We start from the raw sequence: 55616 nt of genomic DNA, 5'->3' as shown, positions 1-55616 counted from the left end.
CATCGCGCCCGCCGTTCCGTTCAGGGTCACGGACTTGCGCGCAGATTTCGGGGGAAGTTTTGCCGACCCACATGAATTCCAGCGGCGCAAGTTGCCATTCGAGGCCCGCATGGGGTGGGGCATGGGGCACCGTGTTGGGGCTGTCCGATGTGATGTGGCAGGTCGAACACAGCAGGTATTCCGCGCCGATACGGCTTTCGCCAGCGTCGATGTTCATGCCGTGAACGCGGGCAAGATCGCCGTCCCCCGTCGCCCAAAGCGGGATGTTATCCTCGCCCACATGGCAATTGACGCAGCGGGGGTGGGAAAATACGTCGTGAAGCCGCGCCCATGCCTCTAACCCGTCGTCTTCGGTGACGGAGCCTTCGGGCATGTCTTTCACCTCAAGCGACGTGTTTTCGGCCAGGGCTGGCGTTCCGGCGAACAGGGCAGACAGAAGGATTAGCGTCGATTTGGCATGGCGCATCTGGTCGGCCCCTTAAACGAAGTCGATGAATTTGTTGAACGGCATTTCGCGCAGCCGCTGGCCGGTCGCCGCGAAAATCGCATTAGCAAGCGCGGGGGCCGCGGGCGGGACCGGAGGTTCGCCAATCCCCCGGATCTGCGGCGCGTTTTCCAGCCCGCGCACTTCGATTTCGGGGCATTGGTATAGCCGCATCGCCTCGTGCGCGTGGTAGTTCGTTTGCTGCGCCATCCCGTCGGAATAGGTGATTTCGCAGTTCATCGCGTGGCCCAGGCCCCAGATCACGCCGCCTTTGACGAGGTTGTCGAAATTCACCGGGTCGATGATCTTGCCCACATCGACGGCGATGAACACCTTGTCGATCCTGATACCACGATCCGTCATCGTGACCTCGACCACCTCGGCCACGGGGACGCCGAAGGATTCAACCATCGCAACACCGCGCCCCCGGTTTTCGCCAAGGTCGCTGCCCCAGTTCGACATGTCGGCGGCGGCCCCAAGCACCCTCCGGTGAATGTCGTTGTTGCAAAGACGGATGCGTTCTTCCATCGGGTCGGCCCCGGCGGCGAGGATCAGTTCGTCCAGAAACCCCTCGGCGAAGAACCCGCCGGAGGACGCGCCGACCGATCGCCAGGAACTCGTCGGCGCAAGCTCCGGCACCTTGTAGGCCCGCACGCGCAGGTTCGGGATCGCGTAGGGCATGTTCCACGCGCCGGCCGGTATCTGCGCGTCGGCCCCCGGTTGCGGTTGCCCCAGTCGTGCGGTTTGCGAGGCGGAGGAGGACACGGTCGCGATATCAAGCGCCCAGGCATCGACCTTGCCATCCTTCACCGAGCCGCGTGACCGGGACATGCCGATCTGGCGGGGGAAGTCGTGGGCGAAGTCATCCTCTCGGCTGAAGGTCAGCTTGACCGGCGTGCCCTTAATTTGAGCGGCGATTTCGGTGGCGAGCGTGATGTTCTCAAACTCCAACCGATGGCCAAAGCTGCCGCCGACGAACTGGTTGTGAAAGATCACCTGTTCAGGCTCACACCCGGCGATGGCCGCGACCTTCTGTTGCGCAAAGCGCTGAAGCTGGTGCCCGACCCAGATTTCCGCGCCGCCCTCATCGACCCGAACAATCGCGCTGATCGGTTCAAGCGGGGCGTGGGCGACATAGGGCACGCGGTATTCGGCTGTGATGGTATCGCCGTTGCCAAGGCTGGCCTCGACATCCCCGTCGGTGCGCCATTCGGCGTCGAGCCGCTTTTCGGTAAAGCTGCTTGCGGCCGCATCCCAATGGCCTTCCATCTCTGCAGGGTAGGGGGCGGGCGCCCAGTCTAATTCGATCGCGTTCGCGGCCTGAAACGCGCGCCACGTGTTGTCGGCAATGACCGCGACGCCATTCGTGACGGGCACCACCTTCTGCACGCCGCGCATCGCCTCGGCGGTGCTGGAATCATAGCCGTTCATCGCGCCGCCCTGACGTGGATTGACCCGGATCGCGGCATGGACCATGCCCTCGACCTCCAGGTCGATCCCGTATTTCAGCGTGCCGGTGGATTTCGCGACGATGTCGCTGCGCATCATCGGCTTGCCGATCAGCCGCCACTTGCTCGGGTCGCGCAGGGCGACGTCAGATACCGGTTCGATCCCAGCGGCAACCCCGGCGAGGTCGGTGTATTTCAACGCGGAGCCGTCCGACAGCTGCACCGCTGCATTCGCCGTCGTCAGCTGTTCGACTGGAATGCCCGATTGCTCTGCCGCCGCGCGCTTCAGCGTTTCGCGGGCGACCGCGCCCGCCATCCGAAGTTTTTCATACTGGTCGGGCACGCTGCTTGAGCCACCCGTCGCCATCACGCCGATCACCTTGACGACCGCCCCTGCGACATCGCGCATGGTTTCGGCCATGAAACTGTCGTCAAATGACGCGAATGGCACGGCCTCTTCCGCAAGCGCGGTATTGTAATAGGCGGGGCTGGGCTGGCCGAAGGACACCTCGAACTGGCCGAACTCAAGGTCCAGTTCCTCCGCGATCAAAGCGGCCTGCATCGAGGTGACGCCTTGCCCGGAGTCCGTATGCGGCGCGATCAAAGTGATCTGTTCCGGCGTGATCTTGACGTAGGGATTGAACGTCGCCTCACCTTCCTCCAACCCATTGGCAAGCGGGTTGTCATGCGGGCGTTTCACCATATAGGTGCCGAACGCCACGCCGCCGAGCACGGCCACGCTGCCGATCAGAAACGTGCGTCTTGCGATGGTTCTTGCGCGTCCCATGCTATGCCTCTTGCAGCTTGACGGCGGCGGTTTTCACCGCCTCGCGGATACGTGGATAGGTGCCGCAGCGGCAAAGATTCCCGCTCATCACGATGTCGATGTCTTGGTCGGTCGGTTCGGGGTTCAGGTCCAAAAGCGACGCGGCCTGCATGATCTGCCCCGACTGGCAATAGCCACATTGCGCGACCTGATGTTCGACCCACGCCGCCTGCACCGCGTGAAGCGTTTCCGGTGTGCCGAGCCCTTCGATCGTGGTGATTTCGCTTTCGCCGACCGATGCAGCGGGCACCTGACAACTGCGCACGGCGAGCCCGTCCATATGCACGGTGCAGGCGCCGCATTGCGCGATGCCGCAGCCATATTTGACCCCGGTGATGCCAAGTTCGTCGCGCAAAACCCACAGAAGCGGCATATCGTCTTCGACGTCGACCTCATGGGTTTGGCCGTTTACAGTAAGCTGCATTGAGACACTCGATTGTATGACTGGACAATATTTGTAATTATGTCCAAATTGGTAACGCAAAGCAAGATGAATTATTCAGAGGCCATGACCAGCAGGAACGCCAAAGTCCTCGACGCCGCGAAAAAGGTGTTTGCCCGCTATGGCGTTGGCAAGACCACGATGAACGACATCGCACGCGAAGCCGGCGTCGCGCGGCAGACGCTTTATAATGCCTATCCGGGCAAGGACGAGCTGCTGCGCGCCACGGTTCAGCATGTCGCGGACGAGATCCTTGGCGCGGTCACAGCCGCTTGGGAGGACGCGGATACGCTCGATGAAAAGCTCGACATTTTCTTCAGGCTCGGCCCGCTCGGCTGGTATGACCTCGTGCAATCCTCGCCTGACGTGGCAGAGCTGCTGGACGGTGTCCATACCGTCGCGCGAGAGGAGCTTTCCGTCGCGCATGAGCGTTGGACCGCGCTGTTCGCGGACCTGCTGCGGGATCATGTCCCGGACGGCGGCGCCTCCGGTCTTCCGGTCGATGACATCGCGGAATTTCTGTATTCCGCCAGCACCAACGCGAAATACAACGCCGAAAGCCGCGTCGTTCTGGAAAAGCGGCTCGCGGTTCTGAAATCCTCAGTCCTTGCGTTGCTGGGCCGCTCCTGAGGCGGAAACAGTCGCAGGCCCACATCGCATTTGTTTACAATTCTCCAACCGACTTTCGCGCTGCGGTAGCGAAATGACGTAAATCCAGGAAAACCCCCGTGATTTCGTGGCGCTGCTCAGCCGATCCGTGGCACAATGCGCGGATATATTAGCGCGCGACAGTATTTTAAAAAGTTGAAGGAATTTTTCCTATGTTTTCCACATTCAGAAAGGCTTTGCCGTTCTTATTCATTGCCCTTGCCCCCGCAGCCAATGCCGCGACCTATGATATCAACGGCGTTCTCGACTATAGCGCGAACGGCTTTCGGACCAGCTTGTTCCACAGCCAGACCTGCGGACGCATGTGCGGGTATGAGGTCGAAGACCCGACCAGCGCCACCGGCACATGGGATAGCGTCACCGGCGCGCTCAGCGCGACGATGAACCTGTTGCACGGCGGCTATGTCAGCATCACCGGCAACCTGTTGATGAGCGACCGGGGCGATTCATCGCTCGGCTTTCAGGGGCTTTATACGGACACACCGCTTAGCTTCGCATTCTCGCCCGACTCGCAATATGGCGCGACGACCATGGGCTTTTCCTTCATGGATCGCTGGCACAACGGCGAGGCCAACGGGCTTGGCAACGGGATGATCAGCCTTTGGGGCGACAACGGGAATTGGAGCCAGCAGAACTGCCGCCAGCAGGGTTCCGAATGCGTTGGTGTCGACCTGCGGCTTCAAGTGTCGCCTGCGCCGGTTCCGCTCCCGGGGTCCATCGGCTTCCTGATGGCTGGCATGGGCGGTTTTGCCTATCTGCGGCGCAAGAAAAAGGCGGGGGCGACGGCGTAACCATACGCTCCATACGTTTTGGGGCTGGCCATGCGGTTTGGTCGGCTCTAAAGGGTATTTCGATCATTCACGATCAGTCCGCGTCGCATTTCAGGTGCGGATTAAGACAATTTAAGAAAAGGATTAACACGTTGAAACGCTTTCTGTTTCTGATGGTTATTGCCGCCGGATTTGGCACTGCAGCCCACACCGAAACCCCGAATGTTGATTGGAGCGGTTTTTACGTCGGCGGAACGCTTGGTTTTGGCGCCGGGGATTCCGAAAACTGTGACGAAGACCCCTGCGTCGGCGGTGCGCCGTTCTTTCCGCAGACAAACCCTGAAGGTGCGGTTGCCGGTGTCACGGTCGGCTATAACTTCAATCTTGGCAGCAACTGGGTTGCCGGGGTCGAGGCTGACTATTCCTTCGCCAACATGAGCGGCACGTCGGTCAACACTGTGACCTTCGGTTGCGGCGACGAATGCCGGACCGAGATCGGATCATTCGCGACGCTGCGCGCGCGGGCAGGCTATGCGTTCGGAAATTTCCTGCCCTACGCGACAGTAGGTGCGGCGGTCACGAAATACGACAACAGCTTTGCGATCCCGGTGCTTGAGGCGAGCTCCTCAACCGAAATCAGCCCGGTGATCGGCGTAGGCGTGGAATACAAACTGCGTCCGAACTGGTCGGTGAAGGCGGAATATCTGCATATCGCGGACCCCGGTGTGATCCGCTACGCGCCGTCAGAATGCACTCCGCCGGGCTGTGCAGTGCGCAACAACCAGTATGACGTGCTACGTATCGGGTTGAACTATCACTTCTAAGTGGTGTCAGACCCCACGCAGATAATCGAATAACGGCCGCATCGAGGTGAACTCTGCCACGGTGCGGTCGGGCAAATCGTCACCAATCGCTGCGCTTCGATCAAGGTCGCGCCACGCGGCGATGCCCTTGTAGCGTAGCAGTTCGGCATGGGGATGGTCCTTGTCATAGCCGGCTGGCACACGCTTCAGCGCTGGCTCGCTGATCCGGGCACCGGATGCCTCAAGATCGCGAAGCATCGCGGCAATCTTGGCCCCGTCCGCGCCCACCACACGGGCGCGGAAATCCTCAAGCATCTGCTTGCCAAACCCGAAGATACCGACGCCAAGCGACAAGTTTTTTAGCCCCAGCCCGAACATCCAAACGGGCGGAGTCTCCTGCCCGGTATCCGGCGCAAACGACATGTGGACATGGGTGTTATACGGCGTCTTGTCTTTGGAAAACCGCACGTCACGGTGGATGCGAAATAGCTTGGGGGTATGGGTCAGGCCGGTCATTGCCTCAAGCGCGGCTGCGGTTTGGTCGCCGAACGCCAGCGCGGGGGCTTTGATCTCGGCCTCATAAATCGCCTTATGGTCCTTGAACCAATCGCGGTCGTTATGGGCGCTGAGGTCGTCAAGGAAACCGAGCGTTTTTCGTGTGAAACCCGTCATTTCGTTGCTCCCGTGTTCGGCGGCAACGTCCCGATATAGCCGAGCGCCATCGACACCCAATCGCTGAGCGCTGTGTCATCAACTTCATCACAATCGATATACACAAAGCCGTGCATCTGCCGCGTGCCCATCACCGCGCGGGCCGCGCCGGGTCGGGAAAGGGCGGCAGCCTCTTGATCCTTGCCGACGCGGAACATGAAGCGGCGCAAGCCGTCCTTGTCCTCGCGGCCCCCGCCAAGCATGTGGCCGCCGACCATGAAGATCACACCGCCCATCATGCGCTTTTCCTCGACATCCGGCAGACCGTCGAGCGCGGTGCGCAGCCGTTCGGCAAGTTCTTCGTCATAGGGCATGGTCGACCCCCTTTGCTGTCACGCTCAGCTTTGCATGCTTTCATAGGTGATGATAGCAAACCGCGCGCCCTGCGGGTCAAGCAGCGTGGTCATCCGCCCGACGCCCGGCATATCCATTGGCCCCGCGATCACCGTCGCCCCGGCCTTTTCGGCCGCTTTGGTCCGGGCATCCACATCTTCAACCGTAAAGAAAATCGTCCAGGATCCGCTGTCTTCTGGCATTGGGGAAAACCCACCAATCGGAGTGTCGTTGACCGCAATGGCGGAATAGCTCGATCCGTCCTGCATCGGTAGTTCGGTGATCGTCCAGCCCAGAACGTCACTGTAGAACGCCTTGGCCTTGGCGCTGTCGGGTCCGGCGTGGCCGATCCATCCGGCGCTTCCGGGGGTGGTCATTGTTGAATCTGGCATGGTGTATGCTCCTGTTGATATGAGCCTAGGACGCCCGGGCAGGGCGCAACCCGACATCTCCGGTCAAATTTTTCTAAGCGTCGCGATTTTGGCGTCGAGTGCCTGCAGCTCAGGCGCTGTCGGATCAAGGGTGCGCGCGGCTTCAAGCGCGGCGATTGCGGCGTAGGTCTGCCCCAACTCCGCCAGAAACGCCGCCCGCGTAGTGTGGAGCCAGCGATAGGTGGCAAGATCATCCGCCACTTCGTCAAGCATCGCGAGCGCTGCCGCTGGCCCTTGCGCCTTGCCGACGGCGACTGCTTGGTTCAGGCGGACCACCGGCGTCGGCTGCACGCGATAGAGTGTTGCATAAAGCACCCCCAGCCGCGCCCAGTCCGTCGCCTCATCTGACGCGGCAAGCGCGTGGACCTCAGCGATTTCGGCCTGCAACAGATAGGGGCCGGCCACCCCGTGCCGCCGCGCCTTGGTGACGAGGTGCTGTGCCTCTGCGATCATATCTCGGTTCCATAACCCCCGATCCTGCTGGTCGAGCGCGACAAGCGCCCCGTCATCGTCAACCCGTGCCGCATGGCGGGCGTGCTGATACAGCAGCAGCGCAAGCAGCCCCATCTGTTCAGACATGCCGGGGTAGAGGGTGAGCAGCAGGCGGGCGAGCCTTACCGCCTCATCACACAGGGTCAGCTTGATCTGTTCCGCCCCGGTGGACGCGGACCAGCCTTCGTTGAACATGAGGTAAATCATCAACGAGACTTCCCGCAGGCGGTGATGACGTTCCTCAAGTTGCGGCGGGTCAAAGGACACCGGGTTCGCGGCGATGGTCTTTTTCGCGCGGGTCAGGCGTTGTTCCATCGTCTTCGGCTTGACCAGGAAGGCATGGGCGATTTCCGCGACGCTCAGCCCAGCGACGACCTTCAGCGCCAACGCCAGCTGGTCCTGCCGGGTCAGCGCCGGGTGGCAACAGACGAACAGCAACCGCAGCACGTCATCGCGCAACCCGTTCTGGTCGATCATTGCAATCAGATCGTCCTCCGGCATGTCGCAGGGCGCATCATCCACCGGCAACGCATCCTGTCGTTTGACCTTGCGCAGCCGGTCGATCCCGGCGTTGCGGGCGACGAACAGCAGCCACGCGAGCGGATCATCCGGCGGGCCGGGTTTCGACCAGCGCTCAACGGCTTTCAGGCACGCCTCGGCGAATGTTTCCTCGGCCAGATCGATATCGCGGAACTGCCGCGTCAGGGCGGCGATGGCGCGGGGCCGGATGTCGGCAAAGCGGGCCGACAACCAGTCTTGCGTCATGACTCCTCAGACGCGAACATTCCGCCCGCCCAGTTGACCGGTCGCACCTCGATCTTGGCGTAGGGGGAGGACAGGTAGCTTGCGTATTTGATCGCCTCGTCGATATCCGCGAATTCTGCGATATAAAGGCCGAGGAACCGTTCTTTCGTTTCCGCAAATGGCCCATCGACGACGAGCGGGGGCGAGTCGATCTCTGCCACAGGCTTTAGCGTGACGGCGTGGGATGTCGGCATCAGCCGCGCCGTGGCGAACGGCCCGCGTTCATCAAGCGCCCGCTGCAAGGCGCGGTGCCCTTCCATGAAGGTTTCCCGGACTTCTTCGGGCAGCCGGTCATATGCGCCTTCTTCGCCGTAGATCATAAATGTGAAATGCATCTGAAAACTCCGCCGGTTACGCTGGTTCGCCCCTAGGACGCCCCAGCGTAGCGTTTCCCGACAGGTCAGGGGATTTTTTCTGCGCGGGCAGCTAGCGGAACGTCACCCACGCCGCATCTCGGGCCGAGGATCGCACGCAGGCATCGACGAATTGCACGCCTTTCAGGCCATCACGGATCGTCGGATAGGTGACGCCATCGGGCAGGGGGGTCCCGTTGCGCTTGGCGATGATCGCTTCGGCGGCTTCGGAGTAGATGTTGGCGAACCCTTCCAGATACCCTTCGGGGTGGCCGGGGGGCACGCGGCTCATCCTCGCGGCGGCGTCGCCTGCGCCCGCCCCGTTCCGGGTAATCAGGCGCTTTGGTTCGCCAAACGGCGTGTGCCAAAGGTAGTTCGGATCCTCCTGCGCCCATTCAAGACCGCCCTTGTCGCCATAAACCCGCAGCCGCAGCGCATTTTCATTGCCGGGGGCGACTTGACTGCACCAAAGCATTCCGCGCGCACCGCCCTGAAACCGCAACATGACATGGGCATTGTCATCAACGGGTCGCCCCGGCACATGCGCCTGGATATCGGCGGCGAGGCTTTCAAGCTCCAACCCCGTCACGAAGCAGGCGAGGTTGAAGGCGTGGGTGCCGATATCCCCCGTCGCCCCGCCCGCGCCTGACCGTTCCGGGTCCGTCCGCCATTCCGCCTGTTTGAAGTCCTGATGCTCGGTCAGCCAATCCTGCGGGTATTCAACCTGCACAACGCGGATATTGCCGATGTCGCCGCTTGCCAGCATTTCCTTTGCCTGCCGCACCATCGGGTAGCCGGTGTAGTTATGGGTCAGCACGAACAGCGCGTCTGACGCCTCCGCTGCTTTCACCAGTTTCTTCGCGTCGGCGAGGGTTGATGTCAGCGGCTTGTCGCAAATGACGTGGATACCGCGTTTCAGAAACTCCCGCGCGGCGGGGTAGTGGACGTGGTTGGGTGTGACAATCGCCACTGCCTCAATCCCGCTTTTCAGTCGCGCTTCGCGGATCGCCATCTGTTTGAAGTCGTCATAGATGCGGGGCAGGCCAAGCGCCTCGCCTGACGCGCGGGCCTTTTCCGGCGTTGACGACAGCGCCCCCGCGACGAGTTCATAGCGGTCGTCGATGCGCGATGCGATGCGGTGAACGGCGCCGATAAATGCGTCATTGCCGCCGCCGACCATACCAAGCCTGATCCGTGTCATCGTCAAATTCCCAGCATTTTACGGTTCGCGGCATCGTCCGTGCCGCCATCGGCAAAGTCGTCAAACGCCCGTTCCGTCACGCGGATGATATGGTCGCTGACGAATTGCGCCCCTTCGCGTGCGCCGTCTTCGGGGTGCTTCAGGCAACATTCCCATTCGACCACGGCCCAGCCGTCAAAGTCATTCGCTGCCATCTTCGAAAACACCGCGGCGAAGTCGACCTGACCATCCCCAAGGCTTCGGAACCGTCCGGCGCGATCAACCCACGACTGATAGCCGGAATAGACCCCCTGCCGCCCGGTCGGATTAAATTCAGCATCCTTGACATGGAACATCCTGATCCTATCCGCATAGACATCAATATTGTCGATGTAGTCGAGGCATTGCAGCACATAATGCGAGGGATCATACAGCATGTTGCAGCGGGCGTGATTATCGACCCGCTCAAGGAACATTTCGAACGTCACGCCGTCATGCAGGTCTTCGCCGGGGTGGATTTCATAGCAGATGTCGACGCCGCAGTCGTCGGCGTGGTCGAGGATGGGCCGCCAGCGCGTCGCAAGTTCGTCAAACGCGGTTTCGATCAGGCCGGCGGGCCGCTGCGGCCACGGATAGACATAGGGCCACGCCAGCGCGCCGGAAAACGTCGCGTGTGCGCCGATCCCCATGTTTTTTGATGCGGAGAGCGCGAGCTTTACCTGCTCGACCGCCCATTCCTGCCGCGCCTTCGGGTTGCCGTGAACCGAGGGGTCGGCGAACCCGTCATACGCCGCGTCATAGGCCGGATGCACAGCGACTAGCTGGCCTTGCAGGTGGGTCGAAAGTTCCGTCAACTCAACGCCGTTTTCCTGCGCCTTGCCTTTGAAGTCGTCGCAATAATCCTTGGACGACGCGGCTTTGGAAAGGTCGATCAGCCGCGCGTCCCAGCTTGGCACCTGCACGCCCTTGTAGCCGCAATCGGCGGCCCATTTGGTGATCGCGTCCCATGAGTTGAACGGCGCGTCATCGCCTGCGAACTGCGCTAGAAACAACGCTGGTCCCTTGATGGTTTTCATTCGATCCTCCTTGCTGGCGGCATGTTTTCTTTCAGATAAATGTCGATCCGAATGCGTTCCTGCGTCGGGTTGAACGGCGCGTCATCCGCAGTCGCCCGCAGCAGCCGCACCGCGCTGCGCACCAGATGCCCGGTGTCCTGTGAAATGATCGCGTCGAATACCCCGGCTGTCAGCGCATCCCGCGACAGCGGCGTCAGTTCGTGGCCCACGACGATCACCTTCTGATCCAACCCCTGCGCCCGCAGGAACTGCACCAGCCCACCGTTCCCGGCGGCTGACGAATAGATGCCGCAAATCCGGTGGTTCTTTTCAAACACCGCCGGAAGCAGGTCCAGCAGCAGGTCCGGATCGTCGCGCCCTTCGAGAGAGGGGAGCACTTCGAACGATGGAAACTCCTCTGCCATCACCTCATCAAATCCGTGGCGACGTTCCAGATGATCGCGGGCGAGGCGCGACCCGGTGATGACGAGGATTTGCCCTGCGTCGCGCGCCGCAAACCGCCCGATCAACTGCGCCGCCGTCTTGCCCGCCTGCACGTTGTCAATGCCGACAAAATGGTCGCGCGACGTGCTGGGGAGGTCTGAGACGAGCGACACGACCGCGACGCCCTTTTCCTTCACCTTCCGCGCCGCGTCGCGGACCGATGGCGTTTCCGGGCCGAAAATCGCGATGCCGTCAAATTCCGCGGGGTCCACCGTGTCGATGATCCGCACCAGTTCTTGCGGATCGAACGCCGGTGCCTTCACGGTCGACAGACGTGTGCGTTCGATGCTGAGCCGTTCGGATTGGGCCGCGATTTCAGCTTCAAGTGCTGTGACAAATTCGTTGTTGGTTTCTGGCAGAATAAACAACAGGTTATAGATCCGTCGCCGGGCCAGGTTCGCCGCCGCGGTGTCGCGCACATAGCCAAGTTCCCGAATCGCCGCGTTCACCCGGTCAATCGTCACACGCCGCACACCGGGCCGCGCGTTCAGCACGCGGTCAACCGTCGCAAGGCTGACCCCGGCGACGCGGGCAATGTCGTTGACCGTGGGTTTCTCGGTCTTGTCTGCGACGGTCTTTGTCAACGCGCCTCCTATCCGATGTTGTGGACGAGTCCTTCGAACACGCGGGCGATGGCTTCGGCCCCCGGATCGTTATGGCCGAGCAGGTTTTCTTCGGGGACATAGGCCGCGCGCCCGGCCTTCGCCGTGCCGATTTTGGCGGTGGCATCTGCCCCAGCGCGGGCGGCCTTCGCGGCGGCACCGATCCCGTTCGGCAAGGCGTCCAGCGCGGGTTCCAGCGCGTCGATCATCGTGCGGTCGCCCCTGACCGCGCCGCCAACCTCGCTGACCCGATCAAGGCCCGCGCGCAGCGCTTCGGGGATCGTCATGCCACTGGCGCAGGCATCCCCCGCAGCCCCGAAATAGATGGCGAGGATCACGCCGGACGATCCGCCCATGGTCTGGCTGAGTTCATTCCCAAGCGCCGGAAAAAGTTGCGTAAGGTCCGCAAGCGGCATCCGATCCATCGCCCCTTTCAACGCCCGCGCGGCCCCGGCGAGCGTGCTGCCGGTGTCACCGTCCCCAGACTTCGCATCGAGTTCATTGAGCGACCCTTCCGACTCGATCAGCAGATCGCAGATCCCCTCAATCGTCGCGCGGGTTTCCGGGCTGTCGGATGGGATCGGCTTGATCGGCGTCAGACCGTCCGGCAGGGCAGAGGTTTCGACCTTGTTGATTGCCTGCATCGCGGGCCAAGCCGCAAGATCGACAGGCGCCTGCATCGCGGCAACCCAGTCGGGCCTTGCCGGCAGGGTCGATACCGAAAACCCGTGCATGTCAAGCGAGGTCATTAGGGGCGCCGGGCCGACGATATGGTCAAACCCGGCCCCCGACGTGGCAAGTTCGTAGGCCAGCACCGACATTTCCAGCGGCGTGGTCGAGCCGAGGCTGTTCAGCAGCACGATCCGCGATTTGGCGTCATCGCCCGACAACTTTTTCAGCACCGTCGTCATGGCCGACCGCGCGCTGTCGAACGCGACCTGTTCCACTCCGGCCTCGCCATGAATGCCAAGGCCAAGTTCGGCCATTCCGGGCTTGATCCGGTTTTCCTTGGCGGACCCCGGCACGGTACAAGTGTCAAGTGACATGCCAATTGATCGCACGGCGGAAATCACATCGCTCGCCTTCGCGGCAACATCGGCCAGCGCGTCGCCGGCCTCGGCCGCGGCCCCGGCGATCTTGTGGACGAACAGCGTGCCCGCCACGCCGCGCGCCTGCGGCAGGTCCGGCAGCGCGATGTCGTCGTCAACGACGACCATTTCAACACGACGGCCCAATGCGCGGGCGCGTTCCGCCGCAAGGCCGAAGTTCAACCGGTCGCCGGTGTAGTTCTTGACGATCAACAGGCATCCCGCATCCCCCGTAACCGCGAGGATTCCCGCCAGCACAGCCTCGACCGAAGGCGAGGCAAAAACATCGCCGCAGACCGCCGCCGTCAGCATTCCGCGCCCCACGAACCCCGCATGGGCCGGTTCGTGCCCCGAGCCGCCCCCTGAGATCAACGCGACCTTTGATTTGTCCCAGTCGGCGCGGTAAACCACTTTGATATGCGGGTAGCCGTCCAGCCGCTTCAACATGCCGCCAGACGCGGCGAGCACGCCGTCGATCGCCTCTGTCACCAAGCTGTCTTTCGCGTTCAGAAACTGTGCCATCGTGGTGCCTCCCTAAGAAATGCGCGTGCCGTCAGCGGCGAAGAACAGAGGGTTTCGCGGCGAAACCTTCACGGTCGAACCCACCGGATAATCGGTCCCTGCCGTGGCAATCGTGGTTATCGCGTGACCCTCTAGCGTCAGATGCAGACGGGTCTGGTCGCCCAGATGTTCGACGCGCTGAACCTCTGCCGGTTTGCCTTCGCCTTGGCGGATATTCTCGGGCCGCAACCCGATTTTCTGACCGCTGTTCCGGCCTGCATCAAACAGATCGGCGGGCAGGATGTTGATGCGCGGCAGGCCAAGGCGGCTGGCGACATAGATGCTTTTCGGGTCTTCGTAGATTTCGCGTGGGGTGCCGAATTGGACGAGCTTTCCATCGTGCAACACGCCGACATGGGTGGCCATGGTCATCGCTTCGATCTGGTCGTGGGTGACGTAGAGCATCGTGGCCCCAAGGCTCGCCTGAATGCGCTTCAGTTCCACCCGCAGATCATTGCGCAATTTCGCGTCGAGAGAGCTAAGCGGTTCATCCATAAGGTAAATCGAAGGGTCGCGCACCAGCGCCCGTCCGATGGAAACACGCTGCATCTCGCCACCCGAAAGCTCCGTCGCTTTGTTGTCGAGCTTGTGGGGGATCTGCAAGATCTCCGCCACCTCAGCGACACGTTTCTTGACCTGGTCGTCGGGCGTTTTCAGGATCGGAGAGCGAAGCGGAAACGCCAGATTATCTCGCACGCTCATATGCGGATAAAGCGAGTATTGCTGGAACACCATCGCCACATCGCGCTGCGCCGGGGTTTCGGAATTGACCTTGCGCCCGCCGATGAAGATTTCTCCGGCATCGAGTGTTTCGAGACCTGAGATCAGGCGCAGCGTCGTGGTTTTGCCAGCCCCCGTGGGGCCAAGCAGGACAACGAATGCGCCATCGGGGATCGTCATCGACAGGTCGTCAATCGCAACGTCCTTGCCGAAGCTCTTGCTGATGTTCTTCAGGACGACTTCAGCCATGGGCGACGACCCCTTCGTTCAGGGCAGAGGGCAGGGCCGCCCCGCTTTCCGCGTCAAACAGCGTGATCGTTTCGGGTTTGAAGTCGAGGCCGACGGACTCCCCCACCTTCACCGGCTGGTCGGCATCGACGCGGGCCTTTAACTCTCCGTTGCCTGAATCAAGCGTGATGATCTGCGTGGTGCCAAGGTATTCGGTCGCGAGAACCCCGGCCCGAAGCCCACCGCTATCGGACAGGCGAACGTGTTCCGGGCGGACGCCGAACACCAGCTTGCCGCCAGCATCTGTGTGCTGTTTCGGCACGGCGTAGGTCGCGCCGTTCATCGCAACGCGCGCACTGTCCTTTTGGATTTGCCCGTCAAAGTGAAGGAAATTCATGGACGGCGAACCGATGAAATCCGCGACAAACATGGTCGCGGGCTTATCGTAAATCTCTTGCGGCGTGCCGAATTGTTCGACCACGGCGTTATTCATGACAACGATCTTGTCACCCATCTGCATTGCCTCAAGCTGATCGTGGGTGACATAGACGGTTGTGGCGTTCATCCGGTCGTGCAGCGCGCGGAGTTCTTCGGCCATGTGTTCGCGAAACTCTGCATCAAGCGCGCCGAGCGGTTCGTCCATCATGAACGCCTTGGGGTCGCGGACGATGGCGCGGCCAAGGGCCACGCGCTGGCGATCCCCGCCGGACAGACCACCAACGGGCCGATCCAGAATATCGTTTATGCCAAGGATATTCGCGACCTCGGCCACCTTAGCCTTTACGTCGGCCTTCGCCATGCCCTGACTGACCAGCGGATAGCTGATATTGCGCCGCACGTTCATGTGTGGGTAAAGCGCGAACATCTGGAAAACGAAGGCGATATCGCGCTTCGACGGGGGCTGCTGGCTGATCTCTTCTCCGTCGAGGTAGATTTCGCCCGAGGTCGGCAGCTCCAGCCCCGCGATCATCCTCAGCGTCGTGGTCTTGCCGCAGCCGGAGGGGCCGAGCAGCATGAAGAACTCTCCGTCCTTGATGGTGAAGGAACTGTCGCGCACGGCGGTGAAGTCCCCGAAGGTCTTGCGCAGGTTCTTGATGACGATCTCTGCCATGCGCTACTCCGGGAAATGGCTGACGACGATGAACATCACCGTGCCGATCAGCGTAACAATGAAGGAATAGGTGAAGCCCCAAAGCACAAAGGGCTGCATCAGCATGAAGACACCGAGGGCGATCAGGATGGTCGCCACCAGTTCCCACGGGCCGCGTCTGAGGCGGAGAAGACCGTTGATGAAGTTGCTCATTTCCGCACCGCCCCGAATGTGATTCCGCGCAGCAGGTGTTTGCGCAGCATGATGGTGAAGATCATCACCGGGATCAGGAAGATCGTAGCCCCCGCCGCGACCGCTGGCCAATCAAGCCCGCCAACGCCGATGATGGTCGGGATGAACGGCGGCGCTGTCTGCGCCGTGCCTGAAGTCAGCAGAACCGCGAAGGCGTATTCGTTCCATGCAAAGATCAGGCAGAAAATCGCGGTTGAGGCGATGCCCGTTGCCGCCTGTGGCAGCACGACTTTGTAGAACGCCTGAAACCGGGTGTAGCCATCGATCAGCGCCGCCTCTTCATATTCTCGCGGGATTTCGTCGATGAAGCCTTTAAGCAGCCAGACGGCAAGCGAGATGTTGACCGCCGTGTAAAGCAGGATCATCCCCAGATGCGTGTCCGACAGACCAAGATTGCGATACATCAGGAAAATCGGGATCGCCACGGCAATTGGCGGCATCATTCGCGTGCTGAGGATGAAGAATAGCAGATCGTCCGCCAAGGGGATCTTGAACCGACTGAAACCATAGGCCGCAAGCGTGCCAAGAAAGATCGACAGGAAGGTTGAGCCAAAACCGATAATAACCGAATTCAGGAACCGCTCGCCGAATTTCGACGGGCCAGCGATGACCATGTCGTATTGGCGCACGATTTCCTCATACCAAGTTTCCGGCGGGTTCGCGGCGAGGAACTCGTCGGTCTGCCGGGTGCGCGTGGTAAACAGGTTCACGTAACCTTCAAGCGTCGGTTCAAACACCACCTTTGGCGGGTAGGAGATCGCATCGGCAGGCGTCTTGAACCCCGTCAGCATGATCCACGCCAATGGGATCATCGTGATCAGCGCATAGACAATGACCAAGGTGCCCGCGATCCACTTGGCGCGTTTGGTAGGTTCGGTGACGGAAAAACTGCTCATCTTTCTTTCACCTTGTTCAGCGCTTTGACGTAGATTGAGGCGAGGCCGAAGACCGTCACAAACAATATGATCGCGTAGGCCGAGGCATAGCCGGTGCGCCATTTCTCAAATGCCTCGCGCTTGAGGTTGATCGAGGTCAGCTCGGTCGTCGATCCCGGTCCACCGCCGGTCAGTTGCACAACCAGATCGAACATCTTGAAGTTCTCGATCCCCCGAAAAAGCACGGCGAGCATCAGGAACGGCAGCACCATCGGAATGGTGATCGTGAAGAACTGGCGCAGTTTTGAGGCGCGGTCGATCTCTGCCGCCTCATAGATGTAATCGGGAATACTTCGCAGCCCCGCAAGACAGATCAGCATGACAAAGGGCGTCCACATCCATGTATCGACGATCACGATGGACCACGGCGCAAGGCTGACCGAGCCGAGCATTTCAAAACTCGACGGGTCTTTGCCGGTGAACCAGCCGACGATGTAATTAAACAGCCCGATTTGCGGCTGGTAGAGGAATTTCCAGAAGTTCCCAACCACAGCCGGGGACAACATCATCGGCAACACGATGATCGTTGTCCAAAGATCGTTCCCCTTGAATTTCTTGTTGATGAGGTAGGCGAGCGTGAAGCCGATCAACACCTGAAAAAAGATCGTCCAGAACAGGAAATGCGCGGTGGCCTGCATGTTCAGCCAGATGTCGCTGTCGGTCAGGATGCGTTCATAGTTGCGCAGGCCGACATTCTTGATCTCGCGCCCGGCACGGTTCGCCTTGAAGTCGGTGAAGCTGAGGTTGATCGTCCAGATCAGCGGGAAAATGTTGATCGCCAGCAGCAGCAGGATCGTTGGGCCGACGAACAGCCACGCGATGGCCCGGTCGCTTAGCCCGCGAACCTTGCGGGCGATGCCGGGCGGGGTCGCTTCGGCGGCGCGGGTGATGGGGGTGTCTGACATCGGGCGCAACTTCCCTGTGGTGAGGCGGGCGCAGGCGCCGCCTTACCGTTGGAGAGAGTGTAGGGCGGGCAGGATGCCCGCCACCACTTTGCTTACAGTTTGCCTTCGTCCTCGAAGACTTCGGTCCAGTCCTCGATCAGCTTGTCCAGCGCTTCCTGCGCGGTGCCCTGATCGGCGACGACGTAGTCATGCATTCGTTTCTGCATCGCCAGCAAAAGTTCGGCATAGGCCGGTTCCTGCCAGAAATCCTGAACGTCCTGCATCGCGACAAGGAAGTCGCCGGCGAAGGGCGCGCTGGCCTCAAACCCCGGATCTTCGAGCACCGCGTTATGGGCCGAATAACCGCCAAGATCCCACCATTTTTGCTGCACCTCGGGCTGGGCAAACCACTTGATGTATTCAAGCGCTGCGTCCTGCTTGTCGGAGTAGCTGACGACGGAAATGCCTTGGCCGCCGAGGGTCGATCCGGCCTGGTTCTGCGGCGGATTCACGAAGAAGTCGATCTTGTCCCCACCGACATCCGGGTCGGCGTAAAGGCCGGGGAAGAACGCAAACCAGTTCATCGCCATCGCAACCTGACCGGATTTGAACGCATCGAGCGATTCACCCATGTAGCTGTTGGTGTAGCCCGGCGGCGTCGCTGTTTCGTAGAATTCCTTGTAGAACTCCAACGCCTCGACCGCTTCGGGTGAGTTCACGGCACCTTCCATGTCATACGATCCGGGTTCGTTTTCATATTTGAACCCCCAAGGATAAAGTGCGCCGGTGATACCCATCGTGATCCCTTCAGAACCACGCTCGGTAAAGATCGCCGCGCCGTAGACGGTGTTTCCGTCAATCTCGCGCCCTTGGAAGAACTGGGCGATTTCCAGCAGCTCTCGCTGGCTCGTGGGTTCGGCAAGCTCACGGCCCGTCGCTTCCATAAAGGCCGCTTGGATGTCTTCGCGTTCGAACCAGTCCTTGCGATAGAACCAGCCGTTCGCATCCCCCATCGCGGGCAGGGCATAGTAGTTCGGCGTGCCTTTAGGCCAAGTCGAATAGGCGTAAACGGTTGCGTCAGCAAAATCGTCCATGCTGATGCCGCTGCTGTCAAAGAAATCGTTCAGCTTTACGTAATGGCCGTTTTCGGCACCACCGCCGATCCACTGGCTGTCCCCGATCAGCAGGTCGCACAATTGCCCGCCAGAGTTCAGCTCATTCAGCATCCGGTCGGCAAAGTTGGGCCACGGCACGAACTCAAAACTCATCGTGTGGCCGCTTTCGGCTTCGAAATCCTTGGATAGTTCGACGAGGGCATTCGCCGGGTCCCACGCCGCCCAGCAAAGCGTCAGGTCTTCGGCTTGAGCTGTGCTGACCATGCCTGTTGCGGCAATGGCCAGCGCACTGGCAGTCGCTAATTTATAGGTTTTCATATCATCCTCCCATGGGCACTGCGTCGCTTTTCAGGTCGTCGCCCGATTCGCCCGAGTGCTGAAGAAATGGTAAATGAGGCACGTACCTCTCGTCTACAAATTTTTGATGAACGTACATCAGGAATGATGAATGCGCGTTAATTTATTCGGGTTTCAAGCGATTTTGGAGGGTCGCTGAGTCACCTCTCATCGCTCAACGTTTCGCTTTGATCAAAACCGATGTATTTTGCGCATAAGACCCAAAGGGTGACCAAACTCTATGCAGAACCCAGATGATCCACCGCCAAAATCGCCCTATGACCCGGAGGAGACTCCGGAAGAAGAATTGTGGTTTCTGCCCGACCCAGAAGTGGGGGAGGCTGAGCGGGATCAGGGCGCGAATTTGCCGTGGCCGGTCGCGGATCGGGAACGCGGCGACGCAGGGGCATGGCAGGGGGCAGAACGAACGCTCGCCGTGGCGCTAGCGCGGGCGGCGGGGGCGTTCGGGGCGCTGGATGATCGGCTGAAACGGGTGCATCGCGGCATCCGCGAACGGGCGGTTCTGATGCAGGTGGCAGAGCTGAGCTGGCAGTTGGGCGACCGGCTGTCGGCGGACCGGATCGCGCTGTATCTCGCCGCGCGGATCACGCGGGCGGGGGATGACATGCCCGCCTTTGCCCGCGCCGGATGGGCGATGCGGCGTCTGTCAGACGGGCAACCTATCAGCACCGATGGACTGGCCGATCTGCTGGGCCGCGCCACGCTCGACGATGCGACTGCCCGCGATTTGGTGGACCGTCCGCAAGGGGCGGAGTTCGCGGCGTTGGAGGAGCGGTTCTGGTCCTCCCTGTCTGATCTTGCGGAGTCTCACCCCATCACGCGCGGTGCCTATGCGTGGCATCTGTGGCACCAGCTTGATCTGTCGGGCGAGGCCGCGCGGATCGAAGGCGCGGTGGTCGCCGCAAAGATCGGCGCGGGAACCCCTCGCGGCGCGCGGGAGGGGGCAGGGTTTCTGCCCTTCGCCGGAATACCGATGGCCGGGTCGGTCGAGGCGCGGCTGAGCAGTTTCTATCAAGGCGCCGAAACCCAATGCCTGCGCATGTTGATGGAACTTGACCGCATCGCCGCGTGGGAAGCGCGGGCGACGGCGGCAGTATCGGACCTTTCAGGGCGCACTCCGGCGCTGCTGATCACAGCCTTTGCCAATTGGCCGATGCTATCGGCTGAGGCGTTAGAGCAGCAAACCGGCGCATCCCGCGCGGCGGTTCAGCGCAACCTTAACCGTCTGGCAGACCGCGACCTGATCCGCGAAGTGACCGGGCAGGGGCGTTTTCGCATGTGGGCTGCGCGGGTCTGATCGGGCGGCCAGATTAGCATCCGCCACCCGACCATTGCATCAGTTGGTGGTGCTGTGGCTGCTGCCGTGTTCCGTCGTGCGTTCTTCGACGTTGAACATTACCTCAACCTCGCCCGAGTTTTCGAAGACGAGCGTTGCGGGGATCTCTTCGCCGATCTCGAACGGATCACCGCCAAGGCCCATGAACATAATGTGAAATCCGCCGGGTTCCAGCGCGACGGTTTCGCCTGCCGGAATGTCGATCGCGTCAACGTGCATCATCTTGGCGATGCCGTCTTTTTCTTCGGTGGTATGAAGTTCAACCTTCGGGAAATCGGCGCGAACCGCGATCAGGCGGTCGTCTTCGGTGCCATTATTCGTGACGGACAGAAAGCCGCCGCCGGTCATTGCGGTTTTGGCGGTTTCAAAGGCCATCGGGTGGTTGATCGTCAGTTCACCAGCGATGAATTCATCGGCGTGGGCCATGCTGAAACCAAGGGCGAGTGCGGCTGCGGTTGCGAGAATCTTTTTCATGACTTTGGTCTTTCATAGTGTCGGGCGCGGGAATTCCGCCGCCTTTGTGATCGTTTTGGAGTGCTAGGCGTCAGGCGCGCGGTGGTGCGCGGGCACCCCAGCTTGGATCACGTATGAAAGATCGGTGTTCGGAATGGTCGGTTGCCGTCAGATGACGGGCATTGCCAAGATCGACCTTGGTCGCTGAATCGGTGGTCGAGGGCAACACGGCGGCGCCGATTAGGCGGCAGGCTTCGCAAACCTGCCCCGACGGGTGCAGCGGATCGTCAGGATCGCCGCAAAGGTCGGCAAAAGCGCCGCCTGCTTCAAGATAAGCCAGCAATCCGGCATCCAGCGTCGGCGGGCCAAGGCGATGCGCAAAGCCCGACGTCGCCATCCCGCAAATCAGCGCGAGGGCGACCAGAAGCCTTGCAAAAATGGGCCGGACGATACCAGTCATGCCGCCGTTCTAGGCGCAATCTGAAGCAAGCGCCAGCCACCATTTCGTCGCATTATTCGAGGATGTTAAACGCCGCGCGGATCGCCTTGTTTTGTTCGGCCGACAGGTAATCGGGACGATGCGTCGCCAACACCGCGCGGGCCTTGGCGCGGGCCAGCCGCCAGGCGTCGGGCGCACCCTTGTCGGCCCATGTCTGGGGCGTGTCGCGGTCGGCAAGGTCGGGATAGAAATAATCCCGCTCCATCGCGGCAAAGGTGTGCCGGCCACCAAGGAAATGCCCTTCGCCCAGCACCGCGTCGCAGATGGCGTCAAACCCTAGGTTTTCTTCGCTAACCTCGATCCCCCGAAGCGCCCGGTAGGTGTTTGAGTGCATTTCATCGTCAAGCACGAACGCCTCAAAACTCGCGCCCAACAACGATGCGGTCATGCCGGAGCTTTCGTAGATCAAGTTGCCTCCGGCAAGGCCAGCGGCGAGCGATGTCATGCCCTTTTCAACGCCATATTGCGCGTCGATCGCCTTGGCGTCGGTCATCGACGCCGCAACGCCAGATGGCAGGCCCAGCCAGTTTGAAAGCTGTGCGGACGCGGCGTTCAGCACCGCGATCTCTCCGCCGCCGCCGGCGAACGCGCCGGTTCGAAGGTCGATCACCAGCGGCCAGTTGGAAAACACCATCGGATGACCAGGTTTCAGGATATTGACCATCACGAGGCTCGCCAGCGTTTCGGCAAGCGATTGGGCGAGGAACCCGGCCAGCGTCGCGGGGGCCGTGGCACCCGATTGCGCCGCGGTAATGCACGACATCGGGATATTGTGGCGGATACATTCAAACACCACCTCAACCGCATCCGCGCCGAACCGCATCGGGGAAATCACCGGGCTGATATGGGCCTTGACGAACGGGCGACGGGCGAACGCACCTTCGCCCCCGGCGGCAATGTCGAACATCTGCACGATGGGCGCGACGTGTTCGGCAAGGGTAAAGGCAGTGGCGACAGGCTTTGTCGTGTTTTTCAGAAGCGCGTAGGCGGTGTTCACGTCAAGGTCGAAGGGGTCCGGCACGTCGGTCGCGATGCAGCAGCGGGTGAACCAGCTTACATTGGTCAGCGTGTCCTGAAGCCGGGTGAAATCATGCAAATCGCGCAAGGTCGATGGCCGATACACCCCGCTATCAAGGTCGAGCGTTTGAACCGCCGCGCCGCCGGTGCCGAAGTGAACCCGGTTGCCGCCGACGTCGATTGAACGATCCTCGTCCCGGCCATGAAAGACGAACTGCTTGGCGGCTTTGTCGATCGCGTCCTCAACAAGCGTTTGGGGGAGGAGGATGCGCCCCGCGCCGTTGTCGACTGCCCCGGCAGCGGTTAGCAGGTCGGCAAGGGCCGCGGGTGTTTCGCCCATCCCAAGCTCCGCCAGCAACTTCAGCGCCGTGTTGTAGATCGCGCGGAGATCAGGATCGCTGAGCGGCTTATATGCGCCGCCGCTCTGACCGGGGGCGGCTGGGTTGATCGCAGGCGGCAGCGCCCGTTTCGCCATCCGTTCACGGCGGCCCGATCTTCTTTGCGGCGGTGAATCCTCTGCCATTGGCTGGCCCCTGCATCATGCCCGTTCAGTTGACCCCGGAAGCCGCGACCTGACAAGCATGTTGTCGCCCACGTGCACAATTCCCGAAGGTGGATTTCGGGAAAAAAGGAACTTTACCGACGGTATTGACCAATGCGCTGATACCGTGACTGATAGCAGGTGAAACCCGGCGGAGTCGTCAGATGAAAACGCAAACCAGGGTGGTGGTGATCGGCGGCGGGATCGCCGGATGCTCGACGCTTTATCATCTGACGCAGGAGGGGTGGAGCGATGTCATGCTGCTTGAGCGGGATGAACTGACATCAGGCACCACTTGGCATTCCGCCGCGCAGGTGACGAATTTTGGGATGAACCAGACGATGGTGGGGCTGAAGTCGCACTCCATCGCGCTTTACAAGGAGCTTGCCGAAGACCCGGATTACCCCATCAATTACCACCACGGAGACGGCGGTATCCGTCTGGCCAACACTCAGGCACAGATGGACGGATACCGCCACTTCGCGTCGATGGCGCGGGGCATGGGGGTGGAGTTTGAGGTGATCGACGCCGCCGAATGCGCGCGGCGGCACCCGTTGATTTCGACGGACAATCTGCTTGGCGGGCTGTGGGACCCGATGGATGGGGACATTGACCCGGCGCAGCTTTGCCAGGCGCTCGCCCGCCGGGCGCGGAACGCGGGGGCCGAGGTGCATCGCCACACGCCCGTGACAGGGCTGACGCAGCAAGCTGACGATAGCTGGATCGTCCACACCGACAAGGGCGACATCCGCGCCGAAATCGTCGTCAACGCCGGCGGCTACCGCGTTAACGAAGTCGGCGCGATGATGGGGGTGCAGCACCCGGTCGCCTCGATGGAGCATCAGTATTTCCTGACCGAACCGATTCAGGCGATCATCGACGCGGGCCATCGGATGCCGCTGCTGCGTTGTCCGATCAGCGACTATTACTGTAGGCAGGAAAAAAACGGGCTGCTGCTCGGGTTCTACGAACAGGACTGTAAAACATGGGGCATGGACGGGATCGACCCGAACTTCGTCAATGCCCTTTGCCCCGACGACCTTGACCGCGTGACCGACGTGCTGGAAGGAGCGTTCGCCCGGATGCCCGCGCTGATGGAGGTCGGAATTCACACCGTCGTCAACGGCCCGATCACCTACACGATCGACGGCGCGCCGCAGGTCGGGCCGATCCCCGGCAAGCGCAACGCCTTCTGCATCATCGGGTTGCGCGCGGGGCTTGGCGAAGGCGGAGGGCATGGCTGGCTGCTGGCCCAGCAGATCGTGCACGGAGAGGCGTGTTACGACACATGGTGCATCGACCCCCGAAGGTTCACCGGGCATGGCAATGTCGAGCTGACCGCGCTGAAGGCGGTGGAGGATTACCAGAACGAATTCCGCTTTCACTTTCCCCACGAACACCGCCCGGCGGGACGTCCCGCAAAGACGACCCCGCTGACGCCGATCCTCGCGGCGGAAGGGGCGGAGTTCACCGTCGTGAACGGCTGGGAGCGCGCGGATTACTTCAAACCGACGCCGGATTTCACCGAAACCCACAGCTTCAACTTCACCGAAGCGTTCGACGTTATCGCTGCAGAGGTGGCAAGCGTTCAGAACGGCGTCGGACTGGCCGAAGTGAATGGCTTCAACCGGATCGAACTGACGGGCAGCGGGGTGCATGATTTCCTCGACCGGATGATCTGCGGAAAGGTGACGCGCAAGTCGGGGCGGGTCGGCCTTGGCTATCTGCTGAACCACCACGGTATGCTGAAGGCTGAGGCGACGATCGCCAACCTTCCCGATGGCCGGATCTGGTATGGGTCTGCCGCTGCCGCCGAATGGCACGACATGGACTGGCTGCGCGGGCATCTGGGGGACGAGGACGTAACGCTCAGGTCACTGACGAACGATTGGACGATCCTCGTGCTTGCGGGGCCGAAATCGCGCGACGTCATGCAGGCGGTCAGCCGGGCCGATTGGTCGGCAGCGGCATTCCCGTGGCTGTCGGTGCGGGAGTGTTTTATCGGCATCGCCCCGGCGGTCGTCATGTCGGTCAGCTTTTCGGGCGAACTTGCTTATGAAATCCACGTTCCGAACAACCAGCTTTACGCCGCCTACCTCGCACTCCGCGCGGCGGGAGAGGCGCATGGGATGGCCCTGTTCGGCGCGCGCGCGGTAGAATCGATGCGACTGGAAAAGGGGTATCTGCACTGGAAAGCGGATATTCTGACCGAATTTGATCCCTATGAAACGGGGCTGGACAGGTTTGTGCGGGATGGGGGCGATTTCATCGGGAACGCCGCGCTCGCGAAACGGAAGGGTAAGCCGTCGCGCACGCTCGTGACGCTTGCGGTCGATTGCACCCACGCCCCCGCGCATGGCGGGGCGTCGGTGATGCTGGATGGCGCGGTGATCGGCACCGTGACCTCGGGCGACTGGGGGCATCGGGTGGGTAAGAACCTTGCCTACGCGTTCGTTGTGCCGGAATTTGCGGCAACGGACACCGCGTTCACCATCGACATCCTCGGCGAGCTGATCTCCGCGCGGGTGATTGAACGATCCCCCTACGACCCGAAAACGCTCCGCCCCCGCGCATAAACGAAATCGACCATTTTCCCCCGCAACGGATGGTGTAAAACCGAAGGGAAAGGGGGCCGACCATGACCAGCCAGAACATCGCATCTGCCATTGAAGAGTTGAAAGCGCTGCTGGGGGATCGGCTTTCGACCGGAAGCTCCATCCTCGAAATGCACAGCCATGATGAGGCGTATAGCACCCCCGTCATGCCCGATGCGGTGGCGTTTCCTGAAACGACGGAAGAAGTGTCAGAGGTCGTCAAAATCTGCGCCCGCCACAAATGCCCGGTCGTGCCCTACGGCATCGGCACCTCGCTGGAAGGCCACGTGATCCCCGTCGCGGGCGGCGTCAGCGTGGATACGAGCCGAATGAACAAGGTGCTTGAAATCCACGACAGCGACCTTGATGCGGTGGTCGAGCCCGGCGTGACCCGCACCCAGTTGAACGAAGAACTGCGCGCGACCGGCCTGATGTTCACCGTCGACCCGGGGGCGGACGCGACACTCGGCGGCATGGCGGCGACGCGGGCGTCTGGCACGAACTCTGTCCGTTACGGAACCATGCGGGAAAACGTGCTGGCGCTTGAGGTCGTGTTGCCCAACGGCCAGATCATCGAAACCGGTAGCCGGGCGCGGAAATCCTCTGCCGGATATGACCTGACGCATCTGTTCGTCGGCTCCGAAGGCACGCTGGGCATCATCACCAAGCTGACGGTGCGGCTGTTCGGGCAGCCTGAAACGATCTCTGCCGCGACGTGCGCGTTTGATACGATTGAAAACGCCGTCAACGCGGTCATCATGGCGATCCAGATCGGGCTGCCGCTGGCGCGGGTTGAACTGCTGGACGATATGCAGATGAAGGGGATGAACATCTACAACCCCGATATGCCGATGGCTGAAACGCCGCATCTGTTTCTTGAATTCCACGGCTCCGAAGCGGGCGTGGCGGAGCAGGTCGAGATGTTCCGCAGCATCAGCGAAGACTCCGGCGGGTCGGATTTCAAATGGGCCACCAAGACCGAAGATCGCAACCGCCTATGGAAGGCACGGCACAACGCCTATTACGCGGGCAAATCGCTGCGGAAGGGCGCTGAGGGGGTTGTCACCGATTGCTGCGTGCCAATCTCTGCCCTCGCCGAATGTATCGCGCGGACGAAGGAGGAGATTGCAGAGTCCGGCCTGATCGCACCCATCGTGGGTCATGTCGGGGACGGCAATTTTCACCTGCTGATCCTGGTCGAGCCGGGGAACGAAGACGAGATGAAGCGCGCCAACGCCCTTGCCGCCAAGGTCAACCATCTTGCGCTGGAACTTGGTGGCACGGTGACAGGCGAACATGGTGTCGGCCTTGGCAAACGCAAGTATATGCAGGCAGAACATGGCGGTGCCTACGCGCTAATGGCGACGCTGAAAAAGGCCGTGGACCCGGACAACATCATGAACCCCGGAAAGGTCGTGACGCTGAACTAGGCGCTAAATATCGTGCTGCGTTAGAAATTCGGTTGTGCGTTCCACACATTCCTGCCACGCCGGTTCGTGCCCCAGCAGGATGTGGTTGCGGCTGTCGAGCGGCACAAACTCCGCCCCCGGAATACCAACGGCAAGGTCGCGGCCCTGTTCGATCGCGATGCGCTGATCGTTGCGGGCGTGAAATACGATGGTCGGCGCCTGCACCTTGCCCATCGTTTCACGCACGTCGATATCGCCGAACGCCTCCTGAAAGCGCACGGCGTTCTCGGCCGATGTCGTCTGGCGCTGGAATTCATCGAACCATGCGAGTTCTTCGGGTTTCGCATCGGGCATGAAGGTCTGCGAAAAGATGTGGCGGTAGGCCGGGTTGCTGGTGCCCCAGCCGTGGCGGGTCAGGGTCAGCACAGCCTCGCGCCGTTCCTGTTCCTCGGCGCTCGCGCCAATGCGCCAGCCGGTCGCGTAACCGGAAATCAGCACCAGCCCCGACACCCGTTCAGGGTGGCGCGCGGCGTATTCGACGGACACCGCGCAACCCTGCGAAATGCCAAGCAACGGGAAGCGTTCAAGGCCAAGCGCGTCGACCACGGTTTCAAGGTCTTTCACGAAGGCCTCAAAACTCAGATCCTCGACCTCCCAATCCGACAGGCCATTGCCGCGTTCGTCGTAGCGGATGAACTGCCGCCCATCGGCGCAGGCGGCGAAGGTCTGGCCCCAGATCGGGCTGCCCCAATCAAGAACGAGGTGGTTCAGCCAGTTCGCCGCTTTGACCAGCGGGCGGCCTTCCCCAACCGTCGCATAGGCGATGCGCGCGCCGTCGCTGGCGTGGCAAAAGCCGATATTCTGATTGCGGAGCATCTGGCGCGGGCGCGGTTCCGGGGGGCGGACATAAGTATCTTCTTCGATGGTGCGGGCCGACAGATCGTCTTGCAGGGGTTCGGTGACTTCGATTCCGGCGGCCGCGGCGGCGGTGCGAAAATCATCTTCTGCCCGTTTTGCTTCGTCCATGCGCCCGGCGCGGGTCAGGGCGGTGATCAGGCCACGGGCGGACTCTGCCTGCAACGGCGTTTCGTACTGCCATCGCTTCGCCCAGTTGACGGCCTCTGGCTGCGGCATGTCGGGGTGAAGCGCGAGGCGGCGCAGCACATTGAGGTGCAGCAGGTGGATGTCGTCACGCTCAGCGGACAGCCACGCCTGAAACGTCTCCTCGCCCGCGCTGTCCAATCCGTCGAGGAAGACATGCGATAGCTGTTCGGCCATCACACGCAGCTCTGCCGGTGGGATGAAGGGCGGATCGTCCAGCAGGCGCTTGCGGATAGCGACGATATCAACGTCGACATTGGCCCGGTCCAGCGCGACACGCTCCCGGTCCGCGACGATCCGGTGGGCGTCGCCGCTATCGACCACGGGCCGTAATTTTGACAGCGCCCAGCGAAGCGATCCGCGCGGATCATCCGGCAGATCCCAGAACAATTCGCACAGCCGTTCACGGCGCACAGGTCGCCCGGTCGTCGCCAGAAACCCCAAAAGCGCCCGCGCCTTGCGCGAGGATGGCAGCACAGCCGCCGCATCGCCGCGGATCACGGCGACCTCTCCCAACACGGATATTTTCAGCGCTTCATCAGTCATTTCGCCAGTTTTTCTGCAATTAACACGCTTGTCCAAGGAAATTACCACGGTCATTACCACGGTCGTTCACACGTTTGGCCGTCATCACCTCTCCATGACACAAATCACGGAGATCACAATGATGACGATTCATACCCCGATGCTGCCGCATCAAAGCGACACCCTGTTCCTGACCGATGGCGGGCTGGAAACCTGGCTGGTGTTCCAGAAGGGGATTGAGCTGCGGGAATTCGCGGCGTTTGAACTTTTGGCAACGAAAGAGGGCCGCGCGGCCCTGCGCGAATACTTCGTGCCGTTCCTGCGGATGGCCGAGGAATCGCAAGCGGGGTTCGTTCTCGACACGCCGACATGGCGGGCGAACCCGGACTGGGCGGCCAAACTGGGCCTGTCCGCTAAGGACGTGGCCGAGGTCAACCGCAACGCGGTCGCCTTTGCCGATGCGCTGCGGTGGGACGCGCCGAATGGGGACGCGATCCTGATCAACGGCGTGATAGGGCCGCGCGGCGACGGGTATGATCCCGGCATGCTGATGACCCCGAAAGAGGCTGAGGAATATCACACCCTTCAGGTCGATACGCTCGCGCATACCCGCGCTGACATGCTATCGGCGGTGACGATGACCAACGCGCCCGAAGCGATCGGCATTGCCCGCGCGGCGGGTGAGGCGGACATTCCCTGCGTCGTCAGCTTTACCGTCGAAACCGATGGCACCCTGCCAAGTGGTCAGGCGCTTGCCGATGCAATCGCTGAAACCGACGGCAGCGGCCCGGCCCGGCCTGCGTATTACATGATCAACTGCGCCCATCCCGATCACTTCCGCGCGATGCTGGAAGAGGCGGGCGACTGGAGGGACCGGATTCAAGGGGTTCGCGCCAACGCGTCCCGCATGTCCCATGCGGAGCTCGATCAGGCGGAAGAGCTTGATGACGGCAACCCGGCTGAGCTTGGGCACCTGTGCACCGATCTGACCCGCCTGCTGCCGCGCCTCAACGTTTTTGGCGGCTGCTGCGGAACCGATCACCGGCACATCCATCAGATGAGCGACGCCTTCCGGGGCGTCTAGCACCCATCCACTGTTTCGCGGTTGCCAAGCGGCCCGAAAACCCGCGGCCTCGCCGACCCAAACCGGCGCGGCTGCACTCTCCCTTACTGACTGAAACTTAATTTCAAGGACTGAACGATGATTAAGAAACTCCTCCTCGCGACCGCGCTTGCGTCGGTTGCTGCCTGTGATGCCTACGCGGCGGAAGTACTGCAAAAATTCGATGTTGCGGAAGACCACACGCGGTTCGCCTTCGCCGATGCTCCGGTGCATGAAAACGGAATGCCGGCCCACGGCAACCCGTTCGTGACCCAAGGCTACATCTACCCGGCCGGCACGCTTCAGGGTGAATCCTCCGGCGTCAACGAAGACGGCAGCGCAGTCTACCCCGAACTCGTTCTCGGCACATGGACCTGTGATGGCTGGTTCGTCGGCGAAGGCGGCAACACGGAATCCGGTGTCTGGCTCATCAGTCGGCAGGTCTTCGTGTTCAACGATGGCGACACCGTCATCACCCAGGGCACCGAACTGGCCGACAAGGGCGTGTTCAACGCGCGCCCGATCACCGGTGCGACCGGCGACTATGCCGATCAGGACGGTGTGATGATGCAGAAACTGCTGGGGTTCAACGAGTTCATGGGCGTCAACGCGACGTTTGAACTGTCGGGCGACGCCTCTGTCGTGACCCCGCAAGGCTAAGACCAAGGCGTGCCCCGGCTGATTAGGTCGGGGCGGGCACAACACTTTGACAAAAAAGGACTTTTGACATGAAATGTATTCTTATCTCAGCAGCATTGATCGCGATGGCGGGTGCCGCTTCGGCACAGCCAACCGCGGTGACCAACACGGAAATCGGCGCGGTTCTTGCGTCGTCCGGCAATGGGCTGACACTTTATACCTTCCGCAATGATCGTGCGGGTCGGTCGACCTGTGTTGGGGGCTGCGCGCAATCGTGGCCGCCGTTTCTGGCAGGCGCCAATCCGCGGTCAAACGATGGATCAAAACTGATCAGACGTGCGGACGGATCAAGGCAATGGGCGAATGCTGCCGGCATGCCGCTCTATTTTTGGGCTGGTGACAGCGCGCCGGGGCAAACCTCTGGCGACGGTGTCGGTGGCGTCTGGGACGCAGCGCGCCCCTGACGAGCACCTGGTCGCGGCGGAGTATTGGATCGCCGCGGCCGGGCATTTATTCTCAAAGGAAACACAATGTTACAGACTGTTAATATCCGGCCAGCAACGCCGAAGGACGCGCCCGCGCTGGCCGATCTGATCGTCATGGCGGGCGATGGCCTGCCGCTTTACGTGTGGGATTCCATGCGCGAAGGCGGTGAGACCGCGATGGACGTTGGCCGCCGCCGCGCGCAACGCACCGAGGGCGGATTTTCCTACCTCAACGCGGATGTCGCGGAAAACGGGGCGCAGGTGATCTCTTCGATCATCTCATACGCCTTGCCGAAAGAAGTGACCCCGGTTGATCCGACCGAGGTGCCGGCCATGTTCGTCCCGTTTCTTGAATTGGAAACGCTGGTGCCGGACACTTGGTACATCAACGTGCTGGCGACCTACCCCAACGGCCGAAAACGCGGGGCCGCAACCGCACTGCTGACCCATGCAGAGACCCGTGCGCGGCGCGCGGGACATAGCGCGATGAGCATCATTACCGGCGACACCAACCCTGCTTTGCAGATGTATGAGCGGTTCGGATTTGCCGAAATCGCCCGCCGCCAGATGGTCAAGGATGACTGGGATTACGACGGCACCGAATGGGTGCTGCTGAAGAAAGAACTGACCCCCTAACACCGCCGGACTGCCCCTGCGCACCGGCACATATTTGGAACAGAAAATGGAACATGCATCACACCACCGCGCCCTTGTGATCGGGGCGGGACACTCCGGCCTTGCCGCCGCGCAGGCGCTGAAGGCCAAAAATATCGACGTCACAATCCTTGAAGCGCGGGATCAGGTCGCGGACCCATGGCGCGCGCGCCATCCCCAGTTGCGGCTGAACATTCACCGCAAATTCGCAGAGCTTCCGGGCCATCCGCTGACCAGGCAGGACGGGCCGTTTATCACCCGCGACACGGTGATCGACTATATCGAGGGTTACGCGAAACACGTCGGCGTGCCGATCAAGTTCAACACCTCGGTCGAGCGGATTCACAAAACCCTCGGCGGGTGGGAGGTTGAGACAAACCGTGGCGTTTACCTGACCGAACATCTGATCATCGCGACCGGCAGCCAAAAGACGCCGGACATCCCCGATTGGCCCGGCAAGGACAGCTTTCGCGGCGAAATCCTGCATTCCGCCCATCTTGGCGATGTGCGCCGGTTCGAGGGCCGCAAGGTGCTGGTGATCGGCGCGGGCAATTCCGGCACTGACGTGCTGAACCACCTCGCGGGGGTTTATGCGCAACGGATCTGGGTATCGCTGCGGCACGGTCCGACGATCATCCCGACATGGTTGCTGGGCATTCCAATGCACCGGATGGCAAATGTGTTCGCGATGATATCGCCACCGGTTCTGGACCGTTTGCTGGGGCTGACACAGCGGTTGGTCTACGGTGATCTGACCAAATACGGGCTAAGGAGCCATCCGACCGGCGCTGCGACACGTATGGCCACCGAAGGCGTAACACCCGCGCTCGACAACGGTTTCGTGCGGGCGCTGAAGCGCGGCAAGATGCGGATCGTCGAAGAAACCAAGCGGTTTGACGGCACGAATGTCGTGCTGAAAGATGGGCAGGTTATCGACCCCGACGTGGTGATCTGCGCGACCGGCTATCGGTCCGATCTAGAGCCTGTTTTCGGTGATCTGGATGTGATGAACGACTACGGACATCCGCGCCACGGCACGGGGCAGAAAGACCTGCAAAACCCGGGGCTATGGTTCACGGGGTTCGGCGTCACCTTTCAGGGGTATTTCTACGCCGCGCGGGTCGCCGCGAACCGGATTGCGGATAGCATCGCCGCGTCGAGCCAAGGGGCGCCGAAACGCCCGCAGGTCACGAAACAGCTTGAGTGTCTGCATTGATATGATCCCGCCGCGATCCGTCGCGGCGGGGTTTTACCATGGGATTAGGAACAGCGTGATAACCGGGAACAGCACCAGAAGCACGACCCGGAACAGGTCGGATGCGACGAAGAACATCACCGCCTTGTAGGTTTCGACCATCGGCGTCGACCGGTCCATCGCGTTGATGATGAACAGGTTCATGCCGACGGGCGGCGTAATCAACCCGACCTCAACCACGATCAGCACGAGGATACCGAACCAGATTGCGGTCTGTTCAACATTGATGCGGTTCAGCATCCCCTCGCTTGCCCGAACGCCAAGCGCGTCGAGCTGTTCCTTGGCCAGCAACCCGCCATCCGCGAGCACTTGCTTGATCGAGGCGAGCATCGGTTCCGCAATCTCAGGCGGCGGGGTGGCGGCCAGCGCCTCCATCGCGCGTTTGGCGTGCAGCGCTTCCATGGTGACGAGGTTGAAATCAAGCTCCATCATCACGGGCCAAAAAATCGGGATCGTCAGTAGGATCATCGACAGGCTGTCCATCAGGCAGCCCAGCAGCAGGTAGAACACCAGGATCAGGCCAAGAACGATCCACGGGCTGAACCCCTGGCTGACGACGAAATTCGAAATCTCCTGCGGGACTTGGGTCAGCGCGAGGAAGCCGTTGTAGAACCCGGCCCCCAGCACGATGAAAAAGATCATCGCGGTGGATCGCGCGGTGACGGTAAAGCTCTCCATCAATGTGCTGCGGTTCAGACCGCCATTCAGGAACGCGATCAGCCCGGTGCCAAACGCGCCGACGGCTGCCCCCTCGGTCGGGGTGAACCATCCAAGATAGATACCGCCGACGACGAGGCCGAAGACCAGCAGGACAGGCCACACGTCGATCAGCCCGCGGATGCGTTCGCCGTAAGGGATCGGGGGTCGGATGCCCGCGGATTTGGGGTAAAGCCGCACATAGATCGAAATCACGATGACATAGCCAAGCGCCGCAAGCAGGCCGGGGATAAACGCGGCGAGGAACAGCTTGGCGATGTTCTGTTCCGTCAAGATCGCGTAGATCACCAGCACCACCGATGGCGGGATCAGGATGCCCAGCGTGCCGCCCGCCGCAAGCGTCGCGGTGGAAAACCCGCCCGCATAGCCGTATTGCCGCAACTCAGGCAGGGCGACCCTGCTCATCGTCGCGGCGGTGGCGAGCGATGACCCGCAGATCGCGCCAAACCCCGCACAGGCTCCGACGGACGCCATCGCGACGCCGCCCTTCTTGTGGCCCAGCCATCCTTCGGCGGCTTTGAACAACGCCTGGCTCATCCCGCCGAGGGTGGCGAAATGACCCATCAGCAAGAACATCGGTACGATTGACAGCGAATAGCTGGAAAACGTGCCGAAGGTTTCGGATTTCAGCTTGGCCAACGCGATGGAGTTATCGCCATTCACGAAATATAGCCCGACAAAACCGGTGACGAACATGGCAAGGCCAATCGGCACGCGCATGAAAATAAGGATCAGAAGCGCCGGAAAGGACGCGATGCCGATTTCAATATTGCTCAATGGTCGGCTCCGTGTCCAACGGGCACGATGGTCTGCCCGGTGAAGGATTCATAGGTTCTGACGCAGGCCATATAGACTCCGACAACGGCCGCGACGATGGCACCGACCAGACTGGCCGCGTAGGCCCACCAGATCGGGAACTGCAACTGGAACGTCGTCTGACCCGTGCGGAATTTGCTTTCAAGACCTGATGCAAGCTGCACCGCGATCACCACCAACACCACCGCAAAGACGATTTCGGTCAGCATTTGCAGGACGCGGTTCGCGCGTTCCGGCAGCCAATTGGTGAACACATCCACAACCGCGTGGCCGGACGTGATCTGACACAACGGGATAAACGCGAAGATCGCGAAGGCGACGCCCGCCTCAAGGATTTCATAGTCGCCATTGACCGCGCCGACGCCAAGGTTCAGCAGCCAATCCGCGACGCCGGGGGCGATGTTTTCAACCATGTCGGAATGGAGAAACCCATTCATCGACCGCCCAAAGATCGACACGCAGGTCAGCAGGATCAGCAGGGTCAGGACTGTGCCGCCGACCAAAGCCATGAATTTCGACAATCCGTAAAAGAAGCGGTGCATCGTCAGCCTTCCCAAACTGAATGCGGGGATGGCTGCGGCAGGTGTTCCTGCCGCAGCCGTTTGGTTTAGCCTTCGTAGGCGTCCATCAACGCGCGGGCTTCGTCGATCAGCGCTTGACCGTCGATGCCTTGCGCTTCCATTTCGGCCAACCAGCTTTCGTAGATCGGGTTGGTGACTGCGCGCCATTCCTCGGCCTGCTCTTCGCTGACCGTGATGATGTTGTTGCCCATATCAAGCGCCAGTTCCCGCGCCGGGCCATCGGCATCCGCCTGCGTGCCACCCGCGAAGATCGAAAATTCGAGGCCGGAGTTTTCGTCAAGCACCGCCTGAAGATCTTCTGGCAGCCCCTCGTAAACCTCCTTGTTCATCGCTAGAACAAAGGTCAGCGTGTAAAGCGCGTTACCTTCAAATTCCGTATGATTTTCAACAAGTTCCGGAATTTTCAGCGCCGGAGTGACTTCCCAAGGGATCGTCGTGCCATCAATGACGCCCTTTGATAGCCCCTCCGGGATTGCCGGAACTGGCATACCGATGGGCGACGCGCCCGTCAGTTCAAGCAACTGGTTCACAAGGCGCGACCCGCCGCGGATTTTCAGCCCTTCAAGGTCTGCCGGAGTCTCCACCGGTTCGCTTGTGTGGAACATGCCGGGGCCGTGCATCCATGTGGCGAGGATGTGGACATCCTTGAATTCGGTGTCCTTCATGTGGGTTTCAAACATCTGCCACATGGCGCTTGATCCAGCGCGAGCGTCGGTGATCATGAACGGCAATTCAAACACCTCGGCGCGGGGGAACCGACCGGGGGTGTAGCCGACAACGGTCCAGACAATGTCGGCCACGCCGTCAATCGCTTGGTCCAGCAGTTCGGGCGGGGTGCCGCCAAGCTGCATCGACGGGAAGCGGTCAATCTTGATGCGACCGTCAGAATCCGCTTCGACTTTGTCGGCCCAGACATCAAGGATCAGCTTCGGCACATTCGCCTGCGGCGGCAAGAATTGGTGAAGCTTCAACGTCACCTCCTGCGCCATGGCGCCGGTGGCTGCAAAGCCAGTTGCCATTGCTGCAACGGCTGCGCCGCCAACAAGGCCAAGTAATGTTCTACGTGTGGTCATGTAATCCTCCCAGAGATTTCAATACGGTTAATTTCTAGCGTTAGAATGCACATGGCGGATCGGAATCCAACATGCTCATGCGGTCATGTTCTGTCAGCACACCCCCTTTTTGGAACCTGCGTTCCAACCGAGCCAAAGCTTAGTTGAAACCCCGATTGACGCAAGCGAGCGTTGCGGTGCCATTGGCCTTGCATAAGCCGGCAGAACCGCAAAGACTGCGCGCATGACTGTTTCGAATACCCTGTTTTCATCATTGTTCACCGATCCCGAGGTGGCCGCGTTGTTCTCGGCAGATGCGATGCTGGATCACATGGCCGACTATGAACGCGCGTTGACGCAGGCGTTGGCCGATACTGGGGCGGTGCCCGCCGACATGGCCGCCAAAGCGCTTGAGCGGATGGAGACATTCACGCCCGACATTGATGCCGTGACCCATGCGACAGGGCGCGACGGGGCGCCGGTTCCGGCCTTCGTTCGGCAGTTGAAAGATCATGTTGGTGACGCCGAATCCACCGTGCATATCGGCGCGACGAGTCAGGATTTGCTCGACACCAGCACCGTTCTGTCCCTGCGGGGGCTTAGTGATTTGTTGTCGACCCGGCTTGATGGGTTGATAGCCGCACTCCACACCATGCGGGACACGCATGGCGCAAACAGCCTGATGGGCCGGACGCGGATGCAGGCAGCGCTGCCGATCACGGTCGCCGATCGCGTGACAACATGGGCGGAGCCGTTGGCCCGTCACCTTGACCGGCTCGCGCAATTGCGCCCGCGGATCGAGGTTGTGCAACATGGTGGCCCGGTCGGCCTGCGCGACGGGGCGGATGTCGCCCGTCGTCTGGCCGATCATTTTCGTCTTCGCCTGACCGAAACCCCGTGGCACGCGATGCGTGACGGCATGGTTGAATATGGCAACTGGCTGTCGCTGGTCTCTGGCAGTCTTGGCAAGATCGGGCAGGACATTGCGCTGATGGCGCAGCAGGGCGTCGATGCGATCACGCTGTCGGGTGGCGGCGAAAGTTCTGCCATGGCGCACAAGCAGAACCCGGTGCGGGCCGAATTGCTCGTCACTCTCGCCCGTCACAACGCGGCGCTGGTCGGTGGGCTGAACCATGCGCTGATCCATGAACAGGAACGCTCCGGCAGCGCGTGGGCGCTGGAATGGATGATCCTGCCGCAGATGGCCGAAACCACCGGCAAAGCGCTGACCGAAGCGCGCGCCCTGATCGGGCAGGTAGAGGCGATCGGCGACACCCATCAGTAGGCGTTCATCGTCAGCAGATCGTATTCCGCCACAAGCTCATCATCCTGATTGGTCAGGGTGACATGCCAGCGGACCTCGCCATATTCGTCATTGCGCTTGGTCTTTTTCTTGACGCTCAGGCGCACTTTCATGCTGTCGCCCGCCTGCACCGGTTTCATGAAGCGCAGGTTATCAAGGCCGGTATTCGCCAGAACCGGGCCGGGGTTGGGTTCGACAAACATGCCCGCCGCGAAGGACAGCAGCAGGTAGCCATGCGCGACGCGACCGGGGAAGAACGGATTGGCGGCGGCGGCCTCATCATCCATGTGGGCGTAGAACGTGTCGCCGGTGAACTTGGCGAAGTGTTCGATGTCGTCCAGCGTGATCTTGCGGGGTTCGGTGTGGATCGTTTCGCCGATCTGCAAATCGGTAAAGCTGCGGGTGAAGGGGTGGGTTGGGCCTTTGACCTCGGTCCCGCCGGGCACCCATTTATCGCCGATGGCCGACAGGATATCCGGGCTGCCCTGGATCGCGGTCCGCTGCATGTAGTGCATCGCACCGCGCACGCCGCCAAGCTCCTCTCCGCCGCCGGCCCGGCCCGGCCCGCCATGCACCATGTGGGGCAAGGGTGATCCGTGGCCCGTCGATTCCCTCATTGAATCGCGGTTGTTGAAATAAAGCCGCCCGTGGAAGGCCCCGGCGCCCAGCACGACCTCGCGCGCAACATCCGGGTCATGTGTGATGACCGACGCAACAAGGCTGCCCTGCCCGCGGTTGACGAGCGTGATGGCGTGGTCAAGATCGCGGTAGCCCATGATCGTCGAAACCGGGCCGAAGGCTTCGGTATCGTGGACGCGTTCGGCGGTGTCGGGGCTGGCGCAGTGAAACAGCATCGGCGGCAGGAACGCGCCCTTGCCGGCATCCGCGCCCTCGACGGCAAAGTTGTCGGGGTCGCCGAACACCCGCTCCGCCTCCGCCCCGAGGATCGCGGCCTTTTCCAGCACGTCGCGTTTCTGGCTACCTGACACCAACGCGCCCATGCGGGTGCTTTCCAGACGCGGATCGCCGATGGTGGTCTTGGCAAGCCGCGCCGACAGCGCCTCGATCACCGCCTCGACCCGGTTGTCGGGGGCGATGATGCGACGGATCGCGGTGCATTTCTGGCCCGCCTTCGCGGTCATCTCGCGCTGCACCTCTTTCACGAACAGGTCGAATTCCGGTGTGCCGGGGTCGACATCCGGCCCGAGGATTGACGCGTTGAGGCTGTCCTGCTCCGCCACGAACCGGACCGAGTTTTCAAGGATGTGCGGCGCGGATCGCAGTTTCAGCGCGGTCTGGGCCGACCCGGTGAAGCTGACCACATCCTGCATCGTAAGGTGGTCGAGCATGTCGCCCAACCCGCCCGACACAAGCTGCAATGCGCCTTTGGGCAGGATGCCGCTATCCAGCATCAACCGCACACAGGCTTCGGTCACATAGCAGGACGCGGTGGCAGGTTTCACGATCGCCGGAACACCTGCCAGCAGGGTCGGGGCCAGCTTTTCCAGCATCCCCCAAACCGGGAAGTTGAACGCGTTGATATGGACCGCGACGCCGTGCAGCGGGGTGCAGACATGCTGCCCGACGAAGGTTCCGTTGCGCGACAATTGTTCCACCTCGCCATCAAGGTAGACGTGGCCGTCCGGCATTTCCCGCCGCCCTTTCGAGGCGAAAACGAACATCGTCCCTATGCCGCCGTCGATGTCGATCATGTTGTCGGACTGCGTCGCGCCTGTGTCGAAAGACAGATCGTAAAGCGCCTGCTTGTGTTCGTTCAGATGCGTTGCCAGCGCCTTAAGCATCCGCGCGCGGTCGTGAAACGTCATCTTGCGCAGGGCTGAGCCGCCGATTTCGCGCCCGTGGGCCAGCATCGCCCTGACATCCAGCGCGTTGTTCCCGGCGCTTGCAATCACATCGCCGGTGATCGCGCTTGTGATGTTGCGCGCCCCCTCGCCGGGGGCAACCCATTCGCCGGCGGCAAAGCTGTTGATCTGCTGAATGGTCATATCATGCTCCTTAATTCAGGTGGGCGGGCAGGTGGGCAAATCCGCGAAAGCGGATGCGGTTGCCGCGCTCGGCCCCCTCGGTCAATACGTAGTTCGGGAAGCGGCGCAGGAACCGGTCAAATGCTACGGCCCCCTCCATCCGCGCCAGCGTCAGGCCGACGCAGGTATGCGGGCCGCTGCCGAAGGCAAGATGCCGATTCGGGCGGCGGTCGGGTTTGAATGTGTCCGGATCGTCAAACACCGCCGGGTCGCGGTTGGCCGCGCCGATGCACAGATGCAAATCCGTCCCCGCGGGGAAGGTTTCGCCGTGAAACCTCACCTCTTCCGTCGTCAGGCGATTGCCGAACTGGTTGGAACTTTCCATCCGCAGCACCTCGTCAACGGCGGTCGGGGTCATCGCCGGTTCGGCCAGCAGGGCCGCCCGCGCGTCGCGGTGCCGGTCAAGCAGCCACAGGCCGTTGCCGATCAGGTTCGTCGTCGTCTCATGGCCCGCGTTCAGGATGAAGATGCAGTTCTGCGTCAGCTCGACCGGGCTAAGCTGGCCGGTGTCGTCCCCCTGCATCAGCCGTGTCAGCACGTCGGTTTCCGGGTCGCCGGGGCGCTTGCGGCGGTCGGCGATGATGTCGGCCAGGAAGGCGGCAAAGTCGGTCACGGCGCGATTGCCGCGCGCCTCCTGCTCCTCGGTCAATTGCGGTTCCAGCGCGCCGAGAATGGCCAGCGACCAGTCCCTGAGCGGACCGCGCAGGTCATGCGGGATGTCGAACAGGTTGCCGATGATTTCAATCGGGATGGCGCCGGCGAAATCCTCGATCAGGTCGGGCGTGTCCTGCCCTTCAAGCCGATCGAGCAGACGGTCGACCAGCGTGATCAGACCCGGCCGCATCCCCTCAAGCGCGCGGGGGTTCATTGCGCCGACCATGATCTGCCGGACCCGCGTATGGAGCGGTGGGTCGTTGAACACCAGCGATGTCGTGTGATGTTCAAAAAGTGCAGAATCTTCGCCGTATTTTGGGCCAAACACGGATTTCTTGTCGGAAATATACTTGGTCGTATCGCGGTAAACCGTCACAAGATCCGCATGGCGCGACAGGATGACCGACCCGTCCGCCAGCCGATGCGCCGGGGCCGTTTCGCGCAGGGCGCGGTAATGCGGATAGGGGTTTTCGTGAAACCCGTCCGGCAAGTCTGTCAGTTCGAAACGCATCGCTTCATCTGTTCTGACGCTTTCCATTCACTGTGCCGCTATCCGGTCGGCGAGGGTCCATGATCCGGGGCTTTCCGCCGCGACGGTCTGCATATGCAGCGCGGTTTCGTCCCAGCCGATTTCGGCCGCGTATTGCATCGGCCCGCCGCGCCAGCGCGGAAAACCGTAGCCGTGGATCTGCACCATATCGACATCGGAGTCGCGTTCGGCGATCCCTTCTTCGACGATCCGCGCGCCTTCGTTCGCCAGCACCGCCAGCAGGCGGTCCGAAATCTCGGCCGCGGTGAAGCTGCGCCGTTCGATCCCGCGCTTTTCGGAATAGGCTTCGATCAGAGCCTCGACCTCCGGATCGCGCTGGGGGGTGCGGCTGCCGTCCTCATACCGATACCACCCCTTGCCGGAGCGTTGGCCAAGCCTGTCCGCCTCGCACAACTGATCCGAGATCGTCACATAGCGTTCGTCGGGGTCGCGGGTGTCGGTGTTGCGCTTGCGGTTGGCCCAGGCAATTTGCAGGCCGGTCAGATCCTGCACCTCAAACGGGCCCATCGCAAACCCGAAGGCACGCATCGCGCCGTCAACCTCGTGCGGCAGCGCCCCGTCGGCCAGCAGGTATTCCGCCGCCCGCCGATACGCGGCCAGCATCCGGTTGCCGATGAATCCGTCGCAGATGCCCGACAGCACCGCGACCTTGCGCAGCCGCTTGCCAAGCGCGAACCCGGTCGCAAGCACCTCGGCGCTGGTATCCGGGGTCTTCACGATCTCAAGCAGTTTCATGATGTGGGCGGGGCTGAAGAAATGCAGGCCAAGGCAGCGTTCGGGGTTCGGGATACCGTCGAAGATATCGAGCGGATCTAGGTAGGAGGTGTTGGTCGCGAGGATCGCATTGTCGTCCACCGCGTCGGCGAGCTTGGCAAAGACCTCCTGCTTGATCGCGACATCTTCGAACACCGCTTCGATGGCAAGGTCGTGGCCCTCAGCGGCGGAATGGTCCGAGGCGGTGGCAAAGCGGGATTTCTGGTCGGCGAGCTTCTCTTCCGTCACCTTCCCGCGTTTGAGCGCCCCGTCGAGGTTGCCGTGCACCCGGTCGCGCGCCGCCGCTACGCTGTCATCATCGCGTTCGATCAGCGTGACCGTATAGCCTGCCGACAGGGCTGCGGTGGCGATCCCCGCGCCCATCAGCCCGCCGCCGACGACGGCGATGCGGTCGAGGTCGCGGGGGGTGGCCTCGGCGATGGCGTCGGGCCTTGCCACGGTGCGTTCGGCGAAAAACGCGTGCCGCAGCGCGCGGGATTCGGCTGAGTCACGCAGTTTCAGGTGCTGCGCACGTTCTTTTGGCTGCCCTTCCGCGAACGGCAGGCGAGACCATAGCAGCGCCTCGATATTCAAGATGGGGGAGTGTTGACCCCGCGCCTTTTTGCGGATGGCGGCGGTCTTGTCTTCAAGTGCGTCGTCGTCCATCAGCGGCACGTCGCGGGCGCTGACCGGGATGGGGCGGTCGGGCAGGTTCGCAACGAAATCGCGGGCGGCGTCGGTGACGTCGCCATCGGCGATCATGTCGATTGCACCGGAGGCTTTCATGGCTTCGGCATCGGCGATCCTACCCGACGCAGCCATGTCAATCGCCAGATCCAGCCCGACAAGACGCGGCAGGCGCTGTGTGCCGCCCGCGCCGGGGATCAGGCCAACATTGACTTCGGGCAGGCCGAACCGCGTGCCTTTCGCGGCGATCCGCCATGCACAGGCCAACGCGATTTCCAGCCCGCCGCCCAGCACGTTGCCGTGCATCGTCGCAACGAAAGGCACATCGCTGTCTTCGATCATCTGAACGACATCGGGCAGGTGGGGTTCGACCGGCGGGGCATCGAATTCGGACATGTCGCCACCCGCGACGAAGGTTTTTCCGGCGCAGATCAACACCGCAACACGCGCGCCATCAACAGCGGCCACCGCATCGGCAAGCCCTTTGCGCACGGCAGTCGAGGTCGCGTTGACTGGTGGGTTGTCAATCGTCACCCACGCAACATCTCCTTCATGCGCGACTGTCACCGGACCCTGTGATGCCATGCCAAACCCCCGTCGGAAAGAATCGTGAAGTCTTCATTATTAATTGACCAACCGGACGGTTTATGCAAGACTTTTTAAGATTTCGCTGTCACGGGGCAATAAAATGGCCGAAACGAATGCCGAAACGATTCTGGTGAACCGGACCGGCGATCTGGTGGAAATTACGCTGAACCGCCCGGATCGCCTGAACAGCTTCAACGACGACATGCACCGCGCGCTGTTTGCCGCTATCGAACAGGCCCGCGAAACGGGTGCGCGGGCGATCCTACTGACCGGGGCAGGGCGCGGATTTTGCGCGGGGCAGGATCTGGGCGACCGTGATCCAGCCAAGATGGACGGCCCCCCGGACCTGAGCCTGACGCTCACTAAATTCTACAACCCGTTGATCCGGCTGATCCGGTCGCTCGATTTTCCCGTGGTATGCGCCGTCAATGGCGTCGCGGCCGGGGCAGGGGCGAACGTGGCGCTGGCGTGTGACATCGTTCTGGCGGCGGAAAGCGCGAAGTTCATCCAATCCTTCGCCAAGGTCGGGCTTGTCCCCGATGCGGGCGGAAGCTGGTCGCTGACCCGTCTTCTGGGCGAAGCGCGGGCCAAAGCGCTTGCCCTGACGGCGGAACCGCTACAGGCAGCCAAAGCGGCGGAGTGGGGGCTGATCTGGAAAGCCGTACCGGACAACACGCTGATGGACGAGGCGCGGGCGCTTGCCACGCAGCTTGCCGAGGGGCCGACGGTTGGCCTTGGCATGACGAAACAGGCGATCCAAGCCGCCGCGACCAACAGCCTTAATGCGCAGCTTGACCAAGAGGCGGCAAGCCAGAAGACCTGCGGTCAGACGCAGGATTACGCCGAAGGTGTCAGCGCGTTTCTGGAAAAGCGTGCGCCAAAATTCACCGGGGGGCGCACATGACGCCAAAACAGCGGGCAGAAAAGGCCGCGGCGGCGATGTGGTCGGACGACCGCGCCTCTGGCTGGTTCGGGATGGAGCTGGTTGAGGTTGACGAGGGCCGCGCAACGCTCGCACTGACGGTGGCCGAGCAGCACGTCAACGGCCACGACATTTGCCACGGCGGCGTAACTTTTTCGCTCGCCGACAGCGCGTTCGCCTTCGCCTGCAACAGTCGCAATCAATCGACCGTCGCACAGCACAACACCATCACCTATATCGCGCCCGCCCGTCTGGGCGACCGGCTGACCGCCGAGGCGCGAGAGGTCAGCCTGAGCGGGCGCAGCGGTATCTATGACGTGACCGTCCGCAATCAGGAGGGGCAGGCGGTCGCCGAATTCCGCGGCGCCTCGCGAGCGATCAAGGGTCAGTTATTCGACGAAGGCGAGAGTTAGGAGGAACCGATGAAAGACATCGCACCGAAGAAGTCAGACCTGGAGCCGATCGAAGTCGCCTCGCGTGATGAAATCGAAGTGCTGCAGCTTGACCGCCTGAAATGGTCGCTGAAACACGCCTATGACAACGTGCCGATGTACAAGCAGCGGTTCGATGAGGCAGGCGTTCATCCCGATGACCTCAAATCCTTGAAAGACCTTGCGAAATTCCCGTTCACCTACAAGAATGACCTGCGCGATCACTACCCGTTCGGCCTGTTCGCCGTGCCGCGCGAACAGATCGTGCGCATCCATGCGTCTTCGGGCACGACGGGCAAGGCGACGGTCGTGGGCTACACCAAGAATGACTGCGATCTATTCGCAAATATGGTCGCGCGGTCGCTGCGGGCCTCGGGCATCCGGCCCGGCGACATGGTTCACAACGCCTACGGTTACGGGTTGTTCACCGGCGGGCTGGGCGCGCATGTCGGGATCGAGCGGCTGGGCGCAACGGTGGTGCCTGTGTCGGGTGGCATGACTCCCCGGCAGGTGACCTTGATCAACGATTTCAAGCCGGACGCGATCATGGTCACGCCGTCCTACATGCTGAATATCCTTGAGGAGTTTAACAAACAGGGGCTTGATCCGCGCGAAAGCTCCCTCCGCGTGGGGGTATTCGGGGCGGAGCCGTGGACAAACGCGATGCGCGAGGAGGTCGAGCAGGCGTTTGACATGCATGCTGTCGATATCTACGGCCTGTCCGAGATCATGGGGCCGGGCGTTGCGAACGAGTGTGTGGAAACCAAGGACGGGCTGCACATCTGGGAGGATCACTTCTACCCCGAGATCATCAACCCGGAAACCGGAGAACCGGTCGAGGACAGCGAAACCGGAGAGCTGGTGTTCACCACGCTGACCAAGGAAGGGTTGCCGATGATCCGGTATCGCACGCGCGACCTGACCCGGCTGCTGCCCGGCACCGCGCGGTCGATGCGACGGATGGAAAAGATCACCGGGCGGTCCGACGACATGATCATCCTGCGCGGTGTCAACGTCTTCCCGACGCAGATCGAGGAACAGTTGATGGCGACCGGCGGCCTTGCGCCGCATTTCCAGATCGAACTCTACCGCGCGGGTCGCATGGACGCGATGCGTGTGCATGTGGAGGCGATGCCGGACGCAGCGGATGAACTCAGCAAGACTGCCGCCGCGCGGATGCTGACCAAGCGGATCAAGGATGTTATTGGCATCTCGACCGAAATCGACGTGGGCGATCCCGGTGATGTCGCGCGGTCCGAAGGCAAGGCGCAGCGTGTTGTCGACAACCGCCCGAAGGAACGCTGAGTGGCCCGGACGATTGCAAAAGACCACGATGAAAAGCGCCGTTTGATCCTGACGCGGGCGGCGCGCATCTTTGCGGAGGACGGGTTCGACCGAGCCTCGGTCAGTCGCGTGGCGCAGGCGTGCGAGATTTCAAAGGCCAATATCTACCACTATTACAGCAGCAAGGACGACATCCTGTTCGACATTCTCGGCAGCTACCTGTCCGCCCTGCGCGACCGGATCTGCGAGATGGATATCGCCGCGCTGCCCCCCGCCGAACAGCTTTCCGCGACAGTGCGGGAAATCATGCTGGCCTATCAGGGTGCCGATGACGAACACCGGCTTCAGGCGAGTTCGATCCGCTACTTGCCGCCCGCGCAGCAAACGGTTTTACGTTCCTACCAAGTCGATCTTGTGCGCCATGTTGACAATATCATCGCCAATATCGCGCCCGAGGTGTTTGACGGCGACAAAAACAAGCTGCGCGCGACGACCATGTCGATCTACGGCATGTTGAACTGGTTCTACATGTGGAACCACGGCGCCGACACCAAAGCGCGGGAGGATTACGCAGACCTCGTCAGCAAACTGGCGCTCGGCGGGATCGCGGGGCTTTAGGCCGGAACGCGCAAGCCGTGACCGTCCAGCAGTTCGGAGGTTTCCGATTCCCACTGCGCCTGAAGGTCCGCGTTGTCGGATTTCCGCAGGCCGAGCGAGCGCAGCGTTTCCGTGCGCTTTGACCCCTTGCTGCCAAAGCTTTGCGCGACACGCGGCCACCAGTAGTCAACGCTCGCCTGAACCGCTTTCTGTTCACCCTTCGCGATCAGGTCGGCCACACCTTCATCGGCCAGTTCCGCATGGCGGGTTTCGACCGGCCCGATGCGGCGGAAAGCCTCGGCAAGCGGTTGGTAGGAAATATGGGTGTATTCGCCCAGTTGAACACCGACGGCTCGGCCCATCAGCAGGTTCATCACGACGGCATCGACCCATCCGTCGAGCGGATAGTTGAACACCGCAAGCCGCATGTCGGATGTCGTGCGATCCGTGCCGACATCCGCATCGCGGGGCAGGCGGTCCGTCCACGGATGATGATTGGCGTAGCGGTCGGTATTCGCGCCGAATTCGCCCATCAGCTTTAGCACCTGCCCGGCGTGGTCGTTCTTTTCCAGCACGATCCGCGCGGCGGCGATGCGTTCGGTGACACCCGGCGCGTCGTTGATGATGTCGGCAAACCCGGCGGCCCCGGCAAGCTCACTGTCAACAAAGCTCGCCATCAGGCGCATGACCTCGGCGCGGTAGCGGGGGGAGGCGTTGTCGGGGGAGGTCAGGACACCGCCCTGGGCCAGATAATCCTCTAACGTCATATCGCTTGGCATCTTGGCCTCCTATTGGTCGTAGTCAAATGTGACACTGTCGGTCAGCGGGTAGCACTGGCAGGTCAGGACGTAGCCGCGCTCGACCTCGTAATCCTCAAGCGCGTGGTTTGTGACCATTTCAACCTCGCCCTCCGTCACCTTGGCGCGGCAGGTCGAGCAGACCCCGGCCTTGCAGGCGAATGGTGCGTCGACATTGTTCTGAATCGCGGCGTCCAGCAGGGTCACATCCTTCGGCATCTTGAAGCTGCGGCTTTCCCCGTCGAGCGTCACCTTGGCGGCGGTTTCGTTGCCGCCTTTGGCCGCGTCTTTTGATACCGCTTTGCGCTTGGCCCGGCCGGGTTCGGAACTTGCGAAAAGTTCGAATTTGATCTGGCTGTCGTCCAGCCCGTGATCGCGCAAGCTGCCCGCGATGGCCAGCATCATCGGTTCTGGCCCGCAGATGAACGCAGTATCAACGTCATTCGGGTTGATCCAATGCTTGAACAGCAGGCTGCATTTTTCCGCATCGACCCGTCCAGTAAACAGATCGATATCCTGACTGTCGGATTCGAGCACATGAATGATGTTGAGCCGCCCCATATAGAGGTTCTTGAGATCCTCCAGCGCCTCCCGGAACATGATCGTGTTCACAGCGCGGTTGGCATAGACGAGGGTAAAGCGGGATTTCGGTTCGCGTTTCAGCACGGTCTTCAGAATCGACAGGACCGGCGTGATGCCCGACCCGCCCGCGAAGCCAAGGTAATGACGCGCGGCGTTCGGGTCGATGTCGGTATGAAACGACCCCATCGGCGGCATCGCTTCCAGTGTGTCGCCAACCTTCAGCTCCTCGTTCGCCCAAGTGGAAAACGCGCCACCCTCGACCTGTTTGATGCCGACTTGCAGGATGCCTTCGTCCTTCCCGGCGCAGATGGAATAAGAGCGTCGCAACTCCTCCCCCTCGAACGCACGGCGGAAGGTCAGGTATTGACCCTGGATAAAATCAAACGCCTCCGCGTCTTCGGGTTTCAGCGTGACAACGACCGCGTCGCGGATGGTTTTTTGCACATCGGTGACGGCCAGTGGGTGAAAACGCGCCATTCACGCCTCCTTAGATACACTTGAAATAGTCGAAGGGTTCCAGACAGTCGGTGCACCGCCACTGCGCCTTGCAGGGGGTCGATCCGAACTGGCTGATCCTCTCAACATTGGTCGATTTGCAATTGGGGCACCGCTCCGGGCCGCCCGCGGGTTGGGGTGGGGCGATGCCGTAATCTTCCAGCTTTGCGCGGCCCTTGTCGGACATCCAATCGGTCGTCCACGCGGGGGAGATTTTGCGTTTCAGCTCAATCTGCTCCACCCCATGACCGCGCAGCGCGGTTTCGATATCAAGGTTGATGATAGAGGTCGCGGGACAGCCCGAATAGGTCGGCGTGACGGTGACGACAAGCGTATTGTCATCCCATTCCACGTCACGAACAATGCCAAGATCAACCACCGAAATCACCGGGATTTCGGGGTCGGGAACAGCGTCGAGCCATTCCCAGACCTGATCTGTTGACGGGCGCGTCATCTACCACGTCGCGCCGGGATAGGCGCGTTGCAGGAACTGCATTTGCGCCAGCATATGGCCCAGATGTTCCGTATGCCGCGCGCCGTTCTTGCCGCCTTTATGGGCGAAATCGCTGTCCGGCACCTCAAGCGTCGCCTCTTCCATCGCGGGTAGAACGATCGCGTCCCAGTCGTTGCGCAGGCTGGCGGGGTCGGGGGCAACCTTTGCCTTGACCATCGCGGCGTCCACGTCATCCGACACGAACATCTCACCCACATAGGACCACAGCAGGTTCAGCGCGTCCTGCATCCGCTTGTGGCTTTCGGCCGTGCCATCGCCAAGCGCGATCACCGTGTCGCGGGACCGGTCAAGGTGATAGGCGGCTTCCTTTCGGGCCTTCACCGCGATTTCCGCGATGCGGTCGTCGGAGGAGCTTTCCAGCGCCTTCAGGTTCAATACCTGGAACGCGTCGAACAGGAACTGCCGCAGCAGCGTGTGCCCAAAGTCGCCATTGGGCCGTTCGATCATCAACAGGTTGCGGAAGTCCCACGCATCGCGCAGAAAGGCGAGGTCGTCGGCGGTCCGGCCCTTGCCCTCCACCTCTCCGGCGAGGCCCAGCCACATCTGCGTCTGCCCGATCAGGTCGAGCGCGGTATTCGCAAGCGCGATATCCTCTTCCAGAACCGGCGCGACGCCGCACCATTCCGATACGCGATGCCCTAGCACCAGCGTATTGTCGCCAAGGCGCAGCACGTACTCGAACAAGGCGTCTTGATCCGGCTTCGCCATCACATCGCCCCTACGTCTTCGGGAATGTCGTAGAAGGTCGGGTGGCGATAGACCTTGGAATTCGACGGCTCATACAGTGGTCCCTTGTCGCCGGGGGCAGAGGCCGCGATATGCCGCGCCTCGACCACCCAGATGCTGACGCCTTCGTTGCGGCGGGTGTAAACATCGCGCGCGTTTTTGATCGCCATTTCCTCGTCCGGGGCGTGCAGGCTGCCGACATGCCGGTGGCTCATCCCGTGCTGGCCACGGATGAACACTTCCCATAGCGGCCATTCGGTGCGCGGCTTCCCTGTTTCGGCCTTGGCTGGCGTGTCGGGGTATTCGGAGTTCACAGAGCTCATTGTGCGGCCATCCTGCTTGCTTTGCGTTTCTCGGCGTGGGCGAGCATGGCGTCGCGGACCCACGCACCATCATTCCACGCTTTGTTCCGGGCGCTAAGGCGTTCGACATTGCAGGGGCCGTTGCCCTTGATAACATCGAAGAACTCGGACCAGTCCGGTTCGGTAAAGTCGTAATGCCCGGTATCCTCGTTCCATTTCAGGTCGGGATCGGGGACGGTCAGGCCGAGATATTCGGCCTGCGGCACCGTCTGGTCGACGAATTTCTGGCGGAGTTCGTCATTGGTGTTCATCTTGATCTTCCACGCCATCGACTGCGCGGAATGGACGGAGTCCTTGTCCGACGGCCCGAACATCATCAGCGAGGGATACCAAAAACGGTTCAACGCATCCTGCGCCATCTGTTTCTGCTCCGGCGTGCCGTTCGCCATCTTCATCATGATGTCGTAGCCCTGCCGCTGGTGGAAGGATTCTTCCTTACAGATGCGGATCATCGCGCGGGAATAAGGGCCGAAACTTGTCCGTTGTAGCGGCACTTGGTTCATGATCGCGGCCCCGTCGACCAGCCAGCCGACCGCGCCCATATCGGCCCATGTCAGCGTCGGATAGTTGAAGATCGAGGAATACTTCGCCTTGCCGGACAGCAGTTGCTCGGTCATCTCGTCCCGGCTGATCCCCAACGTTTCCGCGGCACAGTAAAGGTAAAGCCCGTGCCCCGCCTCGTCCTGCACCTTCGCCAGCAGGATCGCCTTGCGCTCCAGCGTGGGCGCGCGGGTGATCCAATTGCCTTCGGGCAGTTGGCCAACGATTTCGGAATGGGCGTGCTGGCTGATCTGGCGGATCAGGTTCTTGCGGTAGCCGTCAGGCATCCAATCCTTCGGTTCGATCTTGTCGCCCGCATTGACGCGTTCCTGAAACGCACGTTCCTGCGGTTCCATTTCGTCGAGCGATCTGATCCCTTCGCCCGTCGATTTCACCATCTGTGCATACATTTCGGTTCCTCCTCCGGGATCTCGTCAGACCCGTTCAATCACAATCGCAACACCCTGACCGACGCCGACACACATCGTGCAAAGCGCGTAGCGCCCACCCGTGCGTTTCAACTGGTAGGCCGCCGTCATCACCAGACGCGCCCCAGACATGCCCAACGGATGGCCCATCGCGATGGCGCCGCCATTGGGATTAACATGGGGGGCGTCATCCGGGACGCCAAGTTCGCGCAGCGTGGCAAGGCCTTGGCTCGCGAAGGCTTCGTTCAATTCTATCACATCCATCTGGTCGATGGAGAGGCCGGTCAGCTCCAGCACCTTGCGCGTCGCGGGCACGGGGCCGATCCCCATGACGCGCGGTGGCACCCCGGCGGCGGCCATGCCAACCACGCGGGCGAGGGGTTCGATACCGCTGTCTTTCGTCATCGCTTCGTTCGCCAGCAACAGCGCACCCGCGCCGTCATTGACACCCGACGCATTGCCCGCCGTGACAGACAAGTCGGGGCCGTTGACGCCCTTGAGTTTAGCGAGCTTCGCCGCTTCCGTCCCGGGGCGGGGGTGCTCGTCGGTGTCGAAAATAATCGGATCGGTCTTGCGCTGCGGCACGCTGACCGGGATGATTTCGTCTTTGAAGATGCCCTTCGCCTCTGCCTCCGCCCAGCGGGCTTGGGATCGTGCGGCGAAGGCGTCCTGATCTTCGCGGTTGATCTTGTAGTCTTCAGCGACGTTGTCGGCGGTCTGCGGCATGGAATCGACGCCATGCGCGGCTTTCATCTTTGGGTTCACAAAGCGCCAGCCGATGGTGGTGTCGTAGACCGCGTTGGCGCGGGTGAAAGCCGCGTCAGCCTTCGGCATGACGAAAGGTGCGCGGCTCATGCTCTCGACTCCGCCGGCAATCGCCATGCGGTAGTCGCCCGCCTTGATCCCGCGGGCTGCCATGCCGACGCAATCCATGCCCGACGCGCAGAGGCGGTTGACCGTCGTGCCCGGCGTTTCGACCGGAAGGCCCGCCAGAAGCGCGGCCATGCGCGCGACATTCCGGTTGTCTTCGCCCGCCTGATTGGCCGATCCCATCAGCACGTCGTCAACTTTGGACCAATCAACGCTGGGGTTTCGTTCCATAAGCGCGGTCAGCGGCAGCGCCGCAAGGTCATCCGCCCGGATCGAAGAAAGCGCCCCGCCGTAGCGACCGATTGGCGTTCTGACAGCGTCTAGAATGAATGCGTTCATCGTGCCTTCCTTAGTGATCATTAACTGACCGGATAGTCGGTTTATAATTCATCAACTGATTCTCTACAAGAAGTTAATGTTACAGAAAATACATTTAGTTAGTTTTTCTGTAACGCTTTAGAGTCGCAGTTGCTTGCGAAAGGATATGCCCGATTTTCAAGAAGCGCGAGAGCGGATCATCACCCCGATCCAGATCCCGGCCAGCATCGCTGGAACGAACGCAAGCGCCCCCGGCGTCATCATCGGAAGCGCTGTCCACGCCGGACCGGGGCAGAACCCGCCGATCCCCCAGCCGATGCCAAACACCGCCGCGCCGCCAAGCAGCTTGCGGTCAATGGTGGTGCTGGTCGGAATGTCAAAGCTCGGCATGAGCGACGGCGTGGGCCGCCGCCAGACAAGACGATAACCAACGAACGTCGTCAGCGACGCACCCCCCATGACGAATGCAAGGCTCGGGTCCCAACGGCCGAATACGTCGAGGAAGTTGAGGACTTTCGCGGGATTGCTCATCCCCGACAAGATCAGGCCAAGGCCGAAGACGAGCCCGGTGAGGAAACCAAAGAACGGCCGCATCAGACGCTCCCTCCGATAACATGGCGCAGCACGAACACCGTCGCCGCCGCGAATGCCATGAAGGTCAGAACTGCGACCAGCGACCTGGGGGATAACCGCGCCAACCCGCAAACGCCATGCCCCGAGGTGCAGCCAGAGCCAAGCGATGTGCCGACCCCAACAAGCAGGCCAGCCGCGATCATTCCGAAAATGTTTGGCGAAACCGTCTGCGCGGGCCAATCGCCAGACACCACCCAAACAAGGATCGGTGCGGCCACCAATCCCCCGATAAACGCGATCCGCCAGCCTTTATCGCTGCCGCTGACAGTGCTCGCCGTGATGCCGACGATCCCCGCGATCCGCCCAAACAGCGCCATCACCATCACCGCGCTGATCCCGATAATAACGCCGCCTATCAGCGACGCCCAAGGCGTGAATTCCGTGGCAACAATTGTACCCATAGCCGTCATCCTTTGCCTGCGCCTTTCGTAAGGGCTTGATTCAGTGGTTTAGATAATCCTAATATAAGCAACTTCTAAATTAGACAATACGAATGTAATGGACCAACCGCTCGCCGATCTCGAAGCCCGTGCCGATCACGTGGCGCATCGCCTCGGATTGCTCGCCAACCCACGGCGGCTGCTGATCTTATGCCAACTCGCGGCGGGCGAAGCGTCGGTCAGCGCGTTGAACCAAACCCTCAACATTGGGCAATCCGCGCTGAGCCAGCACCTCGCCAAACTCCGCGACGCCGGGATCGTGGCGACAAGACGCGAGGCGCAGACGATCTATTACCGGATTGATGACGCAGAGACCGAAACGCTGATGGCCGCGCTTTACGATACGTTTTGCGGGTCGAACTAAATTTACATAAGATTGATTATACGATGGATTGAGCGCGACTGGTTTGCGTGCCGTCAGCACCGCATCGCCGCCAGAAAGGGAAAGCGAATGCTTAAAAGTATATGCCCCATCTTTCCAAGCCGGGATTTTGACACAACCGCTGGTTTCTACGAAAACCTGGGGTTTCAGGAAGTGTCGCGATATGAAGCTGAAGGCTACTTGATCCTCGTTCGCGCGGCAGTCGAGGTCCATTTCTTTCGTTGCCCCGGACACAACCCCGCCTCGTCCGATCACGGTGCCTTTGTCCGTGTCGATGATGCGACTGCCCTTTCAAAACGCTTCGAGCCGAAGAACCTGCCGGGTATGGGCATCCCGCGCTTTGAAAAGGCTGAGGACAAGCCCTGGGGTATTTGTGAACTGGCGATCATTGATCCTGACGGCAACCTACTCCGGATGGGACATATTATGGAGGCGTGAGGACAGCCCCTACTTCGCTGCCATTTCGTCAGCCAAGAACCCCTCCGGATTATCCACCTCCTCAAGTCGTCGGCCTTTGATCCACCAGAACCGGTTGCCGACGTTCCTTACAAAACTGCGGTCATGGCTGACCAGCAGGCAGGACGCGCCGTGTGTGATCAACTCCGCCTCAAGGACCTCCTGCCCTTCGATATCAAGATGGTTCGTCGGCTCATCCAGCAGGTAGAAATTGGGGTTCTTCAGCCGCAGGACCAGCATGGCCAGCCGAGCCTTCTGCCCACCCGACAGGGCCTTAATCGGAGTATCCTGCATTTGGAAATTGATCCCCGCCCCGGCCAGAACCGTGCGGGCACGCTGATCGCCGACGTCATAGCTGGATGTCACAATGCGAAACGGCGTGTCAGCCTCGACCAACTCGCTCAAGTGCTGATCCGAATAGGCCGGGACGACGGATGGGGCGCATTTCACCTTGCCCTCCGCGCCCTTCAACGCCCGTTGGATCATTCGGACCAGCTGCGTCTTGCCGGTGCCATTCGCGCCCAGCAAAACAACCCGATCCCCGAGGGAAATCCACTTCCGCCCCGTTCGGTAAAGCGGTTGACCGTCCGGGGTTTCCACCACGACGTCGTCCAGGGTGATTAGCGCCTTGGCATGGGTTCCACTGTTGCCCAACCGGATATCGCCCGCAGAGATCTCCCGGTGGGCGGGCCGGGACGTTGCCTCAAGCCTTTCGGCCCGTTCAGTCAACTGCTTGGTCTTGGTGAGCAGCAGATCAGAGCCGGAATTGGTCCCGACATTCTTTAGTTTTGCTGCCTGCCTGCGCAATTGCTGGGCCTTGCTCAGGTCATTGGCCTGCCGTCTTTCGTCCGCCGCGTCGGACTCGTCCAGCGCCGCGCGGGCGGCTGTGAACGGCAGTTGAAATATGCGCGACTGTTCGGGCCTCAGGAACAGCGTGCGATTGGTCGTGGCGTCCAGAAAGGCCCGATCATGCGAGGTGATGACGACCGGCACATCGTGCGGCAGCGCCGCCAGCCAACCCTCCAACAGCCCGATGCGATTTAAGTCCAGATGGTTGGTCGGCTCATCCAGCAGCAACACATCCGGCTCACCCACCCAGACCGCCGCAAGCATCGCCGTGCGCTGCCATCCCCCGCTGAGTTCGGCGAGCGGTTTGTGTTGCAAATCGTATGGTACCTGCAACTCGTCCAGCACGACATCGACACGCCAGCTTTCGTATTCGGCCTGATCGGCTGGCATCGTCGCCAGCACCCAGTCATAGAGCGTCAGGCCAAGCGCCTTGTCGGGCACGTTCTGCCGGACATAACCCACGCGCAGACCACGGGCGCGCGTAATCTCTCCGCTGGTCGGGTCGAACTGTTCGGCGATGCAGGCCAGCAACGTGGATTTGCCGCGCCCGTTTGCGGCGACAAGACCGATGCGGTCAGCCTTGGATATCGTCAGGTTGAGATTGGAAAAGAGAGGATCGCCAAGGGTCACGCCCAAGGCATTGATGCTGATGATGGTCATTGGTAACTCGGGTCAAAAAGGTATGGCCGCACTGCGGCTATGGGCAGACCGTTGATGACAATGTCCTCGGGTCAGCCCTGCAAACGGATTTACAGGGCTAGACGGGGACCGTGCTGAAGTCGGCGGATGATACGCATGTTCAGCGAGTGCCCTCCCGTTGTTACAGTTGACCTTTCAGGAAAGGTAGGAAGCTGCGAAGGGTTAGGCAACCCTTTTGTCGACATTGATCCCATCAAGAAGAATTTCGGCGTTCATGATGCTAAGGTGCGTTGGCACAATGCGATGATCGGCGCTTCAAACTCCACCGCATTGCTGTATTCTGGCGAGATATTCACAGCAATTTTGCGGGGCGTCGATCCGATGAAACTCACTGGTCTTTTGGCGATAGTGGCGGCGGCGGGCCTGTTCGGCTTGCCCGCGTTTGCACAGGATTCGGCCCGTCCGGCCAAGGTGCATGAGGTTGAGGCAACCGACAGCGTTCTCAGGCGCAGTTACCCCGCTATCGTGTTGCCGTCGAAAGAGGTCGAACTGTCCTTTAGGGTCGGTGGCCGGGTCGTGGAACTGCCGGTGCGCGGGGCCATGAATGTTGCCGAAGGGGATGTGATCGCCCGACTGGATGCACGGGATTTTGAGACGCAGATCGCGCAGCTTCAAAGTCAACGCGATCAGGCTGAGGCGCAGCTTTCGGCGCTCAAGGCGGGCGCGCGGGCCGAGGAGATTGCCGCGTTAGAGGCTGCGGTCGCATCCGCGCAGGCGCAATTGGATCAAGCGCAGGATCAAGTTGAACGGACACGCCAGCTGGTGGAACGCGGCGTCGCTGCGGCAGCGAAACTGGAG

The 55616-nt window shown here is 61.4% G+C and carries 57 protein-coding genes (2 of these 57 running past the window's edge); 19 read left to right on the top strand and 38 right to left on the bottom strand.

Features of this window, described 5'->3' with window-relative positions:
- The 3 genes in view from ACEWPJ_RS15455 to ACEWPJ_RS15445 are tightly spaced (at most 12 nt apart) and all read right to left on the bottom strand, a layout consistent with a single transcriptional unit that may run on beyond the window.
- On the bottom strand, nt 1–466 hold the 5' portion of the coding sequence (locus ACEWPJ_RS15455; RefSeq protein ID WP_416514015.1) for a hypothetical protein. It extends 167 nt beyond the left edge of the window; 466 of the gene's 633 nt are visible here — the first part of the coding sequence; the start codon lies at nt 464–466; its stop codon lies off the left edge, out of view.
- Between the two features lie 12 nt (nt 467–478).
- The gene (locus ACEWPJ_RS15450) at nt 479–2719 is read right to left on the bottom strand and encodes a xanthine dehydrogenase family protein molybdopterin-binding subunit (protein WP_416514014.1); all 2241 of its coding nucleotides are present in this window, start codon (nt 2717–2719) and stop codon (nt 479–481) included.
- A 1-nt stretch (nt 2720) separates the two neighbouring features.
- Nucleotides 2721–3182, bottom strand: a complete 462-nt coding sequence (locus ACEWPJ_RS15445) for a (2Fe-2S)-binding protein (RefSeq protein ID WP_416514013.1) — start codon at nt 3180–3182, stop codon at nt 2721–2723.
- 84 nt (nt 3183–3266) lie between these two features.
- Between ACEWPJ_RS15445 and ACEWPJ_RS15440 the strand changes: the two genes are divergently transcribed.
- The 3 genes from ACEWPJ_RS15440 to ACEWPJ_RS15430 all read left to right on the top strand — a co-directional run bounded on the left by ACEWPJ_RS15440 (nt 3267) and on the right by ACEWPJ_RS15430 (nt 5463).
- Nucleotides 3267–3830 (top strand): TetR/AcrR family transcriptional regulator, encoded by a 564-nt coding sequence (locus tag ACEWPJ_RS15440; RefSeq protein WP_416514012.1) that lies wholly within the window; start codon nt 3267–3269, stop codon nt 3828–3830.
- A 191-nt stretch (nt 3831–4021) separates the two neighbouring features.
- Nucleotides 4022–4660, top strand: a complete 639-nt coding sequence (locus ACEWPJ_RS15435) for a VPLPA-CTERM sorting domain-containing protein (RefSeq protein WP_416514011.1) — start codon at nt 4022–4024, stop codon at nt 4658–4660.
- A 131-nt stretch (nt 4661–4791) separates the two neighbouring features.
- Complete coding sequence (locus ACEWPJ_RS15430) at nt 4792–5463, top strand: outer membrane protein (RefSeq protein WP_416514010.1); 672 nt, start codon at nt 4792–4794, stop codon at nt 5461–5463.
- Between the two features lie 6 nt (nt 5464–5469).
- On the opposite strand, the gene ACEWPJ_RS15425 is transcribed toward ACEWPJ_RS15430, so the two are convergent.
- The 15 genes from ACEWPJ_RS15425 to ACEWPJ_RS15355 all read right to left on the bottom strand — a co-directional run bounded on the left by ACEWPJ_RS15425 (nt 5470) and on the right by ACEWPJ_RS15355 (nt 19098).
- Nucleotides 5470–6114: a DUF2461 domain-containing protein gene (locus tag ACEWPJ_RS15425; RefSeq protein WP_416514009.1), complete on the bottom strand. Its 645-nt coding sequence runs from the start codon at nt 6112–6114 to the stop codon at nt 5470–5472.
- Nucleotides 6111–6467: a TfoX/Sxy family protein gene (locus tag ACEWPJ_RS15420; protein ID WP_416514008.1), complete on the bottom strand. Its 357-nt coding sequence runs from the start codon at nt 6465–6467 to the stop codon at nt 6111–6113. Before ACEWPJ_RS15420 ends, ACEWPJ_RS15425 begins: the two co-directional genes overlap by 4 nt.
- Before the next feature lie 24 nt (nt 6468–6491).
- Nucleotides 6492–6878: a VOC family protein gene (locus ACEWPJ_RS15415; protein WP_416514007.1), complete on the bottom strand. Its 387-nt coding sequence runs from the start codon at nt 6876–6878 to the stop codon at nt 6492–6494.
- A 63-nt stretch (nt 6879–6941) separates the two neighbouring features.
- Nucleotides 6942–8174 carry an RNA polymerase sigma factor gene (locus tag ACEWPJ_RS15410; protein ID WP_416514006.1) on the bottom strand — a complete coding sequence of 411 codons (1233 nt, stop codon included), beginning with the start codon at nt 8172–8174 and terminating at the stop codon, nt 6942–6944.
- Nucleotides 8171–8548 carry a YciI family protein gene (locus ACEWPJ_RS15405; RefSeq protein WP_416514005.1) on the bottom strand — a complete coding sequence of 126 codons (378 nt, stop codon included), beginning with the start codon at nt 8546–8548 and terminating at the stop codon, nt 8171–8173. The genes ACEWPJ_RS15410 and ACEWPJ_RS15405 overlap by 4 nt, the downstream gene beginning before the upstream one ends.
- A gap of 91 nt (nt 8549–8639) precedes the next feature.
- Complete coding sequence (locus ACEWPJ_RS15400) at nt 8640–9767, bottom strand: Gfo/Idh/MocA family protein (RefSeq protein WP_416514004.1); 1128 nt, start codon at nt 9765–9767, stop codon at nt 8640–8642.
- 2 nt (nt 9768–9769) lie between these two features.
- Complete coding sequence (locus ACEWPJ_RS15395; RefSeq protein ID WP_416514003.1) at nt 9770–10822, bottom strand: sugar phosphate isomerase/epimerase family protein; 1053 nt, start codon at nt 10820–10822, stop codon at nt 9770–9772.
- Entirely contained in the window at nt 10819–11889 is a 1071-nt protein-coding gene (locus ACEWPJ_RS15390; protein ID WP_416514002.1) for a LacI family DNA-binding transcriptional regulator, read from the bottom strand. The genes ACEWPJ_RS15395 and ACEWPJ_RS15390 overlap by 4 nt, the downstream gene beginning before the upstream one ends.
- Nucleotides 11890–11897: 8 nt before the next feature.
- A complete protein-coding gene (locus ACEWPJ_RS15385; RefSeq protein WP_416514001.1) occupies nt 11898–13517 on the bottom strand; it encodes a dihydroxyacetone kinase subunit DhaK in 1620 nt (539 codons plus the stop codon).
- Between the two features lie 12 nt (nt 13518–13529).
- Nucleotides 13530–14525, bottom strand: coding sequence for an ABC transporter ATP-binding protein (locus ACEWPJ_RS15380; protein WP_416514000.1), 996 nt, complete (start codon nt 14523–14525; stop codon nt 13530–13532).
- On the bottom strand, nt 14518–15615 hold the full coding sequence (locus ACEWPJ_RS15375; RefSeq protein ID WP_416513999.1) for an ABC transporter ATP-binding protein: 1098 nt from the start codon (nt 15613–15615) through the stop codon (nt 14518–14520). The genes ACEWPJ_RS15380 and ACEWPJ_RS15375 overlap by 8 nt, the downstream gene beginning before the upstream one ends.
- Nucleotides 15616–15618: 3 nt before the next feature.
- Nucleotides 15619–15807, bottom strand: coding sequence for a hypothetical protein (locus tag ACEWPJ_RS15370; protein WP_416513998.1), 189 nt, complete (start codon nt 15805–15807; stop codon nt 15619–15621).
- On the bottom strand, nt 15804–16742 hold the full coding sequence (locus ACEWPJ_RS15365) for a carbohydrate ABC transporter permease (protein ID WP_416513997.1): 939 nt from the start codon (nt 16740–16742) through the stop codon (nt 15804–15806). Before ACEWPJ_RS15365 ends, ACEWPJ_RS15370 begins: the two co-directional genes overlap by 4 nt.
- Nucleotides 16739–17686 (bottom strand): carbohydrate ABC transporter permease, encoded by a 948-nt coding sequence (locus ACEWPJ_RS15360; protein ID WP_416513996.1) that lies wholly within the window; start codon nt 17684–17686, stop codon nt 16739–16741. The genes ACEWPJ_RS15365 and ACEWPJ_RS15360 overlap by 4 nt, the downstream gene beginning before the upstream one ends.
- A gap of 92 nt (nt 17687–17778) precedes the next feature.
- Nucleotides 17779–19098, bottom strand: a complete 1320-nt coding sequence (locus tag ACEWPJ_RS15355; protein ID WP_416513995.1) for an ABC transporter substrate-binding protein — start codon at nt 19096–19098, stop codon at nt 17779–17781.
- 259 nt (nt 19099–19357) lie between these two features.
- Here ACEWPJ_RS15355 and ACEWPJ_RS15350 point away from each other — a divergent pair, with 259 nt between their 5' ends.
- Nucleotides 19358–20434: a hypothetical protein gene (locus ACEWPJ_RS15350; protein WP_416513994.1), complete on the top strand. Its 1077-nt coding sequence runs from the start codon at nt 19358–19360 to the stop codon at nt 20432–20434.
- A 39-nt stretch (nt 20435–20473) separates the two neighbouring features.
- On the opposite strand, the gene ACEWPJ_RS15345 is transcribed toward ACEWPJ_RS15350, so the two are convergent.
- From ACEWPJ_RS15345 to ACEWPJ_RS15335, 3 genes are all read right to left on the bottom strand, one after another.
- Nucleotides 20474–20947, bottom strand: a complete 474-nt coding sequence (locus tag ACEWPJ_RS15345) for a copper chaperone PCu(A)C (RefSeq protein ID WP_416513993.1) — start codon at nt 20945–20947, stop codon at nt 20474–20476.
- Between the two features lie 70 nt (nt 20948–21017).
- Nucleotides 21018–21386 carry a hypothetical protein gene (locus ACEWPJ_RS15340; RefSeq protein WP_416513992.1) on the bottom strand — a complete coding sequence of 123 codons (369 nt, stop codon included), beginning with the start codon at nt 21384–21386 and terminating at the stop codon, nt 21018–21020.
- A gap of 52 nt (nt 21387–21438) precedes the next feature.
- Complete coding sequence (locus ACEWPJ_RS15335; RefSeq protein WP_416513991.1) at nt 21439–22965, bottom strand: trimethylamine methyltransferase family protein; 1527 nt, start codon at nt 22963–22965, stop codon at nt 21439–21441.
- Between the two features lie 182 nt (nt 22966–23147).
- Here ACEWPJ_RS15335 and ACEWPJ_RS15330 point away from each other — a divergent pair, with 182 nt between their 5' ends.
- Both ACEWPJ_RS15330 and ACEWPJ_RS15325 read left to right on the top strand, forming a co-directional pair.
- Nucleotides 23148–25559 (top strand): GcvT family protein, encoded by a 2412-nt coding sequence (locus ACEWPJ_RS15330; protein ID WP_416513990.1) that lies wholly within the window; start codon nt 23148–23150, stop codon nt 25557–25559.
- Between the two features lie 62 nt (nt 25560–25621).
- Entirely contained in the window at nt 25622–27007 is a 1386-nt protein-coding gene (locus tag ACEWPJ_RS15325) for an FAD-binding oxidoreductase (protein WP_416513989.1), read from the top strand.
- 3 nt (nt 27008–27010) lie between these two features.
- On the opposite strand, the gene ACEWPJ_RS15320 is transcribed toward ACEWPJ_RS15325, so the two are convergent.
- Nucleotides 27011–28633, bottom strand: coding sequence for an alpha/beta fold hydrolase (locus tag ACEWPJ_RS15320; RefSeq protein WP_416513988.1), 1623 nt, complete (start codon nt 28631–28633; stop codon nt 27011–27013).
- 118 nt (nt 28634–28751) lie between these two features.
- Between ACEWPJ_RS15320 and ACEWPJ_RS15315 the strand changes: the two genes are divergently transcribed.
- The 5 genes from ACEWPJ_RS15315 (at nt 28752) to ACEWPJ_RS15295 (ending at nt 32708) form a co-directional block, all read left to right on the top strand.
- The gene (locus ACEWPJ_RS15315; protein WP_416513987.1) at nt 28752–29696 is read left to right on the top strand and encodes a homocysteine S-methyltransferase family protein; all 945 of its coding nucleotides are present in this window, start codon (nt 28752–28754) and stop codon (nt 29694–29696) included.
- A gap of 117 nt (nt 29697–29813) precedes the next feature.
- On the top strand, nt 29814–30374 hold the full coding sequence (locus ACEWPJ_RS15310) for a hypothetical protein (protein WP_416513986.1): 561 nt from the start codon (nt 29814–29816) through the stop codon (nt 30372–30374).
- 68 nt (nt 30375–30442) lie between these two features.
- The gene (locus tag ACEWPJ_RS15305) at nt 30443–30817 is read left to right on the top strand and encodes a hypothetical protein (protein ID WP_416513985.1); all 375 of its coding nucleotides are present in this window, start codon (nt 30443–30445) and stop codon (nt 30815–30817) included.
- 66 nt (nt 30818–30883) lie between these two features.
- On the top strand, nt 30884–31474 hold the full coding sequence (locus ACEWPJ_RS15300; protein WP_416513984.1) for a GNAT family N-acetyltransferase: 591 nt from the start codon (nt 30884–30886) through the stop codon (nt 31472–31474).
- Nucleotides 31475–31520: 46 nt separating this feature from the next.
- Nucleotides 31521–32708, top strand: a complete 1188-nt coding sequence (locus ACEWPJ_RS15295) for a flavin-containing monooxygenase (protein WP_416513983.1) — start codon at nt 31521–31523, stop codon at nt 32706–32708.
- A gap of 33 nt (nt 32709–32741) precedes the next feature.
- Here ACEWPJ_RS15295 and ACEWPJ_RS15290 read toward each other — a convergent pair whose 3' ends face one another.
- The 3 genes from ACEWPJ_RS15290 to ACEWPJ_RS15280 all read right to left on the bottom strand — a co-directional run bounded on the left by ACEWPJ_RS15290 (nt 32742) and on the right by ACEWPJ_RS15280 (nt 35934).
- Nucleotides 32742–34241, bottom strand: coding sequence for a TRAP transporter large permease (locus tag ACEWPJ_RS15290; RefSeq protein ID WP_416513982.1), 1500 nt, complete (start codon nt 34239–34241; stop codon nt 32742–32744).
- Complete coding sequence (locus tag ACEWPJ_RS15285; RefSeq protein ID WP_416513981.1) at nt 34238–34822, bottom strand: TRAP transporter small permease; 585 nt, start codon at nt 34820–34822, stop codon at nt 34238–34240. The genes ACEWPJ_RS15290 and ACEWPJ_RS15285 overlap by 4 nt, the downstream gene beginning before the upstream one ends.
- 65 nt (nt 34823–34887) lie before the next feature.
- Nucleotides 34888–35934: a TRAP transporter substrate-binding protein gene (locus tag ACEWPJ_RS15280; RefSeq protein WP_416513980.1), complete on the bottom strand. Its 1047-nt coding sequence runs from the start codon at nt 35932–35934 to the stop codon at nt 34888–34890.
- A 223-nt stretch (nt 35935–36157) separates the two neighbouring features.
- Between ACEWPJ_RS15280 and ACEWPJ_RS15275 the strand changes: the two genes are divergently transcribed.
- Nucleotides 36158–37198: a 3-carboxy-cis,cis-muconate cycloisomerase gene (locus tag ACEWPJ_RS15275; RefSeq protein ID WP_416513979.1), complete on the top strand. Its 1041-nt coding sequence runs from the start codon at nt 36158–36160 to the stop codon at nt 37196–37198.
- Here ACEWPJ_RS15275 and paaZ read toward each other — a convergent pair.
- Genes paaZ through ACEWPJ_RS15260 form a run of 3 tightly spaced genes read right to left on the bottom strand, consistent with a single transcriptional unit; the run spans nt 37192 to nt 42490 of the window.
- Nucleotides 37192–39222 carry a phenylacetic acid degradation bifunctional protein PaaZ gene (gene paaZ / locus ACEWPJ_RS15270; RefSeq protein WP_416513978.1) on the bottom strand — a complete coding sequence of 677 codons (2031 nt, stop codon included), beginning with the start codon at nt 39220–39222 and terminating at the stop codon, nt 37192–37194. The two genes, ACEWPJ_RS15275 and paaZ, sit on opposite strands and share 7 nt — an antisense overlap.
- A 10-nt stretch (nt 39223–39232) precedes the next feature.
- Nucleotides 39233–40453, bottom strand: coding sequence for a cytochrome P450 (locus ACEWPJ_RS15265; protein WP_416513977.1), 1221 nt, complete (start codon nt 40451–40453; stop codon nt 39233–39235).
- A complete protein-coding gene (locus ACEWPJ_RS15260) occupies nt 40454–42490 on the bottom strand; it encodes a 3-hydroxyacyl-CoA dehydrogenase NAD-binding domain-containing protein (protein ID WP_416513976.1) in 2037 nt (678 codons plus the stop codon).
- 103 nt (nt 42491–42593) lie between these two features.
- Here ACEWPJ_RS15260 and paaG point away from each other — a divergent pair, with 103 nt between their 5' ends.
- Genes paaG through ACEWPJ_RS15240 form a run of 4 tightly spaced genes read left to right on the top strand, consistent with a single transcriptional unit; the run spans nt 42594 to nt 45748 of the window.
- Complete coding sequence (gene paaG, locus ACEWPJ_RS15255; protein ID WP_416513975.1) at nt 42594–43397, top strand: 2-(1,2-epoxy-1,2-dihydrophenyl)acetyl-CoA isomerase PaaG; 804 nt, start codon at nt 42594–42596, stop codon at nt 43395–43397.
- A complete protein-coding gene (paaI, locus tag ACEWPJ_RS15250; protein ID WP_416513974.1) occupies nt 43394–43828 on the top strand; it encodes a hydroxyphenylacetyl-CoA thioesterase PaaI in 435 nt (144 codons plus the stop codon). Before paaG ends, paaI begins: the two co-directional genes overlap by 4 nt.
- Nucleotides 43829–43837: 9 nt before the next feature.
- The gene (paaK, locus tag ACEWPJ_RS15245; RefSeq protein ID WP_416513973.1) at nt 43838–45151 is read left to right on the top strand and encodes a phenylacetate--CoA ligase PaaK; all 1314 of its coding nucleotides are present in this window, start codon (nt 43838–43840) and stop codon (nt 45149–45151) included.
- Nucleotides 45152–45748, top strand: a complete 597-nt coding sequence (locus tag ACEWPJ_RS15240) for a TetR/AcrR family transcriptional regulator (protein WP_416513972.1) — start codon at nt 45152–45154, stop codon at nt 45746–45748.
- Here ACEWPJ_RS15240 and ACEWPJ_RS15235 read toward each other — a convergent pair.
- The 9 genes from ACEWPJ_RS15235 to ACEWPJ_RS15195 form a co-directional block, all read right to left on the bottom strand.
- Nucleotides 45745–46506 (bottom strand): Phenylacetic acid catabolic protein, encoded by a 762-nt coding sequence (locus ACEWPJ_RS15235; protein WP_416513971.1) that lies wholly within the window; start codon nt 46504–46506, stop codon nt 45745–45747. The genes ACEWPJ_RS15240 and ACEWPJ_RS15235 overlap by 4 nt on opposite strands.
- Before the next feature lie 9 nt (nt 46507–46515).
- The gene (locus ACEWPJ_RS15230) at nt 46516–47583 is read right to left on the bottom strand and encodes a 2Fe-2S iron-sulfur cluster-binding protein (protein WP_416513970.1); all 1068 of its coding nucleotides are present in this window, start codon (nt 47581–47583) and stop codon (nt 46516–46518) included.
- A 10-nt stretch (nt 47584–47593) separates the two neighbouring features.
- Nucleotides 47594–48055, bottom strand: a complete 462-nt coding sequence (gene paaD / locus ACEWPJ_RS15225; protein ID WP_416513969.1) for a 1,2-phenylacetyl-CoA epoxidase subunit PaaD — start codon at nt 48053–48055, stop codon at nt 47594–47596.
- Nucleotides 48056–48823, bottom strand: coding sequence for a 1,2-phenylacetyl-CoA epoxidase subunit PaaC (gene paaC / locus ACEWPJ_RS15220; protein WP_416513968.1), 768 nt, complete (start codon nt 48821–48823; stop codon nt 48056–48058). It lies immediately after the preceding gene.
- The gene (paaB, locus tag ACEWPJ_RS15215; RefSeq protein WP_416513967.1) at nt 48823–49164 is read right to left on the bottom strand and encodes a 1,2-phenylacetyl-CoA epoxidase subunit PaaB; all 342 of its coding nucleotides are present in this window, start codon (nt 49162–49164) and stop codon (nt 48823–48825) included. The genes paaC and paaB overlap by 1 nt, the downstream gene beginning before the upstream one ends.
- Nucleotides 49161–50153, bottom strand: coding sequence for a 1,2-phenylacetyl-CoA epoxidase subunit PaaA (gene paaA, locus ACEWPJ_RS15210; RefSeq protein ID WP_416513966.1), 993 nt, complete (start codon nt 50151–50153; stop codon nt 49161–49163). Before paaA ends, paaB begins: the two co-directional genes overlap by 4 nt.
- 24 nt (nt 50154–50177) lie before the next feature.
- On the bottom strand, nt 50178–51380 hold the full coding sequence (gene pcaF / locus ACEWPJ_RS15205; RefSeq protein WP_416513965.1) for a 3-oxoadipyl-CoA thiolase: 1203 nt from the start codon (nt 51378–51380) through the stop codon (nt 50178–50180).
- A gap of 156 nt (nt 51381–51536) precedes the next feature.
- Nucleotides 51537–51953: a DUF6691 family protein gene (locus tag ACEWPJ_RS15200; RefSeq protein WP_416513964.1), complete on the bottom strand. Its 417-nt coding sequence runs from the start codon at nt 51951–51953 to the stop codon at nt 51537–51539.
- Nucleotides 51953–52393, bottom strand: a complete 441-nt coding sequence (locus tag ACEWPJ_RS15195; protein WP_416513963.1) for a YeeE/YedE family protein — start codon at nt 52391–52393, stop codon at nt 51953–51955. The genes ACEWPJ_RS15200 and ACEWPJ_RS15195 overlap by 1 nt, the downstream gene beginning before the upstream one ends.
- A 97-nt stretch (nt 52394–52490) precedes the next feature.
- On the opposite strand from ACEWPJ_RS15195, the gene ACEWPJ_RS15190 reads away from it, so the two are divergent.
- Together ACEWPJ_RS15190 and ACEWPJ_RS15185 are read left to right on the top strand one after the other, a co-directional pair.
- Nucleotides 52491–52796, top strand: a complete 306-nt coding sequence (locus tag ACEWPJ_RS15190; RefSeq protein ID WP_416513962.1) for an ArsR/SmtB family transcription factor — start codon at nt 52491–52493, stop codon at nt 52794–52796.
- Nucleotides 52797–52808: 12 nt separating this feature from the next.
- The gene (locus ACEWPJ_RS15185; protein WP_416513961.1) at nt 52809–53252 is read left to right on the top strand and encodes a bleomycin resistance protein; all 444 of its coding nucleotides are present in this window, start codon (nt 52809–52811) and stop codon (nt 53250–53252) included.
- 9 nt (nt 53253–53261) lie between these two features.
- Here ACEWPJ_RS15185 and ACEWPJ_RS15180 read toward each other — a convergent pair whose 3' ends face one another.
- Nucleotides 53262–54779 carry an ABC-F family ATP-binding cassette domain-containing protein gene (locus tag ACEWPJ_RS15180; RefSeq protein WP_416513960.1) on the bottom strand — a complete coding sequence of 506 codons (1518 nt, stop codon included), beginning with the start codon at nt 54777–54779 and terminating at the stop codon, nt 53262–53264.
- Nucleotides 54780–55139: 360 nt separating this feature from the next.
- Here ACEWPJ_RS15180 and ACEWPJ_RS15175 point away from each other — a divergent pair, with 360 nt between their 5' ends.
- Nucleotides 55140–55616, top strand: partial view of an efflux RND transporter periplasmic adaptor subunit gene (locus ACEWPJ_RS15175; protein ID WP_416513959.1) — the start only. It continues 765 nt past the right edge of the window; only the first 477 of its 1242 coding nucleotides appear in the window; it begins with the start codon at nt 55140–55142; the stop codon falls past the right edge of the window.

The organism is Aliiroseovarius sp. YM-037, from assembly GCF_048060095.1.
Lineage (GTDB): Bacteria > Pseudomonadota > Alphaproteobacteria > Rhodobacterales > Rhodobacteraceae > JBLUOA01.
Note: the sequence above shows the minus strand (reverse complement) of the source record. Positions and strands in the feature narration are given on the sequence as shown.

Coding starts and splice junctions, on each gene's coding strand:
- ACEWPJ_RS15450 (WP_416514014.1), bottom strand. CDS start 2,719: ATGGGACGCGCAAGAACCATCGCAAGACGCACGTTTCTGATCGGCAGC.
- ACEWPJ_RS15445 (WP_416514013.1), bottom strand. CDS start 3,182: ATGCAGCTTACTGTAAACGGCCAAACCCATGAGGTCGACGTCGAAGAC.
- ACEWPJ_RS15440 (WP_416514012.1), top strand. CDS start 3,267: ATGACCAGCAGGAACGCCAAAGTCCTCGACGCCGCGAAAAAGGTGTTT.
- ACEWPJ_RS15435 (WP_416514011.1), top strand. CDS start 4,022: ATGTTTTCCACATTCAGAAAGGCTTTGCCGTTCTTATTCATTGCCCTT.
- ACEWPJ_RS15425 (WP_416514009.1), bottom strand. CDS start 6,114: ATGACGGGTTTCACACGAAAAACGCTCGGTTTCCTTGACGACCTCAGC.
- ACEWPJ_RS15420 (WP_416514008.1), bottom strand. CDS start 6,467: ATGCCCTATGACGAAGAACTTGCCGAACGGCTGCGCACCGCGCTCGAC.
- ACEWPJ_RS15415 (WP_416514007.1), bottom strand. CDS start 6,878: ATGCCAGATTCAACAATGACCACCCCCGGAAGCGCCGGATGGATCGGC.
- ACEWPJ_RS15410 (WP_416514006.1), bottom strand. CDS start 8,174: ATGACGCAAGACTGGTTGTCGGCCCGCTTTGCCGACATCCGGCCCCGC.
- ACEWPJ_RS15405 (WP_416514005.1), bottom strand. CDS start 8,548: ATGCATTTCACATTTATGATCTACGGCGAAGAAGGCGCATATGACCGG.
- ACEWPJ_RS15400 (WP_416514004.1), bottom strand. CDS start 9,767: ATGACACGGATCAGGCTTGGTATGGTCGGCGGCGGCAATGACGCATTT.
- ACEWPJ_RS15395 (WP_416514003.1), bottom strand. CDS start 10,822: ATGAAAACCATCAAGGGACCAGCGTTGTTTCTAGCGCAGTTCGCAGGC.
- ACEWPJ_RS15385 (WP_416514001.1), bottom strand. CDS start 13,517: ATGGCACAGTTTCTGAACGCGAAAGACAGCTTGGTGACAGAGGCGATC.
- ACEWPJ_RS15380 (WP_416514000.1), bottom strand. CDS start 14,525: ATGGCTGAAGTCGTCCTGAAGAACATCAGCAAGAGCTTCGGCAAGGAC.
- ACEWPJ_RS15375 (WP_416513999.1), bottom strand. CDS start 15,615: ATGGCAGAGATCGTCATCAAGAACCTGCGCAAGACCTTCGGGGACTTC.
- ACEWPJ_RS15370 (WP_416513998.1), bottom strand. CDS start 15,807: ATGAGCAACTTCATCAACGGTCTTCTCCGCCTCAGACGCGGCCCGTGG.
- ACEWPJ_RS15365 (WP_416513997.1), bottom strand. CDS start 16,742: ATGAGCAGTTTTTCCGTCACCGAACCTACCAAACGCGCCAAGTGGATC.
- ACEWPJ_RS15360 (WP_416513996.1), bottom strand. CDS start 17,686: ATGTCAGACACCCCCATCACCCGCGCCGCCGAAGCGACCCCGCCCGGC.
- ACEWPJ_RS15355 (WP_416513995.1), bottom strand. CDS start 19,098: ATGAAAACCTATAAATTAGCGACTGCCAGTGCGCTGGCCATTGCCGCA.
- ACEWPJ_RS15350 (WP_416513994.1), top strand. CDS start 19,358: ATGCAGAACCCAGATGATCCACCGCCAAAATCGCCCTATGACCCGGAG.
- ACEWPJ_RS15345 (WP_416513993.1), bottom strand. CDS start 20,947: ATGAAAAAGATTCTCGCAACCGCAGCCGCACTCGCCCTTGGTTTCAGC.
- ACEWPJ_RS15340 (WP_416513992.1), bottom strand. CDS start 21,386: ATGACTGGTATCGTCCGGCCCATTTTTGCAAGGCTTCTGGTCGCCCTC.
- ACEWPJ_RS15335 (WP_416513991.1), bottom strand. CDS start 22,965: ATGGCAGAGGATTCACCGCCGCAAAGAAGATCGGGCCGCCGTGAACGG.
- ACEWPJ_RS15330 (WP_416513990.1), top strand. CDS start 23,148: ATGAAAACGCAAACCAGGGTGGTGGTGATCGGCGGCGGGATCGCCGGA.
- ACEWPJ_RS15325 (WP_416513989.1), top strand. CDS start 25,622: ATGACCAGCCAGAACATCGCATCTGCCATTGAAGAGTTGAAAGCGCTG.
- ACEWPJ_RS15320 (WP_416513988.1), bottom strand. CDS start 28,633: ATGACTGATGAAGCGCTGAAAATATCCGTGTTGGGAGAGGTCGCCGTG.
- ACEWPJ_RS15315 (WP_416513987.1), top strand. CDS start 28,752: ATGATGACGATTCATACCCCGATGCTGCCGCATCAAAGCGACACCCTG.
- ACEWPJ_RS15310 (WP_416513986.1), top strand. CDS start 29,814: ATGATTAAGAAACTCCTCCTCGCGACCGCGCTTGCGTCGGTTGCTGCC.
- ACEWPJ_RS15305 (WP_416513985.1), top strand. CDS start 30,443: ATGAAATGTATTCTTATCTCAGCAGCATTGATCGCGATGGCGGGTGCC.
- ACEWPJ_RS15300 (WP_416513984.1), top strand. CDS start 30,884: ATGTTACAGACTGTTAATATCCGGCCAGCAACGCCGAAGGACGCGCCC.
- ACEWPJ_RS15295 (WP_416513983.1), top strand. CDS start 31,521: ATGGAACATGCATCACACCACCGCGCCCTTGTGATCGGGGCGGGACAC.
- ACEWPJ_RS15285 (WP_416513981.1), bottom strand. CDS start 34,822: ATGCACCGCTTCTTTTACGGATTGTCGAAATTCATGGCTTTGGTCGGC.
- ACEWPJ_RS15280 (WP_416513980.1), bottom strand. CDS start 35,934: ATGACCACACGTAGAACATTACTTGGCCTTGTTGGCGGCGCAGCCGTT.
- ACEWPJ_RS15275 (WP_416513979.1), top strand. CDS start 36,158: ATGACTGTTTCGAATACCCTGTTTTCATCATTGTTCACCGATCCCGAG.
- paaZ (WP_416513978.1), bottom strand. CDS start 39,222: ATGACCATTCAGCAGATCAACAGCTTTGCCGCCGGCGAATGGGTTGCC.
- ACEWPJ_RS15265 (WP_416513977.1), bottom strand. CDS start 40,453: ATGGAAAGCGTCAGAACAGATGAAGCGATGCGTTTCGAACTGACAGAC.
- ACEWPJ_RS15260 (WP_416513976.1), bottom strand. CDS start 42,490: ATGGCATCACAGGGTCCGGTGACAGTCGCGCATGAAGGAGATGTTGCG.
- paaG (WP_416513975.1), top strand. CDS start 42,594: ATGGCCGAAACGAATGCCGAAACGATTCTGGTGAACCGGACCGGCGAT.
- paaI (WP_416513974.1), top strand. CDS start 43,394: ATGACGCCAAAACAGCGGGCAGAAAAGGCCGCGGCGGCGATGTGGTCG.
- paaK (WP_416513973.1), top strand. CDS start 43,838: ATGAAAGACATCGCACCGAAGAAGTCAGACCTGGAGCCGATCGAAGTC.
- ACEWPJ_RS15235 (WP_416513971.1), bottom strand. CDS start 46,506: ATGCCAAGCGATATGACGTTAGAGGATTATCTGGCCCAGGGCGGTGTC.
- ACEWPJ_RS15230 (WP_416513970.1), bottom strand. CDS start 47,583: ATGGCGCGTTTTCACCCACTGGCCGTCACCGATGTGCAAAAAACCATC.
- paaD (WP_416513969.1), bottom strand. CDS start 48,055: ATGACGCGCCCGTCAACAGATCAGGTCTGGGAATGGCTCGACGCTGTT.
- paaC (WP_416513968.1), bottom strand. CDS start 48,823: ATGGCGAAGCCGGATCAAGACGCCTTGTTCGAGTACGTGCTGCGCCTT.
- paaB (WP_416513967.1), bottom strand. CDS start 49,164: ATGAGCTCTGTGAACTCCGAATACCCCGACACGCCAGCCAAGGCCGAA.
- paaA (WP_416513966.1), bottom strand. CDS start 50,153: ATGTATGCACAGATGGTGAAATCGACGGGCGAAGGGATCAGATCGCTC.
- pcaF (WP_416513965.1), bottom strand. CDS start 51,380: ATGAACGCATTCATTCTAGACGCTGTCAGAACGCCAATCGGTCGCTAC.
- ACEWPJ_RS15200 (WP_416513964.1), bottom strand. CDS start 51,953: ATGCGGCCGTTCTTTGGTTTCCTCACCGGGCTCGTCTTCGGCCTTGGC.
- ACEWPJ_RS15195 (WP_416513963.1), bottom strand. CDS start 52,393: ATGGGTACAATTGTTGCCACGGAATTCACGCCTTGGGCGTCGCTGATA.
- ACEWPJ_RS15190 (WP_416513962.1), top strand. CDS start 52,491: ATGGACCAACCGCTCGCCGATCTCGAAGCCCGTGCCGATCACGTGGCG.
- ACEWPJ_RS15180 (WP_416513960.1), bottom strand. CDS start 54,779: ATGACCATCATCAGCATCAATGCCTTGGGCGTGACCCTTGGCGATCCT.